Here is a 57460-nt window from a genome sequence, read left to right as displayed (position 1 = left end):
CGCACCCGAGAGCGCCGCCACATTGATCGAGGTATCGGCCGGAATCTTGTACTTGTCTTCGATTTCCGCGACCGCGGCGACCTGCGCGCCGCCGTCGATAATCGACACCGACTTCACCTTGCCCACCCGATACCCGCGCCAGGTGACGTCGTTCCCGGCCTGCACCCCACCGGATTTGTCCAGTTGCACGGTGACGGAGTAACTTCCGCCCGGCCGCACCCGCGCCGTATCGAACAGCAGATAGCTCCCGCCCACGACCATGCAGGAGACCAGCGCGATATTCGAGATGAGCGTCTTGTGTTGTTGCAGAATGCCCACGGGCCCGCCTTCATCGCCGATCACGGACAACAGGTTCGGTGCTCAGAAACGCAGTGCGATCAGATGGCAGTGCAGTCAGAGATGACAGAGCGAACTCTCGGCGAAACTGCGGGCAATACTAGGCGACGCGATCGCGTGAGTGCCGCGGACATGCATGTAGCGCGTGCGCACCCCTCGTACACACGCGGACATGACGGTGTTGTGAGCCCGCAACGGTGACCTCTCGCTCGCCGGTGCGGCCGTGAGATGACTGTGCCAGGATGTGATGAAAAGAGAATGAACGTTCTCTACTATCCCGGTCTGGGGGAGAAAAGGCTGGTGAGAGTGGGTGGGGGCAAGCCCGCGCGGCGGAAGGTCTCGGTGGCGTCGGCGCGTTCGCGTGCGGCGGTGTCGGTATCGCCGCGGGCGGCAACGGCGGCGGCGTGCAGGGCCAGGGCGCGGGCGCGGTCGATTGGGTCGGCGGCCATACTGAGCAGGTCCAGGGCGCGGGCCGATTCGATCTCGGCGGTGCGGGCTCGACCGGCGCGCAGCTGGATCTGGGCCAGGCGGGTGCAGGCCCAGCCCTCCCAGAGGCGGACGCCGTTCCGGCGCGCGATGCGCACGGCCTCCTCGCCGAGGCGCAGCGCCTGGGCGTGATCGCCGAGTAGTGAACGGGTGGCGGCCAATTCGTGGTGCGCCCAGCCCAGGGCCACCGAATTGGAGCATTCGCGGGCCATATCGATGGCGCGTTCGGCGACGGCGACGGCCTCCTCGTACTGACCGGATTCGCAGAGGGTGCGGGTGGCCAGGGCCAGAATCCACGCCTCCATGGAGCGATCGCCGAGAGCGCGGGTGAGGGCTACGGCGTTGGCGTAGTGGCGGTGTGAGTCCTTGGTATTGCCCAGGCGGCGGTCGGCGATGCCGAGCAGCAGTTCGGCGAGCACCTGGAGACGGCGGCCCGCATCGTCGACCGGGGGTGAAATGGCTTGCAGGAACTCCAGACTCGCCTCGACCTCGCCCAGCCCCACCTGCATGATGGCTCCGAGAGCGGTGCGCAGTCTGCGGACACTACCGCTGTCATGCTCCTGAATCGCGGTGTGCAGCAACGATTTCAGGGCATCGGCGAGTTCGCGGGCACCGGTGCCGCCGTCCATGACCTCGGCCAGCACCCAGGCCAGGTCGGCGGCGAGCGCGACGGTCGGCCCGCCCACCCGCGCGGCCTGACGGTGCAGGGCGATGACCACGGGTCGCTCGATATCGTGCCAGCGCTGCCCGTCCGCGCCGCTGGTGAAGGGGTGGCCGGGCACCGTGGTGGGCACCAGTAGGCGGGTGGTGTTGCTGTAATCGATTGCGCTGAGCAGGTTCTTGCCACTGGCCAGGTAGTAGTCCAGCAGGCGGGACAGCACCTGGGCCTCGTCATCGCCGGGCTGGCGGCGGGCGAACAGGCGCAGCAGGTCGTGGAAATGGTAGCGACCGGGTGCGGTGGTCTCCAGCAGGCTCAGATCCACCAGGGCCTCGCACAGGTATTCCGCCTCCGCGACAGGCACATTCAGGACCGCGGCGGCGGCATCGGCGGGCAGGTCCGGGACCTCGGCGCGGGCCAGGGTGCGAAACGCCCTGGCCTGCTCGGGATTCAGCTGTCCGTAGCCGAGCTGGAATATCGCCTCGAGAACGAGTTCACCGGTTCGCAGGACATCGAGTCGCCGGCTCTCGTCGGCGAGCCGGGCCGCCATGGAGGCGATGGTCCACCGCGGGCGTACCGCCAGCCGCGCGCCGACAATGCGCACGGCCAGGGGCAGGCAGGCGCAGCGGGTGATCACCTCACGCGCCGCATCAGGTTCGGCCGCAACCCTTTCCGTGCCGAGAATATGGGTCAGCAGGGTCAGCGCCTCCTCGGGTTCCAGGACGTCGAGGCGGGTGCGGCGGACGGCCGGGAGTTCGGTGAGCGCGGACCGACTGGTAATCAGTACCGCGGTGCCGGGGGTGCCCGGCAATAGTTCGCGGATGTGTGCGCTGTCCCGGGCATTGTCGAGAACGAGCAGAATTCGCCTGTCGGACAGCAGAGTTCGCAGCTGCCCGGAGCGATCGTCGACGGCCTCGGGGATATCGCTGTCCGCGACGCCGAGCGCGCGCAGGAAGCCGCCGAGGGCGTCGGCGGGGGACATGGGCTCGTCATCCACGCCCCGCAGGTTCACATACAGCTGTCCGCCCGGGAATCGATCGCGTACCCGATGCGCGATATGCAGTGCGAGCGTGGTCTTTCCGACTCCGCCCATACCGCCGACGGCGGAGATGGCGACCGCGCTGCCGTCGCCGGTGAGCTGGGTCGCGATCTCCTCGGCCAGGCGCGACCGACCGGTGAAATCCGCTATGTCGGGCGGCAATTGGGCGGGCGTGCGATCTCGGCCGGGACGGTGCACGGGCGGTAGTTCCGCGCGCAGGATGCGGGCGTGTACGGCGCTGAGCTCGGGCCCGGGTTCCACGCCGATACCCTCGACCAATGCGTGTCGGGCGCGGGCATACTCCTCCAGGGCCTCGGCCTGGCGTCCGCAGTGATAGAGCGCGGTCATGCGCAGGGCGCGGAAGCGTTCGCGCAGTGGATGTTCCTCGATGAGCGGTCCGAGCTCGGCGACGGCCTCCGGGCTGTGCCCGGTCTCGATATCGAGCGCGAGGCGGTCCTCGAGAATGCTCAGCCGCCACTGTTCGAGCCGGGCGCGCTGGCGTTCGGCGTACGGGCCGGGGAGTGCGCCCAGGGCCGCGCCCTGCCAGTGCGCGAGCGCTGTCATCAGCGTTTCTCGGGCGGCGGCCGGATCGTCGTCGCGAATCAGCGCCGCCAGATTGACGCGCTGCTCCACCTCGGCGATATCGGTGCGCAGGTCGGGTAGGCGCAGGGCGTAGCCGTCGCCGATGGAGACCAGGAGTGCGGACGGCGCGCGGGTGACGCGCTCGGGATCCAGTTCGCGGCGCAGCTTGGCCACATGGGTGCGCAGCGCCGAGACCGCGCGTGGCACCGGAGCCTGGCCCCAGATGCCCTCGACGAGCTCGGCGGCCGTCACCGCCTTGCCCTCGCGCAGCAGCAATGCCACCAGTACGGCCCGCCGCTGCGGCGGACCCAAGTCCAAAGGTGTGTCCCCGCGCCAGGCGCGGACCTCACCCAGGAGTGCGAACCTCAACAAACCGACCTCCCCGTCCGGGCAGTCTAGATTGCGGTATCCGAGCACTTCATCGGTGGTTCACCGGTGCGGTTGTCGCGCCCGGCGTCCTTTCCGGCCGAGGGAGACCCACCTTCGTGAGATCCTCAGTGCAGCAGTCGGATACCCACCCGAGCGCGATCGGAGCACTCCCATGACGGCCACGAACAAACGCAACCTCGTCTACTTCGAAAGTCCCACCATGCGAGGACTTTACGAAACCATGGACGCCTGGCAGCAGGAGCACGAACTCCGCCTGCTGTCCATCAGCATCCAACAGGACAACGGCACCTTCTGCTGTATAGCCCTGACCAACCCCGCCGAAGTGGTGATCACCAGCGCAGACGGCCACCACCACGCCAGCGTCAACCGCTTCGGCCTGCTGGCCGTGGATTCCCAGTAACCGGTGTCGAGCTAGTTCGCGGTCCAGGGGCGGAGTTTGTCCGGGTTGCGGATTACCCAGATTCGGGTGATGCGGTTGTCGGCGATGTCGAAGGCGTAGACGGAGACGATGGTGCCGTCGAGTTCGGCTACCAGGCCGGGTTGGCCGTTCACGGTGCGCTCGAGCAGGGTTATGTCGCCTACGCGGGCGGCGAGTCGCATCCAGGCGGAGGCGATTTCGAGGCCGCCGATGATGGGGGCGCGGAAGGCCAGGGCCAGGCCGCCGCTGTCGGCGGTGGCGATCGCTCCGGGGTCCAGGAGGGTGATGAGGGCTTCGATATCGCTGGATTCCCAGGCTTGTTTGAAGTCCTTGACCACGTCGGCGCGTTCGGCGGTGGTGGGGGTGCGGGAGGTGTGGATGCGGCGGCGGGCGGAGGAGGCCAGTTGGCGGCAGGCGGCGGGGGTGCGGCCCACGATTTCGGCCACTTCGGCGAAGGAGTAGCGGAACACGTCGTGCAGGACGAAGGCGACTCGTTCGGCGGGGGTCATGGAGTCCAGGACGACCAGGAAGGCCATACCTATCGACTCGTCGAGGGTGACCCGGTCGGCGGGGTCGGGGGGTGTGGGGGAGCCGACCCATTCGGATCGGTCGGGGACCGGCTCCGGAATCCATTCGCCCACATAGCGTTCGCGGCGGGCGCGGGCAGAGCCGAGTAGGTCGAGGCAGATGCGACTGGCGACGGTGGTCAGCCACGCCCCCGGATTGGCCACATCCTCGCGCTGACGCTCGGGGAGTGCGTACCAGCGGGCGTAGGTCTCCTGCACCACGTCCTCGGCCTCGGCCAGCGAACCCAGCAGGCGGTAGGCGAGGTTGATCAACTGGCGGCGCTCACTGATCACCGCACCCAGTTGCGGATCGGTCATGGTGTCGGCTCCTTCGGTGGCTGCGGTCCTACCGATACGACGAACTACCGAACCCGAATGTCAGGCGGCCTCACATTCCGGACGGCTGCTTCGTCGGACTTGCCGTACGCACTTCAGCAGAGCAGGAGCTCCGGCCATGACAAGAATCGGCATCATCCTCGGTAGTACCCGCCCCAACCGTAACGGCTCGCAGGTGGCGCAATGGGTGCTGGACCTGGCATCGCGGCGAAGCGATGCCGAGTTCGAACTGATCGACCTGCGTGACCATCCACTCCCGCATCTGGACGAGGCGGTGCCCCCGATGTTCGGCCCGTCCGTCAACGCGCACACCCGCGAATGGGCCGAGCGCATCGGCGCGTTCGACGGCTTCGTCATCGTCACCCCCGAGTACAACCGCGGTATTCCGGGCGTGCTGAAGAACGCCATCGACCACGTGTTCGCCGAATGGACCGATAAGGCGGTCGGATTCGTCTCCTACGGGGCGGGCGGCGGCGCCTGCGCGGTGCAACAGCTGCGGCAGGTCTGCGGTGCGCTGGGCATGGCCGATGTGGGCCGTCAGGTCGTCATCTCGGTGCTCACCGACTTCGAGAACCACGCCACGTTCGCGCCGAAGGATCAGCACGTCGCATCGCTGGGCCTGCTGCTCGACCAGGTCATCGCCTGGACCGAAGCCCTCGCCCCGCTGCGGCAGTCCGCACCGGACACCACTCTCGTCAACTCCTAGAGGAGCCGATCATGCAGACCCCGAACGACTTTCGTACCCTCGCGGACCGCGTCGAAATCGCCGCGCTACCGGGTGAATTCACCGACGCGGTCATGGTGCGCGACTTCGACCGCCTGGCATCGCTGTTCACCGAGGACGCGGTCCTCAGCATTCCCGCGGCCGGAATCGTGGTGCGGGGCGGCGATGTCCGCACCCGGATGCGGACCATGCAGGACGCCTGGGAGTACTTCATCCAGCACACCCATCCGGGCGCCATCGAAATCGACGGCGACACCGCCACCGGCCGCGCCCACATCTGCGAGCTCGGCAAACTGAAAACCGGTGCCGCACACGTGAATTACGCGATCTACCACGACACCTACCGCCGCACCTCCGACGGCTGGAAGTTCACCGAGCGCGTCTACGAGATCCGCTACCTCGACAGCTCACCGCTGGCGGGAGGTCCGCTGGAGGCGAACGGCCTCGCCATCACCCCCGAGCAACTGCACGCACGGTAACGCCGCCCGAAAATCATTGGCGCACTGCGCCGCTCGTAGGGCACTGTATCGCTCATGTTCGCGTACGCCATCACCGCTACACCCGCAGCAGCGGGTGCGATGGCTGCGCTCTCCCTGCCTGCACCGGCAGTCGCAGCATTCGACGGCGCACGAAGCTGACCTTCTCCGGGACGTCCCGGGACCTCAGACGGGGAAGGTCGCTGCTGTATGAGGTTCCTCGAATCACGACTCCCGGAGGGAGAAAATCATGGCCAAGCAGGCTTTCGTGCGCACCAAGCCGCACCTGAACATCGGCACCATGGGGCATGTCGACCACGGCAAGACCACCCTGACCGCCGCCATCACCAAGGTGCTGGCCGAGCAGGGCGGCGGATCCTACGTTCCGTTCGATCGCATCGACCGGGCTCCGGAGGAGATAGCGCGCGGTATCACCATCAATATCGCGCATGTCGAATACGAAACCGCCACAAGGCATTACGCCCACGTCGATATGCCCGGTCACGCCGACTTCGTGAAGAATATGATCACGGGCGCGGCCCAGCTGGACGGCGCGATCCTGGTGGTCTCGGCCCTGGACGGTGTCATGCCGCAGACGTCCGAGCATGTATTGCTCGCCCGTCAGGTGGGTGTCGAGCACATTGTGGTCGCGCTCAACAAGGCCGATGCCGGGGATGGTGAGCTGCTGGAGCTGGTCGAGCTCGAGGTGCGGGAGCTGTTGTCCGCGCACGGCTACGACGGCGACGGCCTGCCGGTCGTCCCGGTCTCCGGATTGCTCGCGCTGCAAGGTGATCCGGAGTGGTCGCGGGCGCTGTTGCGGCTGCTCGCGGCGGTGGACGAGTACATTCCCATGCCCGTGCGCTACACCGACGCCCCGTTCCTCATGCCGGTGGAGAACGTGCTCACCATTACCGGTCGCGGCACCGTCGTGACCGGGGCCATCGAGCGTGGCCGGGTGCGCATGGGCGACCGGGTGACGGTGCTGGGCTACGGCGACAGCCTGGAGTCGATCGTCACCGGTGTCGAAACCTTCGGCCGCACCATGGAATCGGCGGAGGCGGGCGACAATGTGGCGCTGCTGCTGCGCGGGGTGCAGCGCGGGCAGGTCAGTCGCGGTCAGGTGGTCGCGGCGCTGGGCAGCATCTCCATGCATACCGGCTTCACCGCCAGTGTGCGACTGCTCAGCGCGGCGCAGGGCGGGCGGCGCACGCCTATCGTGAGCGGGTACCGGCCGCAGTTCTATCTGCGCACCGGTGACGTGGTGGGCGATGTGCTGCTGCCGGAGGGTCGGGCACAACCGGGGGAGACCGTCGAGATGTCGGTGACCCTGGGTCGTCCGGTACCGCTCGAGCCCGGTCTCGGCTTCGCGATTCGCGAGGGTAGCCGGACCGTCGCCGCGGGCACGGTGCTGGCCGTGCACGAATAGGCCGACCGCTGGATCTCGGCCCCGAGTACATTACTCGGGGCCGAGATTCCCGCACTCCCACCGAGTGTCGCGCGCGCCCGAAAAGCGCGTTTTGTCGCCTATTCTCTCCGTATGACCTCACGTCGCCAGAAGTTTGCCGTCGCGCTGGGAGTGGCCGCGCTCGCCGTGGCCGGATGCTCGGGAAGTTCTGGCGGCGACCCCGGCAAGATCGATGTCGGCGTCCTGGTCATCACCATGTTCGACCCGGAGAACCAGGTCTGGCTGCAGCGCGAACAGTTGCCGACCACCGTCGAGGTCCCGGGCGCGTACAAACCGGTGCGGTGCAATAACGATCACCTCTGCGTGGCCGAGACCGGTCAGGGCAAGGCCAATGCCGCCACCACCATGATGGCGATTCTGGGCAGCGGCAAATTCAACTTCGACAAGGCGTACTTCCTGACCGCGGGTATCGCGGGCACCCCGCCCGACCAGGGCACGCTCGGTTCGGCGGTCTGGGCGCGCTGGGTGGTCGATTTCGATCTCGGCAATCACCTCGACCCGGCCGAGGCTCCCGGCGTCCCGTTCGGTTACCGTCCCGTCGAGGACTACAACACCGCGGCTTTCCAGCTCGATGAATCGTTGGTGGACAGGGTATTCGACGCCACCCGCGAGGCCACCCTCGCCGACAGTCCCGAGGCCGCCGCCGATCGTGCCAAGTATCCGGGCCAGCAGGATCGCAAACCCACGGTCATGAAGTGCGACACCATGACCGGCGACGACTTCTACTCCGGAAAACCGCTCTCGGATACCGCCCGCTACATCATGGATCTGCGCACCAAGGGGCAGGGCGCCTACTGCACCACCCAAATGGAGGACAATGCCACCGCCGCGGCGCTGAAAGCCCATGGCTACCTTGACCGTTACGTCTCACTGCGCACGGTGAGCAATTTCGACCAGCCGTATCCGGGGCAATCCGTGGTCGACCATATCGACCATTCCACCTCGGGCTTCGAACTCGGACTGGACAACGCGTACACGGTGGGTCGCGCCGCCGCCGACTATCTGTTGAAGAATCCACCCGAGAAGTGACAGAACGGGGCTGTTCCATCAGATGGCGGGACAGCCCCGGAATCGGATCAGCCCAGCGGTAAGTCCAACTGCGCGGGAGTCGACTCGGTCGAGGTGATGGTGATTCGCGAATCAGGTTGACTGTCGGTGGAATACAGCGGATCGAGTCCGTCGACAACCAGCATCAGCCGATGCATGTGCCCCACATCATAGGCGGCCGCCTGCAACTCCCACTCGGCGGCGACCGCACCGCCCAGCCTGAGCGTATTCGGTTCGTGTGTAATGATTCTCGCCGCACCCGAGGGGTCGATATCGAGGAGATACGCCACCACGGTCGCCGACTCCTCGGCACTGTCGACGGTCAGTCGCAGCCGGGGAATCCCTCGAATGCGCAGGGCCACAACACTATCGGCGGCCTCCAGCTCATCGGTCAGCCAGACCAGGGCGCGACCGCGATCGATATCATCGATCACGTAGCTCTTCGGATTACCCTTCCACTCCTCCTGCCCGGTCGACATGAGTGGCAGATCCATCGAGACGACCTCGGGCTCCTTGCCGACGGTGAAGGTGCGCTCCCAGCCGACGGCCTGATCCGTCCGGAGCCCGCCGTCCGAATCCGGTTCCGCGCCGGTAAGATTGAGCACCCGGGTGCTGGTGGTGACCTCGGACCAGCTCGCGCTCTCATCTCGCCGGGCGGTTTGACCGGTGCCGTCCGCGCCGTAGGCGAACATCACCTGATTGCTGACCTCCGGCCACGAGTCGACGCCATTCGATTCACCCTTGAGATGGTGATCGAGCCACGCATACGCCTCGCGCAGTGGCAGATTCGGCCCCGGCGCGATCAGTCCGGGGCCCTCGGGCGCGGCATGATCGCCGATCCACATATTCAGGCGTTTGGGTGCGGCGAGTTTGTTGAAGCAGGTCAGCGTCTGATTGGCCGGGAAAAGGCTCTCATGCCAGGTATTGGAGAAGAAGGTCGGGACCTGACGCTCCCCGGCGTAGCGTTCCGGGGCGCGCTCGGTGCCCCAGGCGACGACATCGCCCATCTCCCGGTCGTCGGCGAACTTCGCCAGGATGTCCAGCTCCTGGGCATCGAACTTGTCCGCCTGCTCACCGCCGGTGAGCGAGAGCAGCGCCGCCACGGCCCGCAGATGCCGAGTCCCGTTGTGGTACAGGCTGGTTGCGAGATTGCCCCAGGTGCTCAGCGCGACCACGACATCGACCCGGGAGTCATTCGCCGCGACCAGTTGGCTGATGCCGGAGCCATAGGATTCGCCCAGGAAGCCCACTCCGTTCGGGTCGAGCTGTTCGATCGCGTGGGTCAGGACCAGGCTGCCGTCCTCCCAGTCCGGTTGTCCCGCGACCTTCACCTTGCCCTCGGAGGTGCCGAACCAGGGCAGGTTGGTATTCGGGATGGTGGTCCAGCCGAGGCCGCGCGGGGTATAGGCCAGCACGTGATAGCCCTTGAGTGCCAAATTCAAATAGGCGTACTCGAATAATGGCCAGCCCACCGGTGTCCATCCGGCGGGGACCACCACCAGCGGATGTTTGCCGGGCGCGATCTGGCGCAGCATATGCGCCGAGAGCCGGTACCCCTCGGGCGTCCGGATCTCCGGGAATGACGGAACGGCGATATCGAGGGTCCGGGTGACCAATTCATTCAGTTCCGCCGGGAGCAGGTCGGTGCCGCCGCGGGTGCGCAGTGCCTCCACCAAATTGGTGGCCAGCTGTACGGCTTCCGGGCGGACCTGCCCCTGCGCGTCCCAGGCCCCTTCCGTCGCGATTCGGGTGACCTGATCGGCTGTGATTCCAATGGGCGAGTTTTCCTGTGGCATGGCTACCGCCATCCCTTCCGTGGTTCGACACGCTGTTGGGTGCTAATAGCGTGGCACGGAATGAAATTGAGCGCGGTGAAATCCAAAGACATTGATAGCACACGGATTTCGGAAACAACCTGACCAATTGGTTTGTGGCGCAGTGACTATCTATTCATGATGCGACACATGCAAAGCGGTTGGTTTCGACCGAACGAAATGTCAGCACGCGTTCGGCCAGCGCGCGGGGCGCTCCGGATCGTCCACGCATTCCGGGGAAGGCGTTCACATCGATGATCACCGGCGAGCCCGCCACCTCGAGCATATCCACCCCGTAGACCTCCAGCTCGAAGGCTTCGCCCACCGCCAGCGCCAGATCCGCCCACGGATGCGGGATCGACGAATGCCGGTCGGGCAGTCGGGGTTCAGGTGCGAACTCGGATTGCCGCAGTGCCGCGAAGACCTGATCGCCGATCACCCAGAGTTTATGATCCCAGCCCGTGCCGGGGGTGAAGTCCTGCACCACGATCGGCTCCTCGGGCCACAGCCGCTGAACGGCCGCGAGTTCGGCGGGATCGGCGACCCGGGTGACGAGATCACCGCGGCGGCTGTGCCGACTCTTGATCACGAGCGGATGGTCGAAATCATCGAGGTGCCCCGGATCCGGCAGCACCCCGGTATGCGCGAAGGGGAATCCGGCCTGCACGGCGCGCTCGGCCATGAAGGCGCGATCCTGGCAGAATTCGGTGGCGGCGGCCGAATTCAGTACCGGCACACCGGCGTTCTCCAGCGCGCGGGCCAAGGCCAAGGCACCGGGAGTGCGGGCCTTGAGCAGGTAGATATCGGCCGGATCCGACGGCGGCGCCGGGGTATCCGGTGCAAGATGCTCGATCCGGTGACCGTCCGCGCTGAGCAGAGCGGCCGTTTCGGTGAGCAGCGGATGATTCGGGTCACCGGTGAGAAGACCGATACGCATCACAGGGTCCCCACCGCCAGCGGCTCCTCGAATCGGGATTCGCGCGATCGCGGCGTGAACTGCCAGGCCGAACCACCGCGCGCGAGTTCGACAATGGCGCGTGCCACGGTCGGCACCGCCGCCGGAACCTGACCGAAGCTCGGAAAGTCATTGACATCCACCACGATCGGCCCGTCCGGACCGCGCACGACATCGATCCCGTAGAGATCCAATCCGAATACCGCACCGACACGCGCTGCGATATCCGCGATTTCGGGATCCAGCTGGACTGGCCGGTCAGCTGCCTTGCGTCCGCCGGTGTGCAGCGGAGAGGTGCGCTCGGTGGCGTAGATGCGCCCGTCCACACAGTAAACCTTCAGGTCCACACCGGAATTCGGCACGAACGGCTGCGCGATGAGCAGCCCCTGATCGGCCCGATCGATGGCGGCGAGATGTTCGGGTCGCTCCACCACCCGCACATCGCGGCCGGAGCTGCCATCGGCGGGCTTGACCACGAGGGGGAATCGCGCGGCCGGAATCCGCGCCAGATCGCGCGGCCGCGCCGCCGCCCAGGTGGTCGGCACCGGTAGACCGTGGGCGGCGGCAAGCGCTGCCGCGCGGGCCTTATCGCGCACCCCGCGAATGGATCGCGCGTCGTTGATGGTGGTGAGCCCCGCCGCCGCGGCCGCCTCCAGCAATCCGAGCCCCGGTCCGCCCGAAACCGTCTTGAGCACCCACGCGTCATGGTGTCCGCGCTCGACCAGCGTATTCAGATCCAGCAGTTCCCCGCCGGGTCGCACCACATCCACCCGGTGACCCCAGGCACGCAATTGGTGAATCACACTGCGCGGCATGCCGTCCCGGCGGTATTGCTCTTCCACCAGAAAACACAGACTGACTCGCGCCGCCATTCGTTTCGCTCCCACAGTTGTACTGCGCCCGCCCCGGAGCGGCCCAGAATTGATCGCCGATTGTTCTCCAAGATCATCGCGATGGCAACCGGGAACGCAACACCACGGGCACAGCGGATCCGGGCAATGTGGCCGGGATTCTCTGCTCACCCAGGCCATCTCGGCCGGACCATGGGCGTATGGAACGAGGGCACTATGAGGACGATCACCACGCGTTCGCCGAACTGGCGCGCGACTTCATCCGCAAAGAGGTTGCGCCGCACTATCTGGAGTGGGAGGAGGCCGGCATCGTGCCGCGCGAGATCTTCGCCCGCGCGGGTGCACTCGGCCTGATCGGCTTCGCCGCGCCCGGCGAATACGGCGGCCTGGGTGTGGCGGACTTCCGTTTCAATCAAATCCTCATCGAAGAGTTCATGGATGCGGACTGCGCGGGCGTCGGTCTGAATTTCGCACTGCACAATGACATCTGCGCGCCGTATCTGACCCAGCTCACCGATCTCGAACAGCGACGGCGCTGGGTGCCCGGATTCGTCGCGGGCACCTCGATCGCCGCCATCGGTATGACCGAGCCGGGCGCGGGCTCCGATGTCGCCGGAATCACCACGGCGGCAGTCGATATGGGTGATCACTATCTGGTCAACGGTGCGAAGACCTTCATTACCAACGGGATCAACGCGGATCTGGTCATCACCGCCGTGCGCACCGCACCCGACCGCCACCGCGGCCTCACCCTGCTGGTCCTGGAACGCGGTATGCCCGGCTTCGATCGTGGCCGCAATCTCGAGAAACTGGGCCTGCACTCCCAGGACACCGCCGAACTGATCTTCACCGATGTGCGTGTCCCCAAAGAGAACACGCTCGGCGACCCGGGCCGCGGCTTCGAATACCTGATGCGCAACCTCCCCCAGGAGCGGATGCAGATAGCCGTGGCCTGTCTGGCCCGTACCCGTGCCGCCCTCCGCGCCACCATCGAATATGTCAGCACCCGAACGGCTTTCGGCCAGCCCATCGCCGCCTTCCAGAACACCAAGTTCGTGCTGGCCGACGTCTCGACCGAACTGTCGGTAGCGGAAGCCTTCATAGACAAGTGCGTCCGAGAGTTGAACGCCGCCCGCCTGACCCCTGCCGATGCCGCCAAAGCCAAACTCTGGGCGTCGGAAATGGAGTTCCGCTGCCTGGACCGCTGCCAGCAACTCTTCGGTGGCAACGGCTACATGCGGGAATACCCCATCGCCCGAGCCGCCGCCGACGCTCGCATCACCCGCGTGTACGGCGGCACCTCCGAGATCATGCGCGAGATCATCGGCAGGGATCTGAAACCGTCTTGAGGGCAAGCGCTGTGTTCCGGGTTGCGCTCGCGTGAGTGCTGTCCTGGCTCCGGCGTCCTACGCCGCTCTGATGACCCATGAGACAGGTAGGGCGCGGTCCGGCCGCGGGTCGAACGCGCGACCTGGTCCGGCGTGCTCTGCGCCATCGGCCGCCCTCCTGGCGGATCCGTCAGTTCGGTGATGGTGCGACCAGGCGACACCCCGAGAGCAACGGAAATAGCGACAGGCTATCGATCCTCTCGCATAGGCTCGCCCGGCACTGTCGTCCCAGGGGAGAAGGTTATGGCGTTCATGCGTGCTCCATCGGCATTCGCTCTTTCGGTGGCCTGTATGGTCGGATCGCTCATCGGCATTCCCGCCGCGGCCGAACCGCCGCAGGTCGACGATTCACTGGGTTCGCGGCTGGTGCTCGGTGCGGCGAATCTGCCTCCGATGCAGGCGCTTCTCCAGATATCGCGGCAGCTGTTTCCGGACCGCGGACCGTATGTGCCGTGGACCTATCAGCTGCCGCCCGCCCCGATTCCGCACACCCCCGCGCACGGCGTCTGCCCGAGCGGCTCCGATCAATGTATCGACGACACCATCGCCGATATGGAGGCGCGGGCGAAGATCATGACGCGGGACTGCGACGACAACGCGCCCCTGCTGCTGAGTTATCTGCACACCACCAAGGGTGAGCGTGAAATCGCCCGGGAGCGTGGCGGATTCGCCTATCCCGAGCATGTGAACGATTGGTCGACGACCTACGCGCACCACTACTTCGACGCCATCGACAACTATTATGTGAACGGCCGCCCGGATCTGGTTCCCGAGTCCTGGAAACAGAACTTCCGCGCCTCCGACGACCACTCGCTCACGGTGTTCGGCAATGTAGCGGTCGCCTACAACGCGCACATCACCCACGATCTGCCGATCGTCATCGCCGATATGGGTGTGACCGCCCCCGACGGACACTCGTACAAGCCCGACCACGAGAAGATCGACGAGCTGCTCGCCGAAGCGGAACAGGGCACCGTCTCCGAGCTCGCGACCCGCTACGGCGATGCGGACCCGGCGATGCGCGCACCCTATGAGATGGAGCCCCTCACCGGCGTCGCCTTCGGTCAGGTGATCCAGATCTGGCGCGAATACGCTTGGCGCGGAGCCGAACAGCTCCTGCTCGCACCGAATCAGGAGGCGAGGGCGGCGATCGAGCAGCAGATCGACAACCTCTCCAACCTGCTCGGCGACATCATCCTGAAGTTGTTCGCGCGCACCGATCCCGGACCGCACAAATCACACTGCCCGGCCGCGGGCGGCTAGCCGCACGGCCGGGCAGGGTCTCGCGGGGGGTGTCAGCGCAGGGCTCTGCGGCCGGTAACCAGATTGACCAGGAACAGCAGCACTACCGCGCCGCCCAGGCAGGTGAAGAAGCTGAACCAGAGGCCGCCGCCTTCGACATCCACCCCGAAGAGCTTCAGTAGGAAGCCGCCGATCAGGCCGCCGACCACGCCCACCACGATATTGAGCAGAATGCCCTGTTGGGCGTCGGTTTTCATGATCTTGCTGGCGATCCAGCCCGCGAGGCCGCCGATGATGATCCAGCCGAGAATGCCCAGACCAAGCATGATTCTCTCCTTCTGTACGCGACACCGGGGCGTCCCGGCGTCCTGTGGTGCGCATACCCGCAGAAGTGGAAAGGATGCCTGCGACGGGATGTGGGTCTCAGTCGTGTCCTTCCTGCGATAACTCAGCGTTTCAGGCCGTAGGAGGCGGCGATGAGCCGCTCCATGACCGTGCGCGGCAGAATTCGGCGCACCGCGAACATGATCGGCGCGTTCGATCCGATCGCGTACAGCGGTTTGGGCCGATCCGCCGCGACCGCACCGGCAATCGTCGCGGCCACCCGTTCGGGGGTGATGCCCTGCCCTTGCTTCTCATCCATCTTGGCCATGAAGCGTGCGAAATCGGTTGTGTGCGGGGAACCTTCGTCGATGTACTTGGTGCGCCGCTCGCGCAGTCCGGTATCGATCTGCCCGGGTTCGATGGTGGTGATCCACACCCCGAACGGCGACTCCTCGAACCTGGCCGCGGTGGCGAAGCCGCGCAGCGCCGCCTTGGTCGCGGCATAGGAGGAGCGGTACGGCATGGGGAAGCTGCCCAGCATGGAGCCCACCATGACGACCCGCCCGTACCCGCGTTCGCGCATACCGGGCAGCACCGCCTGGGTCAGTGCGACCGCACCGAACACATTGAGCTGGAACAGTCGCTCGATGGCATCGCGGGGGAGTTCGGCCAGCGGACCGGCCTGACTCTCCCCGGCATTGTTGATCAGCACATCGACCCCGCCCAGATCGGCGACGAAGCGCTCGATCGAGGCGCTGTCGGTGAGATCCAGTGCGCGGTAGTCCACGCCGGGTACCCGATCCGCGGCGTCGATGGAGTCCGGATTGCGGCTGGTGCCGATCACCTTGTCGCCCTTGGCCGCGAACGCCGCCGCGGTCGCTTTACCGATACCGGAGGATGCGCCGGTGACCACCACGGTGCGGGTGCGCGTCGAATGCGTGCTCATGAATCAGAACGTTAGCGGTTTACTGTCCGGACGTTTATGCCGATGCGCGCCGTCGGCGCACGAGCGAATACCGAGCCACACTCCGACTCCGAAGGCCGAACCGGCCAGAACAGGCAATAGCAGGAGGGTATGTGAGCTCATGATGCGGATTCCCTTGCGTCGTCACCGATCTGGCAACCGGATAGGTATGCAATCGCGAGCGCGAGCATTCTGTTACGTGACGAAACAAGACCGCCGGGAAGGTATTGCGCTGCAAGTGCATTCGAGATTTCAGCGCCCGAAGCCTGTCCGGGGCCGACGGGCCGAGTCCTCGAAGGCAGGCAAGACATAGCGGAGATACGGGGCTCTTGTGGGAAACTGACTCAGACACGGCCGATTCGGCATATCGTGTGGCTGTCCGGGTCACCCCGGACGGTTGTCGGTGGAGTCGATGAGGACTTGGGTACATGTTCGACTGGGATCTTTTGCGGAACAGCTCCGGTGTGCACATCATGACGCGGCTCGCACAGGAGCGGGGAATGGCGGCCGCGGCCTGCGTGGCTGGGACGGGCCTCTCCGCCGAGGCGGTGCTCGACTCAGATGCCGCGATCACCGCGCGCCAGGAGGTACTGGTGGTGCGGAATCTGTTGGCCCGCTTCGGGACCGAGCCGGGGCTGGGAGTGGAAGCGGGCACGCGCTATCACCTCTCGCTGTCTGGACCGTGGGGTCTGGCGCTGCTGAGCAGTCGCACCCTGCGTGACGCGGTCGAGGTGGCGCTGCGCTATGTGGAGTTGGCCTTCGCCTTCGGGCAGCTGTCCTTCGAGGAGTCCGGCGGTGAGGCGCGACTGCTCTTCGATGATCGTGAGGTGCCCGAGGATGTGCGCGGCTTTCTCACCGAACGTGCGGTGACCGGCGTTCAGGTGATCGGTCGCGAACTCGTCGCCGCCGGGGTGCCGATGCGCCGGGTCGCCTTCCGGCATCCCGGGCCCGCCGATACCGGTCGCTATCGCGCGGTCTTCGGGGTGGAGCCGACCTTCGGGGCGCCCGCGAATGTGCTGGCCTTCGACAGCGCGTGCCTGGGTATGCCACTGCCGCAGGCCAATGAGTGGGCGCGCGATACCTGCGAACAGCTCTGTCGTGATCTGCTCACTCGCCGCCAGGCGCGCACCGGTGTGGCGGGGGCGGTGCGGGATCTGCTGGTGCGCGATCCGGGTGAAGTGCCCGATCAGGCGGCGGTCGCGGCGGAGCTCTTCATGAGCCCGCGCACGCTGTCGCGGCGACTCAATGAAGAGGGCACCTCCTTTCGCGCGCTATTGGACGAAGTGCGCCAGCTGCTGGCCGAGGAGCTGCTCGATCACACCGATATGACCACCGAACAGGTGGCGAGACGGCTCGGATACGCGGAGGCGGCCTCGTTCATCCGGGCCTTCCGGCGGTGGAAGGGCTGCCCGCCGCAGGAGTATCGGGCGCGGCGTCCGCGCGCGGATACGCCGGTGCCGGAACCGGTCTAGCGGAGGTTCGCCGCCTACGATTCAGATCGCCGACTACACCCGCCATCCGAATCGTTCAGGAGTTCACCCGTGACGCAGCAGTCGCCGAAGCCGCTTCAGCAGCACCCCGCTGTGGTCAAAATCCGCGAACGACGTGCCGCGAGTATGCAACTGCGACTGGCGGATCGGATCACCAAGTTCGCCGGGTCCATGCGGTTCGTCTACATCCATGCGATCGGGTTCGCCATCTGGATGCTCTTCTTCGAGGAGAGCCCCTGGCCCACGCTCACCCTGGTGGTGTCGCTGGAGGCGATCTTCCTGTCGACGTTCGTCATGATCGGCCAGAACCGGCAGGCGGAGTTCCAGCAGCTCAAGGCCGATCACGACTTCAATCAGCAGGAATTGGAGCTCAAGACCAATACCGAGCTGACCAGGGCTATTCATCATATGACGACCGAATTGCATCGGCGACTCATCGACGAGGCCACCGGCGGGCGGTGATACTGGAGGCTGTGAGCGCCTCCAATATGTCCATCCCGCAACGGGATCGAATCGAGCAGTTTCTCACCGAGCACGGTGCGGACCGCATCCCGCATCCGGGCGGCACCCTGCTGGCGCATTTGAAACGGGTCGCCGGACTACTCGCCGACTGGGATGCGGCCGACCATATTCAGCTGGCGGGGCTGTGCCATGCCACCTACGGGACCGACGGATTCGGACAGTCGCTGCTCGATATCGCGGATCGGCCGATGCTGGTGAATCTGATCGGGGAGCCCGCCGAGGCGCTGGTGTACTTCTATGCCAGCTGCGATCGCGGGGCCGTGTATTCGCGGCTCGCCGACGACAAGGTGCTCTTCCGTGACCGCTTCACCGGGACCGAGGAGTACGCGGAGCCGCGGGATCTGAGCGCGTTCATGGAGATCACCGCCGCGAACGAACTCGATGTCATGACACAGAATTCGGAGTTGGCGGCGCGGCACGGTGTGGCGCTGCATGAGCTGTTCGGGCGCACCCGGCATCACCTGTCGCCGAAGGCCTGGCACGACTGCCACGCCCAACTTCCGCCCGTCACACCCTGACTCGGCGCGAGCCCGCACCCGGCTGTGCCGTTGTCAGTCTGGGAAGGTGAGGGCGAACTCCGCGCCGCGGCCCGGTTCGGATGTCACGGTGACCGCGGCGGCATGCAGTTGCGCGACCTGGGCCACGATGGCCAGCCCGAGTCCGTGGCCGGGGGTGGTGCGGGCGCTTCCGGCGCGATAGAAACGGTCGAATACGTGGGGCGCGTCCTCGGGGGCGATACCCGGCCCGTCGTCCCGGACGGTGAGCCGCCTGTCGCGCACCGTCACCCGCACGGTCCCGCCAGCCGGGCTGAACTTGGCGGCGTTGTCGAGCAGGTTGGTGACCGCCCGAGCCAGCCGGGCCGGAACGCCCGCAATGGTGACCGGTGCCGAATCGACCGCGAAGTCGATTGCGGTCCAATGCCTTCGGGCGATCTCCACGCGCTCGGTCACCAGGGTATCGAGGCGCAGATCCTCCGATGGCTCACACTGGGCCGCCGGATCATCGGCGCGCGCGAGATCGATGACATCGGTGACGAGCCCGGAGAGCTCCTCGGATTGCACGCGCAGCGCGGCGACCGTCTCGTCCAGTTGGGCGGGGGACAGGCGCGCCGCACGGCGCAGCAGATCGATATTGGTGCGCAGCGCGGTGAGCGGAGTGCGCAGTTCGTGTGAGGCGTCCGCGATCAAACGCTGCTGTGCCGCACGGGAATCCCGTTCCCCGCGCAGCGCGGTATCCAGCTCGTCCAGCATGGTGTTGACGCTCGTGCCGAGCCGGGCCAGTTCATCATGTCCGGTAATGGCGATGTGCTGGTTGGGATCTCGGGTTCGCGCCACCCGCTCGGCCGCCGCGGTGAGCGCCGCCACCGGTGCCAGCGCCCGCCGCGCCAGCACGGTGCCGAGGACGGCGGCCAGCAGGGTGCCCACGGCGGCGGCGACCATGAGCGCGATACCGGTGCGCCGCAGGCCGGTATCGACCGTCTCCGAACGCTGCGCCACCTGCACGGCGCTACCGGGCCGCAGCGGCGCGGTGTACATGCGCATGGCATAGCCGTCGAGGGTGATATCGGTGAAGTAGCCCTGCGCCGATCCCGCTGCGACAGCACGGGTTTCGGCATCGACCGGCAGTGAATACCCGGGCACATGTTCGGACTCGATGGTGCCGTCGGCGGCCACCACCTGTACACAACTGGGCGCGGCCAGGTACTCGCATGCCCCGGACATGGCCGCCACCGACGGCTCGACCGGGAATTGCCGCACGATACGGGTGGATTGGCGGCGCAGCCCCAGATCCAGCGCACTGTTCAGCTCGTGCCCGACCACCACGTAGGCGGCGGTGCCCATGCCCGCCAGTGCCGAAGCCATTGCCAGCACGAAGAATACGGCGATCCGCCCGCGCAGCCCGAGCCGCTTCACGCCGCGCCCAGCCGATAGCCGATCCCGCGCACGGTATGAATCAGCGGGATCTCTTCCGGCGCTTCAATTTTCCGTCGCAGATAGCGGATGTAGACCTCCAGCGAATTCGAGGACTGATGCCCCCATACCCGATCGATGAGCGTCTCCCGGGGCAGCGCCTGTCCGGCATTGCGCAACAGCACCTCCAGCAGCGCGAATTCGGTTCGGCTGAGCTCGATTTCGCGACGGCCCCGCTTGACGGTGTGCGCACCGGTATCCATGACCAGATCCCCGGCCGACAGCAGTACGCCGTCCTCGGGATAGGTGCGCCGCAGCAGCGCCCGCACCCGGGCCAGCAATTCGTCCAGATCGAACGGTTTCACCAGATAGTCGTCGGCCCCCGCGTCCAGGCCCTGGATCCGATCCGAGACCGCGTCCCGTGCGGTGAGCATGAGAATCGGGGTGCGATCCCCGCGCCCGCGCAGCGTGCGGCAGGTGGTCAGCCCATCCATGAACGGCATGAGCACATCCAGGACCACCGCCTCCGGCTGCCAACGGGCAATCTCCGTCAGCGCACTCGCGCCATCGGCGGCGGCGCGGGTGTCATACCCTTCGCTGTCCAGGGCGCGCACCAGCGCCGCCCGCACCGAGGCTTCGTCGTCGACCACCAATACCCGCACGCACCGGACTATACGTAATATCCTCACCTGCGTATTTCTCATCGGACTCTCATCTGCGGGGGCGATCGTGGCCCGCATGAGACTTCGGAGATCGCATCGACCGCTGGCCGTGCTGGCCCTGCTGAGCCTGACGGCGACCGGGATCACCGCGTGCGCGCACGATATCTCCCCGGCCAAGCCTCGAGTGAATGGCAATCGAGTGGCTATCGCTATCTCCGGTGGCACGGCCGAGGTGGACACCGAATCGCTGGCGGTCGACGCGACCGTCGGCGGGCAGCGGCTCGAGCTCTCGGCCCCGGCCGCGGATCGACTGGGGCGGGCCGGGGATATCGCGGTCGAGGGCACCACCGCGCGCTGGAGCTATCCGGACCGGGAACTCACCGCCACCGCCTTCGCCCGGGACGGCCGACTGCGACTCGAACTGCACGGTAATCGGGACGGGCACCTGGTCTGGCCGATCACCGGTGGCGACAAGTCGGCCACCGCACTGCAGATTCCGCGCGGCGAGGGGTTGTCGCTACCGGTGCGCGATGCCTTCTGGAATGGTCCGGACACCGGGCTCGTCGGCACGGATCTGCCGCTCACCTCCGCACTCACCATGCCGTTCTGGGGGTACACCCTCGGCGGGCGGGGCGTCAGCTATGTCGTGCCCACCGATATCGGCAGCAGCCTCACCGTGCGCTCGCAGGACGGATCGCTGCGCGCGTACGGCGCACACGATTTCGACGATCGCGCGGGCACCCGCGACTACACGCAGCCGAAGGGCGACCGGACGCCGCGGCGACTGTGTCCGGCACAGTGAAGCAGGCGACCCGTTCCACCGGCAGAGTGGTCGTATTCGCCGGTGCGGCAGCACTTCTCACACTGATGTTGATAGGACACACCTGGATCCCCGATACCGATGGTCTGGGCGTCGCGATCGATACCGCGGCCCCCTGGTTGGGCGCGCTCATCCCGATACTGGCCGTGGTCGCGGTGCTGTGCCGCTGCCCCGCCGGTGCGGTCGCCGCCCTGGCCCCGCTGCTGGCCTGGACGTACCTGTTCGGCTCCTGGTGGGCGCCGGTTCCCGGCACGCACCCGGTATCGACCTCGGCGAGCGTGCGGATCGTCTCACAGAACCTGTTCGCCGCCAACACCACCCCGCTCGCCACGGCACGAGCCCTGGCGGCCATCGACGCGGACATCATCGCCGTGCAGGAGTTGGGTGGCACCAATCGTGAACCGGCCCTGCGGATCCTGGACGACATCTACCCGTATCGCACCGAATCCGGCACCGTCGGCCTGTGGAGCCGCTACCCGATCTCGGACACCACCCCCGTCGATGTGGGAGTCGACTGGCATCGCGGGCTGCGCACCCATATCACCACCCCCGCAGGCGATCTCGTCGTCTACGTGGTGCACCTGCCCTCCATCCGCCCGGGTGATACCGCCACCCGCAATCGCGGCCTCGCGCTACTGTCCCGCGAACTCACCGCCGATCGCGCCGAACATATCGTGGTGGCAGGGGATTTCAACACCGCCTCCACCGACCGGCACTGGACCGCCTTCGCCCCCGGCTACCGCGATATCCACTCCGGCGCGGCCTTCACCTGGCCCGCCGCCTTCCCACTCGCCCGGCTCGACCACATCCTGGTGCGTGGCCTGAAGATCACCGGCACCTCGGTCTCGCGACTGCCCGGCCCCGACCACCGCGCGATATCGGCCGAGATCGGCGGTGTCGAGTCATGATCCACCTGCTACCGCGCCGGTTTCGCCAGCGGTCGAGGCGGCGGGCGCCTGCGGCCGCCGCAGCTCGAATCGATAATCGGAGAAGGGGAATCGCCGATGTCCGCGCCTGGCACGGAAGAAGCCCGAGGGGCGGATATAGGTGCTGTCGCCCTGCGAATTCCGGTAGTACGTCGGCACATGGGCATTGAGCTCGGCCAGATAGAAGCGCATCGCCGCACCGTGCCGGTAGATATCGCGGTGATAGGCGTCGTGCGCGTCCTGTCGAACGGCGACGAAGGTCGCACCCCGTCGCCGCGCCTCGGAAATGGCCCGCACCGCATGGTCGGCCGTCATCTCCACGAAGGCATGCCAGCCGCTCCCGGACCACGAATACGGTCCGACCAGCGTCCACCGATTCGGCAGACTCGGCAGCGACACACTCTCGTAAGCCTGAAGTCCGTTCTCGGCGTAGAACTTGCCCAGATCCATCCCGTCCTGCCCGACCACCATGCCGGGTGTATAGGTCTCGGGATCGGAGAAGACGTGATATCCGGTCGCCAGCACGATCATGTCGAATTCGCGCTCGGTGCCATCGGTGGTGCGAATACCGTTCTCGGTGAATCGCTCGATGGGCGTGGTCACCAACTCCACATTGTCGCGATTGAAGCTGAGCAGATACCCGGTATTCGCGGTGGGCCGCTTGGCGATCGGACCGTAGTCGGGGGTCAGCGCGGCACGCGTGCGCGGATCGCGCACCATCATGCGCAGCAGTCCGCGATAGCCCGCGATGGCCGCGGCATCGACCGTGCGCATGGTCGGTTCGACCACCGACATGGGGGCGTTGGACATGGCCCGCAGCAGCACATCGACGGCCACCAGCACCACGCCGTGCGTGGCGGCCTGGAGCCCGGGGGTGCGCAGGACCAACTTCACCGCCTCGGGAATCCTGGGATTGGGCTTGGGAATACACCACACCGGCGTGCGCTGGAAGACCGACAGACTGCCCACCTCGCCCGCGATGGACGGGGTGATCTGCACCGAACTCGCGCCGGTGCCGATAATCGCGACCCGCTTACCGGTCAGGTCGTAGTCGTGATCCCACTCCGAGGGGCGTTGCATTTTGCCCCGGTAATCGGCCAGACCCGCGATTCCCGGGTCCTGTTTAGGGGTGATGAACGCACCGACCGCACTCACCACGAAGCGCGCGGTAATGACCTTGCCGCCCTCGATATGCAGGTTCCATCGGTGGTTCCGCTCATCCCACTCCTCGCTCAGCACATTCACGCCGAACCGCACATGCGGATACAGCCCGAAGCGCCGCGCCACCTCCATGTGGTACTGCTTGACCTCCGCGCCGGGGGCGAAAAGCCTGCTCCAGTTGGGGTTTCGCGCGAAGGAGTACTGGTAGGCGATCGACGGGATATCGACTTCCAGGCCCGGATAGTGGTTCTCGTTCCAGCTGCCGCCGATCTCGTCGGCGCGCTCGAGAATGACGAAATCGGTGACGTCGGCCTGCTTCAGCTTGACCCCGGCGGCGATACCACCGGGGCCCGCGCCGATAACGGCCACCTCATGGTCCGGGCCCGAATCTCTCGGTGCCGGCTTTCCGTTCGATGCTGTGACCACGATGTCATGCCTTCCGAAAGCGGTGCCGATGTCACTCCAGACTAGAGCTGTCTGGGACAGTGATCAAGGGTTGTCGCTCAGCGGACCGATGTGGTGCTGAGACCTGCTGTGTCGCAGTCGATTACCCGGCCGCGGCATCCCGCTTCGCGGTGGCCGCCCGCCGCGTTCGGGCCGCGGTGAGGTCGGCGGGTCCGCCGGTATGGGCGCGATGGCGCTGCACCACCTCCGCCAACTCCGGTGACCAGCGCAGCATTTCGGCCCGCAGCGGTCCGGTGGTACCGAGCTGGCAGATCAGGCCCAGCAGGGTGAGGATCGAGCGCGCGAACGGAGTGTAGAAGGCGGGCATGGTGAGCTGGCGATTCACATTGCTCAACCGCGGATTCATGGCCGCGCGCACCCGCTTGCGCAGCCAGATGCTGTCCGCGCGAAATGTGTCGTGCCGCAGCAGATCGGTATAAGGGAGTAGCTGTTCGGTGAGTGCGTGCACATCGAAGGGCGTCTCGAAATCGGCGAAACCGTGCCGCCGCATGGCATTGTCCAAATCGGCCGGAGCGCCATTGAACAGGGCATCGGCGACATCGTGCACCAGCAGCGGGAACTCCGGCGGCGGCCAGGGCACGCACGCACCGAAATCGACCACGCCGAGCCGGCCGTCCGGGAGCATCCGGAAATTGCCCGGATGCGGATCACAGTAGAGCAGTCCCGACCGCTCGGGTGCGGAGAGTACGAAGCGCAGCGTCAGCATCCCCACGCGATCTCGTTCGGACTGCGCGCCGGTCGCGATGAGCCTGGTGAGCGGGATGCCGTCCAGCCATTCGCTGACTATCACATCGCCGCGCTGGGCCACCACCTCCGGCACCCGGAAGTCCGGATCATCGGCGAAGGCGGTCGCGAAGACCTGCTGCTGCCGGGCCTCGGCGGCGAAATCCAGTTCGGCGGTGACACATTCGGAGAGCTGTTCGGTGAGTGCGCGGATATCGGCATTCGGCACGAAGACCGATGCCAGGCCGGACATGCGCCGCACCTGCTCCAGATCGCTCCGAATCGCCTCGCGCGCACCCGGATACATGACCTTGACGGCCACCGTGCGACCGTCACGCCATACCGCGCGATGCACCTGGCCGATGGTGGCCGACGCGGCACGCCGATCCTCGAAGCACTGGAATTCGGCGCGCCAATCCGGTCCGAGCGACTCCGCCAGCACCGCGTGCACGGTGCTCGGGAGCATGGACGGGGTGGCGTCCTGCAGGCGGCTCAAGGCGATTCGATACGGTTCGGCCAACTCGGGCGAGAGCCCCAGCTCGTACAGGGCCAGAATCTGCCCCAGTTTGGCGGCGAAGCCCTTCAATTCGCCGAGCACCTCGAAGAAGTGCTGTGCGGTGCGGCGTTGAATCTCCAGATTCACCTCGCTCGCGGGCCGTCCGAGCGCGCGCTTGCCCAAGCCCGCGGCCCGCCGCCCCGCGAACGCGATGGGCAGCGCCGCCAATCTGGCATTGCGAACCGCCCTGCGGGCGGGCGGATTTCCGCCGCTGTCCGCGCCCCCGATGCGTCGAACTGTCATCAAACCAACCCCTCGCGCTCTCAATCCGTGCGCCAGGGGCAGTGTGCCACGGTGTGAAACCGGGCGGTCCGGAATGCCGGGATAGTGTGGCTCCATCCCGAATATTGAGACGGATTCAGCCCTGCCGTGCTGCCAACCGAGCCAGATCGGTGAGGCGATGCGCGCGGGCTATCTCGGCGGGGGTAAAGGGGTCCCCGGCGCGTACGAAGGTCATCGGATCGATCTCCAGCACCGTTCCGCTCGGTAGGAGTTCGGGCTCAACTGCCGAAACATATTGTGCGCCCAGCAATTCCGCGATGACCAGGGGCAACTCCTCCGGATCGGTGGCCACCCGCGCGGCGAGTCCGAGCGCCCGGGTCTGACCGTCGACGAGCGTCAGCGCGGAGGCGGGCCAGATGCCGACCGCTATGCCGCCCGCGCGGTCGATGGCATTGGTCAGTCGCGGCGGTCCGACATCGGCAGGGGTCGAGACCACCAGCTCATCGAGTACGCCGTCCTCGAGATGGTGGACATGCACGGTGAGAATATTCGCGCGGCGATACGCCAGATGTTTGGCCAGCAACTCCAGACGACCCGGAGTGTTGTCCAGGCGCACGCGAATTCGCCACAGCAGTTCGGCGCTGTCCAGGCGCTGGCGATGATTCAACTCGGGTCCGTGCAGCCAGCGGGCGAGATAGCGCATGGCCCCCGGCTCCACCACCCAGATGACGAGAATGGTGGTGGTGATCGTCAGAATGGCGACGGCGGCCAGATAGGGCAGCTCCAGATGCAGTACGAGGGCGTGCAGCGCCAATTCGACGGGGAACACCGCGGCCAGCTTGGCGAGCGTGAGCCGGGTGCGACGGGGATGGGGCAGACGACCGCAAACTTCGCATGCCAGCGCATGGACCTCGGATTGCCTCATATTCACCAGCGTGCGGTGCCGAGGTTTCCGCACTGTGCCGTGGTGTAAAGAGGTCGTGACACTGTACGGCGAAAGTGTTGCGGCAGCGGCGAATTCAGTGAGGCCGGGCACACCGATTCGCGTGATGTGCCGCACCGCACACTATTTGCCGTTCTTCACCGGTAGTGAGCCCGCGAACGCGATACCGCGCTCCACCCATTCGATGAGCGCCGCATCGTTCTCGACGGTCTCCGCGGTGACCCGAAGCCAGCCACGTGTCTCACGCCCGCCCATGACCATGGTCTCCACCTCACCGGGTACCAGCAGATCGGTGTAATGCTCGGGTGAGACCCGCACCAGCAACCCACCCTTACCGCTGGCGGCGACCGCCATATTGCCGCCGAGGAGAAAAGCCAGGCCACCGAACATCTTCTTCTCGACCACCTCCGGAAGCATCGGTCCCAGTGCGTCCCGAATCCGGTCGGCCAGTTTCTCGTCATATGCCATATCCGTATTGTGGCCCAGGCCACCGACATATTCCGCAGGAAAAACCGGATAAAGAGACCATTCCGGCAGGTGTCAAGGTCGCGGCGATGAGGTACACAGGGTAGGTGGACACCCTGCCGACAGTCGGTGTCGAAGAGGAGTTTCTCCTCGTGGATCCGCGCACCGGCGCGCCGGTGGGCAAGAACGCCGACGTCGCACGAACCGCGGCGGATCTCGGCATAGATATGCAATTGGAGATCATGCGGTGCCAGGTGGAGACCAGCACCCGCATACATACGAATTCGACCGATCTGCTCGCGGAATTGCGGGAACTGCGGCGGGGGGCCGCGGCCTGCGCGGAGAAGAACGACGCGGTCCTGCTCGCCGTCGCCGTACCGCCCACCGTCTCGGCCGAGCTGCTCCCGGTGACCAGTACTCCGCGCTATCGCCGGATCGCCGAGCAGTTCGGCAGGCTGGCGCAGGAGCAGGGGTTGTGCGGCTGCCACGTGCACGTCGCGATCCCGGACCGCGCGGCGGCACTGCACGTCGGCAACTTCCTACGCCCTTGGCTCCCTTTGCTTTTGGCGCTCACCGCCAACTCCGCGATCTACCACGGCGACGAAACCGGTTATGCCAGTTGGCGAAATATTCTCTGGCGGCGCTGGCCCAGCGCCGGGCCACCGCCACACTTCGATTCGGTGGGGGAGTACGACACCTCGGTCGAGACCATGCTCTCGCTCGGGGTGATCCTGGATCGCAAAATGGTGTATTGGGATGTGCGCCCGTCGGTTACGTTCCCCACGGTGGAGGTACGGGTCAGCGATGTGCCCGCCACCGTCGAGGAGTCCGTGCTATTGGCCACCCTGGTGCGGGCGGCGGTGATGATCGCCCAGCGCAGTGCCGGTGCGCCCGAGGTCGCGGAAGACACACTGCGCGCGGCGTATTGGCGTGCGGCGCACGGAGGAATGGACGGTCCGGCCGTCGATCCGTCGAACGGCCGCATCATTCCGGTGCGGGATCTGCTGGCCAAACTCATCGATCTGATCGAACCCGCCCTGAACGAACTCGGTGATCTGGGCTTCGTCACCGACGCGCTGAGCACCCTGCTGGCGCGCGGCAACGGCGCGCATCGACAACTCGCCGCGTTTCGCGCGCGGGGCGAAACGGCAGATGTGATAGAAGAATTGGCGGAGGCCACCCTCTACGGCTGCCGCTGAGCGGCTACGGATAGAGCGTGTAGGTGGTGTGGCCTTTGTGGGAGGTGGACCAGTCCGCACCGCCGGCCGTCGCCGCGATCAGGCTCGCAATCGCCAGCGGCACAATCAATCCCGCCATCTGCCAGCGTCGCGTCAGCGGTTTACCCGGTGGCATCGGCCGGGTACGGGCGCCCGGGAGCGGTGGAGGCAGGGCCGCCACCTGGCTGCGCACCGCCACATTGAGCAGCACGGTGATCGGATTGATGAAGAACGACACCGGACCCCACCAGCCCTGCACCAGGGAATCCCCGGTCATATGCCGGAATACGGCCAGTCCGCACCACCGGCAGAACGGCCCGGGCAGTTTGCGGAAGTGCATGACGAAGAGCAGTCCGCGGTGCGCGCGGAAGTCCACTCGCACCGCCGGAGTCGAGCCGCAGTATTGGCAGAACACCCCATTCGCGGTGCTCAGGTCATAATTCTCGAAGTGGTTGCCGGACATGGACACGCGTGGCGATCTCCCCGGGAGCAGCTGGAAACCGCCGTATTCAAACACACCGGGACGGTGCTCGCGCGCTACGCCATCGGCTGGTCGTCCACGAGAATGCGTACAACGGATTTCGCGGCCTCATGGGATTTGTCGTGGCAGAGGCCGCTCATCTTGGTCTCGCCATCACTCGCGCTCATCGAGCCGGGACCGGACGAGCGACTCGCCAGCATGGCGGAGATTATCCGACCGCGCGATGGGCGATAAGGGCGGTTTCGCAGTAGAAAAGATGAAGCGCGGCCGGAGCCCGGCGAGTCGGCCCCGGGCCGCGTCACATTTGCCGGAGTTGAACGGTGTCAGCTGACGCGCTGACGCCACTCCTCGAGCTGCGGGGCCTCGGCCCCGATGGTGGTCGAGCCACCGTGCCCGGTATGCACCAGGGTCTCCGGCGGCAGGCTCAGCAGGCGATCGGCGATGGAGGCGACAATGGTGTCGTAATCGGAGTACGACCGGCCGGTCGCGCCGGGACCGCCCTGGAAGAGGGTGTCGCCGGTGAAGACCGCGCCCATATCGGCGGAGTAGAAACAGACCGCACCCGGGGCGTGGCCCGGGGTGTGCAGGACGTGCAGCTCGGTGCCGCCGATCTCGATCACCTGCTCATCGGCCAGCTCGCCATCGGGCTCGATCTCCGGGTGGGTGAGCCGCCACAGCACCAGATCCTCCGGATGCAGCAGGATCGGCGCACCGGTGGCCTCGGCCAGTTCGGGGGCGACGCGAATATGGTCGTCGTGTGCGTGCGTGGCCAGAATGGCCCGTACCTTGCGAGCGCCGACCACATCGAGGATCGCCGGAACACTGTGCGGCGCATCGATGATGACGCACTCCAGGTCGTCGCCGACGACCCAGACATTGTTCTCCACCTCGAAGGTCTCGCCATCGAGGGTGAAGGTGCCCGAGGTGGTGGCGTGATCGATATGCGCCATCAGAACACCACCACCGAGCGCAGGACCTCACCGTCATGCATCTTGGTGAAGGCGGCCTCGATATCGGTCAGCGAAATCGTCTCGGTGACAAAGGCATCCAGATCGAAACGGCCCTGCTTGTACAGTTCGATCAGGTACGGGAAATCGCGCGAGGGCAGGCAGTCGCCGTACCAGGACGACTTCAAAGCGCCACCGCGGGAGAAGAAGTCGATGAGCGGCATCTCCAGCTTCATATCCGGGGTCGGCACGCCGACCAGCACCACGGTGCCCGCCAGATCGCGTGCGTAGAACGCCTGCTTCCAGGTCTCCGGGCGGCCGACCGCGTCGATCACCACATCGGCGCCGAAACCGCCGGTGAGCTCCTGAACCCGCTCCACCGCATCCTCTTTGGCCGCGTTCACGGTGTGCGTGGCGCCGAAACCGGTGGCCCACTCCAGCTTTCGCTCATCGATATCGACCGCGATCACCGTGGTCGCACCGGCCAGCTTCGCACCCGCCACGGCGGCATTACCCACACCGCCGCAGCCGATTACGGCCACGCTGTCGCCGCGACTCACATTGCCGGTATTGATGGCGGCGCCCAGACCCGCCATCACGCCGCAGCCCAGCAGGCCCGCCGCGACCGGCGAGGCGGTGGGATCGACCTTGGTGCACTGGCCCGCGTGCACGAGCGTCTTCTCCGCGAACGCGCCGATACCCAGCGCCGGGGTCAGCGGTGTGCCGTCGGTGAGCGTCATCGGCTGCGCCGCGTTATGCGTCGAGAAGCAGTACCACGGCTTGCCCTTACGACAGGCACGGCAATTGCCGCACACCGCACGCCAGTTCAGGATGACGAAATCGCCCGGCTCCACATCGGTGACGCCCTCGCCCACCGATTCCACGATGCCGGCGGCCTCATGGCCGAGCAGGAATGGGAATTCGTCATTGATGCCGCCCTCCCGATAGTGCAGATCGGTATGGCACACCCCGCACGCCTGCACCTTGACCACCGCTTCACCCGGACCGGGATCCGGGATCACGATGTCGGTGACCTCGACGGGAGCATTCTTCGAGCGTGCGATCACGCCGCGCACAACTTGGGACACGTAATGCCTTTCTATCGATCACAATCTCTTCCGACTATGGCATCCGAGCCGGGCCGGCGCACAACGTCTTCAAAGCAGTACCGCGGCAGCGGTTTCGGCAATGGTAGCTGCGACCATGCCGAGAGCGGGGGAGTCCAGGCGCCACTGTTGCCAGTACAGCGGAACATCGATGTAAACGGTCTCGTCCAGCGGGATGAGGTTATCGGCCGGGCGGGTTTGCAGATCGGGCATCATGCCCCAGCCCAGGCCCAAGCGTAGGGCGTCGGCGAAACCCGCCGAGGAGGGGATGTAGTGGCGGGGCGGATCGACCGGTTTGCGGGTGTATCGCCGCATGAGGCGGAACTGTAAATCGTCCTTGCGGTCGAAGAGGATGACCGGGGCGGTGCCGAAGGCTTTCGCCGTCGGGCCGTCCGGGAACCAGGTGCGGGTGAAGTCCGGATTCGCCATCGGGCGGTAACGCATGGCGCCGAGGCGGCGCACCGTGCAGCCCTGTACCGGGGCGGCCGTGGAGGTGATGGCCGCCATCACCGTGCCGTCGCGCAGCAAACGGGTGGTGTGCTCCTCGTCCTCGCGATGGATCTCGAAGTTCACCCCCGTGGCGGCCCGGGCCAGCGCGGGCATCACCCAGCTCTGCAGTGAATCGGCGTTCACCGCGATCGGAATATTCACCGGCTTCGCGGCGGGCTGATCCTCATCCCCGAGTTCGCGTGCGGTATCGCTGGTGAGCAGCTGAATCTGCTTGGCCAGTCGCCACACCGTGAGCCCCGATTCGGTCGGCCGCGCCGGTTTGGTGCGCTGCACCAGAATCCGCCCCGCCGAATCCTCCAGCGCCTTGATGCGCTGACTGATAGCCGAGGGCGTCACACTCAACCGCCGCGCCGCGGCCTCGAAGGTGCCCTCGGTAATCACCGCGTCGAGCGCGCGAAGCTGATCCAGCTGCAGATCCATATTAAGAGATGCTAATCGTCCATCAGAAACATTAGCTGGCCTGGTCCTGGGCGCCCGCCTAGCTTCATAAGGGTGAACGCATCATCGGCGGCCCTGGCGGCCTTCTCAGGACTCGGCTTCGGACTCTCCCTCATCGTGGCGATCGGCGCGCAAAACGCCTTCGTCCTGCGCCAGGGCATCCGAGGCGAACACGTCCTGCCGGTGGTAGCCGTCTGCGCCCTCTCCGACGTAGTCCTCATGACAGCGGGCGTCACCGGCTTCGGCGCCGTCATGAACAAAGCCCCCGAGATCATGACCATCGCCAAATACGCGGGCGCGGCGTTCCTGCTCGGCTACGCCTTCCTGGCAGCGAAGCGGGCCTTCTCCGCCACCGCGATGACCGCGGCCGGTGGCACCCCGATAGCGCTGGGTGCGGCCATAGCCACCTGCCTGGCCGTCACCTGGCTCAACCCCCACGCCTACTTGGACACCGTCGTCCTCCTGGGCTCCTTCGCCAGCACTTACGCCACCCCCGACCGCTGGTTCCTCACCGCGGGCGCGATCGCGGGCAGCACAATCTGGTTCATCTCCCTGGGCTTCGGCGCCCGCCTCCTGGCCCCCTTCTTCGCCAAACCCCGCGCCTGGCAAATCCTCGACTCCCTCATCGCCCTCGTAATGACCACCCTCGCAATAGGTTTGGCCCTGAGCTGACCAACCGCTGATCTGCGATGATCATCGAAGTCTCTCCGAGGGTTGCTCTGCGCCCGATCGGGCAGACTCCGGCCCGACGGGGAGTGATCGGAAGGTGCGGTACGACGACTATTCCTGGGATACCGGGGACGGGTTGATACGAGGAACCTCTTCGAGCGATGGAGGTTTTGGGGGTCAGGTGGTGGGGCGTTCTTGGATGACCCACGAGTTGCCGTCCGGGTCGTTGAAGAAGGGAAAGGAGTTCCGGGGTTCGCCTGGGCCCTCTACACGTTCGCCATTTTCGAAATGGGTTATGGGGCTGACGGTTGACGCGGTCCCGAATGCACGAGGCCGCGTCACCTGTCACCGTTTCACGCAGACGTGATCTCCAGAACGACGGTCGAGTAGGTGCTGGAAACGGTTCCGAGTCCGAGAGTGCAATTCAGGACATCGGTCGACGGTGCGGTCGCGGTCATAACGACGGTGTCGCCCGAGAACAGTCCGCCGGTCACCGTGCCGGTCTGCGTCACCGTGATCACGGCTCCCGCGACATTGGTCACCCTGTTGAGGGTGAGCGTCGAGGTTTGGCCGGTATTCCATGTGATCGTCACCAGATAGGGCCCGCCCGAATCGAGCAGTTGTAGGCAGGAGCGGGTCAGCGGCGCCGTCAGCGACCGACTGCCCGCCGTCACCGCGGGGTTCGTCGCCGAGACACATGGTCCGAAGACCGTTGAGACCGTCGCGGTCGTGGGTTGCGGTGTCATCGTCACCGGTGGGTTGTAGGTGACCGTTTCGCTGCTCGGCGGTGTGCAGGTCAGGTCGAGCGCACCCGCCGAGGCGTGGGGCGAAGGCAGCAGAAAAGTGCTCGCGGCGATCACCGGCAGTGAAAGGAAACCGATACGGCAACGCGCGCGCACGATCCCGAATTTGATGGACATAACCCTGTATCCCTTTCTGGAGAACAAGCGAACCGAGGTCGGTGATTCCGATCACAGTGCCTGTGCTGAGGAGTCGCTGGATTCAGGGAGTCCGTTACTCTATTCGCGAAAAATAATTCACGACTTCGATTCGCCGGACGGCGGTAAGGGATTGCTGATAATTCCGGAATTGTCTATGACGTACCGTGCCAATCAGTCGGCACCGGTTCATCGACACTCACGGCGTCGAACACAATGTGATGGTTGTCGCCGACCGCATTCTCGACGGCGATGGTGAACCGGTCGGCACGACCGGGTTCTATATCGATCTGTCCGACACCCTCGCCGAGGCTGAACGCGATATGGTCGGTCAATTGCTTCCCGAATTGATCGAAGCGCGTGCGGTCATCGAACAGGCCAAGGGTGTGCTGATGCGCATGTACCGCATCAGCGCCGAACAAGCGTTCCAGGTATTGCGGTGGCGGTCGCAGGAAACCAATATCAAACTGCGTGTCCTGGCCGAACGGTTGATCACCGAACTCCCCACCATCCCGCCGGCCTCCCCGGCGACGGTCGCGGCGTTCGACCACATCCTGCTGAACCTGCACGAGCACATCGGCCGGGGTTGACCACCTGGCGGCTGGAGGCGGACGCCAGGTCTTGTCAGCCGACATGGTCGATATCCGACCACAGGTCGCAGCGGTGCTGTTGGGAGAAGTTGTCGCCGAGGGACACTCGGTCGCTGCCGAGTTCGAGCGTGGTGGTCGAGGTGTCCGATGGCCAGGGTGTGAAGTCGGACGTGCGTGGGTCGCCGGTGTGGGCGAAGTGGGCCCAGCTCTGCTGGATGTGCAGGGATAGGAGATCGGCGGAGGCGGGCAGGGGGATGTGCACTCCCATCAGTGCGGAGAAGACGTAAGGGACCTCCGCGCCGTGAAAAGCGCCCGGCAGCAGGGGATTCCAGCCGAGCGGTGCGTCGTTGAACTGGTATTGCCACACCGTCGCGCCGCCGCGGCGCGCGGCTCGGGTGGTGAACAGCGCGGGGCAGGCGAAGAATCCGTCCGTGATCACCTGCGTCTTGGCGGCGGTGGGGGAGTCGAACTCCGGCAGTGGATATCGCGCGAGCACCCGGGCGGTCGTCGCGTCGTCGAACAGGCCGCGCACCCAGGTCCGGTAATCGCTCGCGCCGGGTACGGTGCCGTGCAGGTAATCGAGTAGCAGGAGGAAGGTCGCGCCTTCGCCCGCGTTGCTGCCGACGATCAGTGGGACTCCGCGGGCGACGCCGTCCGCCAGCGCGTCCTCCGGGGTGCTGGTGATGACGACGTCATCCCGCACCGGGCTCCATGTGACGGCCATGGTGTTCAAAGCTGTTGTCGGCGAGCTCAATAGCCGATCGACGGGCAGCGCGCGCAGGCACGGCAGCCGGGTCGCGGGGTCTCCGCAGCCGAGGCTCGCGGCATAGTCACCCGATCGTTGATACGCGGTCGCCGTGGTAGGCGGAGCCAGTGGGCTGCGCGCGCAGGAGCCGCTTTCCACAATGGCCTTGGCATAGAGACCGCGCGCCGACGGGGAAGCCAGTTGCGTGCACACGCTCATACCACCGGCGGATTCGCCGAACAGGGTGACGTTTCCCGGATCGCCGCCGAAAGCTGGCGCGTTGTCGCGGATCCAGCGCAGTGCCGCTTGCTGATCGAGTGTTCCGTAGGTTCCGGTGCTACCGCCGTCGGCGGCGGCCAGTTCGGGCAGTGCGAGGAATCCGAAGGGTCCCACCCGGTAGTTCGGGACGGCGACGATGACCTGTCCCTCGCGGACGAGTCGGGCGGGCGAGTCGTACTGGGCATTGGACCCCAGCACGAACGCGCCACCGTAGAGCCACACCATGACGGGAAGGGTTGCGCCGGAAGCGTGTTCGGGGACATACAGATCGATGCTCAAGCAGTCTTCACTCGAGGGCTGCAGATCGGGAAGATTGGGCAGGGGCGGCGATTGCGGGCACTGCGGGCCGTGGGTGTCCGCCGGGCGAACCCCGGTCCAGGATGGGGCCGGTCGTGGCGGCGCGAAGCGGTCCGCGCCCGCGGTCGAGGCGGCGAACGGTATGCCGAGATACTGGTCGATGCCGTCGGCGTGGATACCGCGCACCGCGCCCGTGGTGACGGTCGCGATCGGATTCGCGGAGTCGCCTTCCGGTGTCGCGCCGACGGGTGCGGGTGCGACGAATGCCGTGCCGATCAGGCCGATCACCGCCACCGCCGAGCGTAACCACAGCGAATGCCGATACCGACCGGGGTCGGTGAGGGTGAACCGCATATGTGACTCCCGCACTCAATATACTTTTGAAACAAAAGCACAGTAAGCGAGCGATGGTGCGCGGGTGCGGTTTTCGGCCGAGATCGCCGAAGGTTTACCGCGCGTGCATCATTCGCTCAGGGCGGCGAGCAATCGATGTAGGGCCGGAAGCGCGTTCTGCACCGCGCGCCGATCGGCGGCGGGCAGGCTGTGCAGCGTTGCGCGCAGCACCTGTGAACTGGCCCGGTCGTATCGATCGAGGAGTTGCCGAGCTCGCTTGGACGCCACCAGAAGCGCCCCGCGTCCGTCGGACGGCAGCGCGAGGCGATCGACGAGCCCGGCTGCGGTCATGGTCCGGATGAGATTGCTGACGGTGGATTGCGCGACACTGAGTTCGGTGGCGGCCCGGCCGGGGGTGACGCCGCCCGTGGCGACCAGAAGTCGAAGTAGCTCGATCTGCGCTTCGGGTAGGTCGGGCAGTCTCTCGGCGGTGCGCGTGCGCCGCAGAACCGCCCGCCGCAATGGCCCGAGCAGGGCGCTGAGCTGCGCTTCGGGTGAGGCGGTCGCCGTCGATTCGGGCGGGAGGCCGAGGGTGTCCACACCCCCTATTCTGCCCATGGAACTCCGCTGAAAGAGTAACGGCCCGAGTTCATCTCGGGCCGTTGGCGGAGCCCGCGGTCAACCTCCTTCGGATCAGTGGCGGACCTCGGACAGGTGCACGGGGCGGGCTTCGCGGCGGGAGAGTTCGCAGGCTTCGGCGATGTAGAAGGCTTCCAGGGCTTCGGCGGGGGTGCAGGGGCTGGGGAGGGTGCCGGTGGCTACGTCTACGAAGGTGGCTAGTTCTTCGACGTAGGCGGGGTGGAAGCGGTCCATGAAGCCGGGGTAGGCGGGGAGGTGGGAGGCGGGGTAGCCGGGTTCTACCGAGTGCAGGGGAGCTCGATCGTCCAGGCCGACAATGGCATTGCCGGTGGAGCCGAGGACTTCGAGCCGGACGTCGTAGCCCGCGCCGTTGTAGCGGGAGAGGGAGACCGTGGCGAGTGCGCCGTCGTCCAGGCGCAGGACCACCGCGGCGGTGTCCACGTCTCCGGCTTCGGCGAAGAACTTCTCGCCCTGGTTGGCTCCGGTGGCGTAGACCTCGGTGACCTCGCGGCCGGTAACCCAGCGGATGATGTCGAAGTCGTGGACGCCACAGTCTCGGAAGATGCCGCCGGAGCGAGGGATGTATTCGGCGGGTGGGGGTGCGGGGTCCAGGGTGGTGGCTCGGAGGGTGTGGACCCAGCCGAGGTCACCGGAGGCCACGGCCGCGCGTGCGGCACGGTAGCCCGCGTCGAAGCGGCGTTGGAAGCCGATCTGGACCGGGACCTCCGAGGTGGCGACCCGTTCGACCACCGCCAGCGTGCCGAGAATGTCTGCGGCTATGGGCTTTTCGCAGAAGACGGGGATGCCGCGGTCCACCGCGGCGGTGATCAACTCGGGGTGGGAATCCGTGGCTGTGGTGATAATCAGGCCGGTGAGGTCGGCCGCCAGCAGCGCGTCTATATCGGGCGCGAATTCGATATCGAGTTTGTCGGCCGTGGCCCTGGCTCGCTGCGCGTCGGCGTCGGCGACGATGACCGAACCCACGCCTGGCAGGGCGGTCAGGGTTTCGGCGTGGGAGCTGCCGATGCGGCCGGTGCCTGCCAGGCCCAGTCTGATCGTTGACATGGTGGCTCCTTCGAAAGTGGTTGCGGGTCAGCTCAATCGCGGGGTGTGGCCGTCGTCGAGCGGACGACCAGGGAGGGTTCCAGACGTTTGCGCACCGGCTCGGTGCGGCCGTCCTGCAGGCGTTCGTTCAGCGCCTGTACAGCCAGGCGGCCGATATTGGTGCGCGGTTGATCGATGGTGGTGAGGGCGACGTGTCGGAGAGCCGCCAGTGAGGTGTTGTCGTAGCCGACGACCGAGACATCCTCGGGCACACGCAGACCCGCCTCGGTCAACGCGGACATCGCGCCGACGGCATTGAAGTCGTTGCCGCAGACGAGAGCGGTGGGAAAGTTACCGGGGGAGAACAGGTTCAGCAGACTGCGCACAGCCGCCGCACCGGCCTCGTCGGTGTGCTCGCTGGCGATCACCATGGGCTCCAACCCATGTCGAACCATGGCCGCGGTATACCCCTTGCGCCGCGGCCCGGCCGCGAACGCCGCCCCGCCATCCAGATGCACGATCCGCCGATGCCCCAGTGCGACAAGGTGATCCACCGCGAGCTCCGCCCCGAGCTCGCCATCGTCATTGACGGTGTCGACCTCGGGCATGGTGGAAGTTCGCGAAACCAGCACCACCGGACACCGGTCCGCCGCATCGCGAATCGACGCGGCGGGCAACACGGGCGAGAGCAGGATGATCCCGCCCGGCCGAAAGGCGAGCAGGCTCGCCAGCGCAGACTGTTCCCGAGCGGCACTGCGCCGCCCGGTATTGAGAATGAGTTCGAGCCCCGCCTCCTGCGCCGCCTGATCCATCCCCTCCACCACATCGGCGAAGAAGGCGTTGCGCAGATCGGACACCATGACCCCGACGATGTTCGAGGTCCGGCTGGCCAGTGAGCGGGCCATCAGATGCGGTTGATACCCCAGTTCCTCCGCGGCCTGCAGCACCGCACGCCGGCGATGATCGCTGACCTTGGGGGAGTTGCGCATGACCAGTGAGACCAGTGCGCGGGAAACGCCCGCCCTCGCGGCGACGTCTTCCATGGTCGGTCGGGTCATGCTGCCTGACGGTACCGGCCCGAAACGATCTCGGCAATAGAGCGCTCTAACAACCTGATTCGGACATTTGGATTCCTGCACAACGCCCCAGGTGGCAGGTGTATTGCAAGGTCACACACCACTTCTGCGATACGGCGAAGGTCTTGACACGCTTGTGATCGGGGTTACATTGTTGGAGCGCTCCAAAGGGGGAGCGTTTCACCCGTTGGCTACCGACAGGTCTGGGAAGTGCCGATGACCGAACTGCGTATTGCCGCCGCGCCCATCTCCTGGGGCGTCTGCGAAGTCCCCGGCTGGGGCCATGTCCTGGATGCGGATACCGTGCTGTCCGCCATGGCCGGCCTGGGAATCACCGCCACCGAATTCGGGCCGCCCGAGTATCTGCCCGGTGCCCCAAGCGATCTGCGCGCCGAACTGGCCAAGTTCAACCTCGCGCCGGTCGGCGGATTCCTCGCGCTGGCACTGCATCGCGAACCGAGCGCGGCCCTGGCCACCGCCCGTGAGACCGCCGCCCTCTTCGCGGCGGCGGGCGCGGAGGTCATCGTGTTGGCCGCCGCCACCGGCGCAGCCGGATACGACACCCGAACCCCACTCACCGATCACGAGTGGCGCACCCTCATCGACACCGCCGCGAGCATCGCCGATATCGCCGCCGAGCACGGCCTGCGCGCCACCGTGCACCCGCACGTGGGCACGCATATCGAAACCGAGGCCGAGGTGCGGCGGTTCCTGGCCGACTCCGATCTGGATCTCTGCCTGGACACCGGCCACCTGGCCATCGGCGGCACCGATCCGGTAGCCCTGGCCCGCCGGTACCCGAACCGCATCGGCCACATCCACCTCAAGGATGTGCGTCTGGCCATCGCCGACGAAGTCCGAAGCGGCCGAATGGAATACAGCCAAGCCGTCCGCGAGGGCCTCTACGTTCCGCTCGGCGAGGGCGATGTCGATATCGCCGCCCTCGTGCACGCGGTCCGCACCGCCGGTTACTCCGGCTGGTACGTGCTCGAACAGGACACCGCCCTGAACCCCGGCGACACCGCCGCCGGTCCGACCCGAGATACCGAAGTAAGTCTGCGACACCTCGCCGAAATCGAGGCCGAACCGGCCTCCGCCCGGATTTAGTTGGTAAGTGATGACAATGAAGTCCCAAGTAGCACCCCCAGGCACGAAACGAGAACGTCCGGGATGGCGGCGATGGCGGCGACTGACGCCCTGGATAGCGGCGGCGGCCGTACTCGCCGCATGTAGCGGCCCGGGTACCGATCAGACCACTCCCGCCCAGGCCCCCGCAGCGGTCGGCAAGCTGAACTCCGTCGCGGTGGTCACGCACGGCTCACCCGGCGACGCCTTCTGGAATGTGGTCAAGAATGGCGCGGAGGCGGCGGGCGATCAGCTGGGCGTGCGCGTGGAGTACAACTCCTCGGGCGATCCGAGCCAGCAGGCCAAACTCATCGACAACGCTGTCGCACAGGGCGTCGACGGTCTGGTGGTCTCCATGGCCAATCCGGACGCACTGCGCACCTCCGTCGAGAAGGCGGTGTCGGCGGGCATTCCCGTGGTCACCATCAACTCCGGTGAGGACAAGAGCACCGCGTTCGGCGCCATCGGCCATGTCGGCCAGAGTGAACGCCAGGCCGGTGAGTCCGCGGGCAAGCGTCTGTCCGATGCCGGAAAACACAAGATGCTCTGCGTAATTCACGAGGCCGGGAATATCGGCGCGAACGAACGTTGCGCGGGCGCGACCCAGGGCTTCGGCACCGCCGTCACCCTCCAGGTCGACATCAACAATCCGACCGACGCCCAGGCCCGCATTCGCGGTGCGCTGGAGGCGGATTCGTCCATCGACGCCGTTCTGACCCTGAATTCGCAGATCGCCGCCCGCGCGGTGGACGCGGTGCGCGAGTCCAAATCCAAGGCCGCCATCGCCACCTTCGACCTCAATGACGATGTGGTGCGCGCCATTCAGGCGGGATCGCTGCTCTTCGCGGTCGATCAGCAGCAGTACGAACAGGGCTATCTGCCGGTGGTCATGTTGAAGCTGTACCGGTCCAATCTCAATAGCGTCGGCGGTGGTCATCCGGTGCAGACCGGACCCGCCTTCGTGGACAAGACCAATGTCGATGTCGTCGCCGGGCTCGTCGCCCAGGGCACGCGGTAACCGGTCGGGAGTGAATGACATGAGTGTTGCCACAACGGCTTCCGAGCCGACCACGCGAACCGAGGGGCTGCGCGCCTCCATCCTCCAGCGCCTGGTGGTGCGCCCCGAACTGGGTGCGCTCATCGGCGCGCTGGTGGTATTCCTGTTCTTCTCCATCATCACCGACAAGTTTCTGAGCGCACTGGGCGTCTCGAACTGGCTGGATGACGCGTCCACGCTGGGAATCATGGCGGTGGCGGTCGCCCTGCTCATGATCGGCGGCGAATTCGACCTCTCCGCCGGTGTGATGACCGCGTCCACCGCGCTGGTCACCGGACTGCTCGTGGTCAACGCGGGCTGGAATGTCTGGCTGGCACTGGCGGTTTCGCTGATCTTCGCTCTGGCCGTGGGCGCCCTCAACGGCTGGGTCGTCATGCGCACCGGCCTGCCGAGCTTCATCGTCACCCTGGGCACGTTCCTGGCCTTGCAGGGCCTGAATCTCGGTGTGACACGGTGGGTTACCGGCACCGTCCAGGTCTCCGGCATTCGGGGTGCGGACGGTTACCAGTCCGCGGGCTGGGTCTTCGCCTCCACCACCGATATCGGTGACGCGCATATCCAAGCCTCGGTCGTGTGGTGGATAGTCCTGACCGCCATCGCCGCGATAGTGTTGATGCGCACCAGGTTCGGCAACTGGATCTTCGCCGTCGGCGGCTCGCTCCCCAGCGCACGCGCGGTCGGTGTCCCCGCCGCCCGCACCAAGATCATCCTCTTCATGACCACGGCCTTCGCGGGCTGGGTGGTGGGTGCGTGCAATCTACTGCGCTTCTCCAGCGTGCAGGCGAATCAGGGTGTGGGACTGGAGTTCCAGTACATCATCGCCGCGGTCGTCGGCGGCTGTCTGCTCACCGGCGGCTTCGGCTCGGTGGTCGGCGCGGCCCTCGGTGCACTCACCTTCGGCATGGCCCGCCAGGGCATTGTCTTCGCCGGTTGGAACAGCGACTGGTTCATGCTCTTCCTCGGTGTCCTGCTGCTCTCGGCCGTACTGGTCAATAACGAGTTCAAGAAGCGAGCGGAAAGGGTACGCCGATGACCTCCCAGGCACCCCTCATCGAAACCGTCGATATCGGAAAGAGTTACGGCGGCGTGGTCGCGCTGCACGATGTGTCCATGGTGGTCAATCCCGGCGAGGTCACCTGCGTACTCGGTGACAATGGCGCGGGCAAATCCACCCTGATCAAGATCCTGGCCGGAGTGCATCAGCACGACGCCGGGGAACTGCGCGTCAATGGCGAGGCCACTCGATTCTCCTCTCCGCGTGACTCTTTGGACCTGGGCATCGCCACCGTCTACCAGGATCTGGCCGTGGTCCCGCTGATGAGCGTCTGGCGCAACTTCGTCCTCGGCTCCGAACCGGTGAAACGGCTCGGCCCGATCCAAATGCTGGACCGCCGCCGAGCCCAGGACATCACCCGGAAAGCCCTGGAAGACATGGGAATCGAGATCCGAGACCTGGAACAGCCGGTCGGCACCCTCTCCGGCGGCCAGCGTCAATGTGTGGCCATCGCCCGCGCGGTGTACTACGGCGCGAAGGTGCTCATCCTCGACGAACCGACCGCCGCACTGGGTGTCAAACAGGCGGGCATCGTGCTCCGCTATGTCGTACAGGCCCGCGACCGCGGCCTGGGCGTCGTACTCATCACGCATAACCCGCACCACGCCTACCCGGTCGGCGACCGCTTCCTGCTGCTGCAGCGCGGCGGCCAACTCGGCTCCTACGAGAAGTCCGAGATCGACCTCAACGAACTGACCCGTCAGATGTCCGGCGGCGCGGAACTCGAAGCCCTGCAACACGAATTGCAGCGAGTGGTGACGCCGTGACCGAACCGGAGGTGCTGACCATCGGCCGCGTCGGGGTGGACCTGTACCCGGAGCAGAGCGGGGTGCCGCTGGCGGAGGTCTCGACCTTCGCCAAATTCCTCGGCGGCACCGCGACCAATGTCGCGGTGGCGGCGGCCCGGCTCGGCCGCCGCACGGCACTGCTCACCAAGGTCGGACCCGACAGTTTCGGCGACTTCGTCCGCACCGCGCTGACGGACTTCGGCGTCGAGAACCGCTATGTCGGCACCGCGCCGAATCTCCAGACGCCCGTGGTGTTCTGCGAACTCAACCCACCCGCCGATCCGCCGCTGGTGTTCTATCGCGCGCCCATCGCCCCGGACCTGACCCTCACCCACGATGAGATCCCCTGGGAGATAGTCGATTCCGTACCCCTGCTGTGGGTCACCGGTACCGGGGTGAGCGCCGAACCCGGCCGCACCACCCAGCGCGCCATCCTGGAGCGGCGCGACCGGCGCGGCCATACCGTGCTGGACCTGGACTACCGCCCCATGTTCTGGCCCGATGTCGAGACCGCGCGCGCCGAGATCGGCTGGATGGTCGATCACGTGAATGTGGTGGTGGGCAATAGAACCGAGGTCGAGGTGGCCGTCGGCACCGCCGATCCCGACAAGGCCGCCGACCGCCTGCTCGCCCGCGGCGTCCGTCTCGCGGTGATCAAACGCGGCGCCGAGGGCGTACTCGTGGCCACCGCGACCGAACGCTGGACCGTCCCACCCTGTCGCGTCGAGGTGGTGTGCGGACTGGGCGCGGGCGACGGCTTCGGCGGCGCGCTCATCCACGGCCTGCTGGCCGGCTGGGATCCACACCGCCTGGGTACCTTCGCCAATGCGGCCGGGGCGCTGGTCGCCTCCCGCCTGGCCTGCGCCGACGCCATGCCGACCGAGGCCGAGATCGAGGAGTTGCTGTGCACCTGACCGATGACCGCTGGTACCGCCTGCTGCGGGCCCGAGCGACCGAACCCGAGGCGGTGCGGCGCGCCTATGCCGATCGCATCCGGCGGCCGAACCTGCTGTCGGACAAGGGAACCCTGTTCCTGGTCGCCGCCGATCATCCCGCGCGCGGTGCGCTCGGCGTGGGTGGTGACAGTACCGCCATGGCCGGTCGCCGCACCCTGCTGGAGCGACTGCTGATCGCCCTGGACAATCCGGCCGTGGACGGTGTGCTCGGCTCCCCGGACATTGTCGAGGAGTTGCTGCTCCTGGATGCCGTGCACGACAAGATCGTCATCGGCTCCATGAACCGCGGTGGGCTGGCGGGAGCCGATTGGGAGATCGACGACCGCTTCACAGGGTACGACGCGGAGTCACTGGTGAAGTACCGCCTCGACGGCGGAAAGATGCTGCTGCGCATGGTCGATTCGGATCCGGGCACCATTCCCACCCTCGAAGCCTGTGCGCGAGCGGTCTCCGAACTCGCCGAGCACGGACTCATGGCCATGGTGGAGCCGCTGCCGTACGGTCGCGATCCCTCCGGCGCGCTGATCATGCATCGCGATGCCGCGTCACTGCAGCGGGCGATAACGATCGCCTCCGGTCTCGGCGTCACCTCGGCCTACACCTGGTTGAAGATCCCCGCCCCGCAGGAGATCTCGGCCCTGGACGCCACCACCCTGCCGGTACTCGTCCTCGGCGGAGCCCCATCGGGCGATCCCGCCGCCGACCTCGCCTCCTGGGGTGCGGCGCTCAATCACGATGTGGTGCGCGGCCTGGTGGTCGGGCGCAGCCTGCTGTACCCGCCCGACGGTGATGTGGCGGGCGCGGTCGATGCCGCCGCCCGAGTCCTGGCGGCCGCATCATGAGCAAACTGCATCGTCCGGCCGGAAGCCTCGGCGCCGGTGACGATCCGGTGCTGCTCACCCCCGACGACGCGGGCTGGACCTACACCGGTCTGCGGGTACTCCGGCTGGCCCCGGGCGAATCCCGCACCGTGCACACCGGCGAATTCGAGGCGTTCGTGCTACCCCTCGCCGGATCCTGCACCGTCCGCGTCGACGGCCTCACCTTCGAACTCCGAGGCCGCGAAACGGTTTTCACCCGCGTCACCGATTTCGCCTACATCCCGCGCGATGCCGAGGTCGAGCTCGCCACGGTGCACGGTCTCGAAGTCGCCCTGCCCATGGCCCGCTGCACGCGCCGCCTCGAGCCGAAATACGGCCCGGCCGAACAGGTCCCGGTGGAGGTGCGCGGCGCGGGCCGGGCAACCCGCCAGGTGACCGGCTTCGGCGTCCCCGGAGTTTGGGAGCACGCGGACAAACTCAATGCCTGCGAACTCATCACCCCCGACGGCAACTGGTCCTCCTACCCGCCGCACAAGCATGACGAGGCGAGCGACTGCGAGGTCGTCAATGAGGAGATCTACTACTTCCGCATTGCCGATCGCGACGGAATCACCCCGTCCGCAACGGGTTTCGGCATGCACCGCACCTACACCGCAGACGGCTCGCTCGACGAGAACGTGGCGGTTCACGACGGTGATGTCTTCCTGGTCCCGCACGGCTACCACGGCCCGTGCATAGCCGCCCCCGGTTATCCCATGTACTACCTCAATGTTCTGGCCGGTCCCGGCCCCGAGCGGTCCATGGCCTTCTGTGACGATCCCGCGCACGCCTGGGTTCGATCGCGGTGGGCCGATGAGCCTTCGGACCCGCGCTGCCCGGTCACCTCGCACGAAGGACGCCGCGTATGAGACTCACGACCGCGCAAGCCCTGGTGGCCTGGCTGGTCGCCCAGCGCTCCGAACTGCTCGACGGCACCGAAGTGCCGCTGTTCCCAAGCGTTTTCGCCATCTTCGGGCACGGCAATGTACTGGGCTTGGGTACCGCGCTGCAGGAGCGGCGCGAGGAGATTCCGGTGTGGCGCGGGCATACCGAACAGGGCATGGCCCTGGCCGCCGTCGGATTGGCCAAGGCCACCCATCGCCGTCAGGTCGGCATCGCCACCTCGTCCATCGGACCCGGCGCGCTCAACATGGTGACCGCGGCCGGTGTGGCACATGCCAATCGGTTACCGCTGCTCCTACTGCCCGGTGACACCTTCACCAGTCGCGCACCCGATCCGGTGCTCCAGCAGGTCGAGCATTTCGGCGATCCGACCGTCACCGTGAATGATGCCTTCCGCCCGGTGAGCCGGTACTTCGACCGCATCACCCGCCCCGAACAGTTGATCGCCACCCTGCCGCAGGTAGCGCGGGTGCTCACCGATCCGGCGGAGGCGGGTCCGGTGACACTCGCTCTGCCGCAGGACATTCAGGTTGAGACCTACGATTTTCCGGACGCACTCTTCGAACCGGTCGTGCACCGCATCGCACGCCCCCGGCCCGATCGTCGCACAATCGCCGAGGCGGCGGCGAAACTGCGGAGCGCGCAACGCCCGCTACTGGTCCTCGGTGGTGGGGTCCGCTACTCCGGGGCGGGCGCGCAGGCGCAGGAATTCGCTGAGCGGCACGGTATTCCGATCACCGAGACCACCGCCGGACGCACCCTGATCGCGCACAACCATCACCTCTATGCCGGACCCCTCGGCGTCACCGGCGCGGCCTCGGCCAATGCCCTTGCGGCAGAGGCGGATGTCGTCCTCGCCATCGGCACCCGTCTGCAGGACTTCACCACCGCCTCCTGGACCGTCTTCGCCGAGGATGTCCGACTCATCCATATCAATGCCGCACGGTTCGACGCCGTCAAACACGGTGCGCTCGCCGTGGTCGCCGACGCCGATGCCGCGCTCGCCGATCTCGCCACCGAAATAGGGGAGTGGCAGGTGGATCCCGCCTGGATCGCCCGCGCCCGCGCGGTCCGCACCGAATGGGACGCGCATATCGACAAACTCCGCGCCCCGAGCCTCGGCGCACCCACCTACGCCCAGATCGTGGGCATGGTCAATGAGGTGAGCGGACCCGACGACTACGTCATGACCGCCTCGGGCGGCCTGCCCGGCGAACTCATCGGCGGCTGGCGCGCCACCGGCGGCGCACCCACGATGGATGTCGAATACGGCTTCTCCTGTATGGGATACGAGCTCTCCGGAGCCTGGGGTGCGGCCATCGCCCATCGCGGCCTGGTCACCACCATGCTCGGCGACGGCTCGTATCTGATGCTCAATTCCGAGCTCTTCTCCGCGGCCTTCGCCGGACACCCGCTCGTGGCCGTGGTCTGCGATAACGACGGGTACGCCGTGATCGCGCGGCTGCAAGAAGGCCAGGGAGCGCAGCCGTTCAACAACTTCTACGCCGACTGCCGCAGCAATCACGATATGCCGCCGCGCGTCGACTTCGCCGCGCACGCGCGTTCGCTCGGCTGCGCGGTGTTCACCTCCGGCGAACCCTCGGAGTTCCGCGGCACCTACGCGCGCGCCCGCGCCATCGCCGTCGCCGAGCAGCGCCCCACCGTGATCGTGGTGCACACCCGACCGTCCTCCTGGACCGAATCCGGGGCCTGGTGGGAAGTCGGTGTGCCACAGCACCTCTCGGGTCGAACCTCCTATGAACAGGAGAAACCGCGACAACTGCGCTACACCCGCGGCGATTGATAGTGGCGCGCGTCCGGCACACCCGAGGAATCCGGGCATACCGGCACTCGGGTGACCCGGGCGGGCAATCTATGGCAGACTCGGCGCAAACGCGCAGGGCGGTCGCACGGAGATCGCACGCGCACGGTGATGTGGGAGTTTGAAGGTCGCAATGGATCTCAGCGCCATTGAGCGCCAGGTGGCTTCGGATAGAGCGGCCGCCCGGGACCGTTCGCCCGAAGCCGAGTTGGCCCTCGCCACCACACTGTGTGAATTCGCCCGCGGTCTGATCGCCACCAAAACCGATCCCGCGGAGCGTGATCGGTCGGCCTCGGCCCTGGAACCCGCGCAAGAGGCGGTGCTGCTGCGGCTGCGCTGGCTCACCGCCGGACATGTGAACGCGATCTTCGCTGGCGAGGTTCAGGACGCGCTGCGCCTGTTCGAAGAAGCCGCGCGCACCATCGGGCATCGCGAACTGGCCACCTCCACCATTCGCAATGCGTGCAATGCCTACCGCCAGGTGGCGCACAACTATCCGAACGCCGCGGCCGTCTGCGCCGACGCGCTCGCCAAATGCGGGGTGTGGCTGCTGCGCCTGGACCCGAATGCCGCGGTCGCCGCCAGCCTGGACGCGGTCACCATTCGCGCCCAGCTGTTCGCCGCCGATCCGGATCAGGCCGCGCGCTATCTGTCGAGCCTCAATACCCTGCTGCGCACCCTCATGGTCGGGCGGCAGCGCAAACCCGCGATCGCCATGTACCGCGAACGCTATGCCCAGGTCACCTCGCCCGCCATGGCTCAGCGACTACGCGAGATCAAGGTCGAGGACATCGGCTTCACCAGTAAGACGGTCACCGCGCTGCGCAAACTGGAGTGCGCCACCCTCGAGCGCGCCGGATATCTGACCCAGCAGCAGATCCTGTACCAAACCTCCGGTGATCTGGCGACCATCGAAGAGGTCAACTGGCAGCTGGCCCTGGTCGGGCTGAAACCGCTCGCCGCCGGAGCCATGCCGGATCAGCCCTCCAAGCCCATGGAGATCAGCACCTCCTTCGGTGCGCTCGGCGTGCGCTGCTCCTCCCGCAATGCCGTCACCCTGGTTCGCGCCGCCCTGATGGCCGCCTATATCGCCGACGGCGCGCAGGTCGTGCCCAGCACCGCCTACCAGGGCGTCGCCGAAAAGCATTGGAGCACACCGGAGCCCGAGGCCAATCGCGCCGAACGCCTCGGTGAGGATGTCGTCCTGATCGAAAAGGTCTCCGAGCACTGGGTTTCGGTGAAGAGCCTGAACTGGGAGATCGCCCCCGTCGGCAAACACCCACTGGCGCTGCGCCTTTCCCAGGAATGGCCGGTGGTCAGCGTCACCACCACCGAGAACATGTCCTACGAACTGTGCTGGTATGAAGGCGGTTCCGCCATCCAGTACGCCGCCCTCGGCCTCCCGGCGGGGCAGATCCCGCTGGAAAAGCCGCTCGCCCCATTGGATTTCAAAGCACTCGCCGAATACGGCGCGGACTATGCCTCGGAAACTCAGGTGCGCGCGGCCTTCGGAAACACCACGATGTTCACCAAGCTAACGAGTTTGCCCGGTAGCGGTATCCGCCAGGCGGCCGAGGCGGGCCCGCTCGCCGAGCACGGTTCGAACATTCTCTACTTCGGTACGGAAGAGCAGCGGCCTGCGTAGCGGTTCGTCGATTCGTGACACCTGATTTCGTCAGGTCGGGGTAACCCGCCGGGTACGTCCAAAATAGATGTTCCGACTAACCGCCGGCACGCGTGCGGGACTGTCAACGGCACTCAGCCGTGCGCAAATGTCGCGGAGTGGCGGAAAGAGCGATGGCGGTCACTCATGACGTCTACCCTTTGATCACCGCGGCAGTTCGTGGCGCATCACAAAGGGTCTTCCGGTGACACGAAATGCCGTGGTCAGAAAGGCATCTCGATCATGAGTTCCACTCCGACCGCCATACCGCCCGCACCCGGTCCGGCAGCGCCCACGCTGCTCACCGGGTTGTGGCAACGCAAGATTCCGCACTATCCCGACAACCGCACGCGGACCTGGTATTTGTTCCTGGTGGTGATCGTCTCGGTCGCCCTGTATTACCAGCTGTTCGTCTCCGGCGCGGTGGGCAATGAGCTCATCGCCTACTTCCACCTGTCGTTCCGGTACTTCGTCGGAATCTTCATCGCGGGTGCGGCCTTCGGTGCCGTGGCCTCGGTGGTGGCCGGGTTGATGGATCGGTGGGGGCGGGCCAATATCGTCGCCTACGGCACGGTGATCTGCTCGGTGCTCACGTTGGTGGCGGTCCCCGCCACCACCACCAAAGAGGCGTACCTGATCGTCTACTGCGTGATCGGCATCGTGGAGGGCGCGGTCCTGGTGGCAACACCGGCGCTGGTACGCGACTTCTCGCCGCAGTTGGGGCGCGCCTCGGCCATGGGCTTCTGGACCCTCGGACCGGTGCTCGGCGCACTGGTGACCACCGAGATCTCCACCCATACGCTGTCCGCGCATCCGGACTGGCAGTTCCACTACCGGCTGTGTGGCGCGATCTGCGTGGTCATCTCGATCCTGGGCGTCGTCGGGCTGCGTGAGCTGAGTCCGGCGCTGCGCGATCAGATCATGGTGTCGATGCGCGATAAGGCGCTCATCGAGGCGCGCGCCCGCGGTATGGACGTCGATAAAGTCGAGCGCAACCAGTGGAAAGATATGCTGCGCTTCAACATTATCGGCTCGGCCTTCGCCATCTCGATATTCCTGGCGTTCTTCTACACCATTGTCTCGTTCCTGCCGGTGTATATGGCGACCAACTTCGGATTCACCGCACAGCAGGCCAATGCCATGGGCAACTGGTATTGGATCGCCAATGCGCTGTCGCTCGTGCTCACCGGCATAGTCTCGGACTATCTGAAGGTCCGAAAACCTTTCATGCTCTTCGGTGCGATCATCAGCATCATCGGCGTCTTCGTTTTCCTGGGCTATACCGATAAACCAGGGACCGACTACTACACCTTCGCCCTGGTGCTGAGCCTCATCGCGGTCGGCAGTGGTATCTGCTATGCCACTTGGATGGCCTGCTACACCGAGACCGTGGAGAACCGGAATCCGGCGGCCACCGTCGAGGGGCTCGCGGTCTGGGGTGGCATTCTGCGCACCGTGGTCACCTTCGTGCTGCTCGGACTGCTCTTCGTGGTGACCGCGGCGGGCACACTGGTGAATTACGGTCCACGGCTGCAAGAGATTTCGGCCAAATACCACAATGAACTCGCCACCATTCAGAAGGTCGGCGCGGACACCATGGGCACGCTGGGAGCCAATCCGAACGATACGGCCGCCCAGGTCACCGCACTGGTGAAATTGACCGGCGCCTCGGCCGCCGATGTGCAGACCACCCTCGCGCTCAATGCGAAGTTCCCCCAGGAGTTGGCGACACTGCAGGCCATCGACACCGCGGTGCTCACCAAGATGATGTTGAATCCGGCCGATCAGGCGAGTGCCGCCACCGCGGTGAGTCAGGTCGCGCAGAAGTTCAATATTCCGCCGGATCAGGCCATCGCGCGGATTCAAGCGGCGCAGAAGGTTCCGGTCAATGAGCTGGCCGTCGCCTCACAGGTGGGTCCGCAATTGACCGCGGCGAGTAACGATCTCAAGGCGGTCGGCAATATCCCGGCCGATGATCAGAAGTTCCTGGCCGATCACGCCACCGAGGCCCAGCAGGCCGCCGTCGACTCGCCGAAGCAGTGGCGGACCTGGTGGTGGATCTGCCTGGTCGCGCAGATCGCGTTCGTGCCGTTCGTCTTCTTCATGTCCGGTTTCTGGAGCCCGAAGAAGGCCGCCGAGGCCGCTGCCGCACACGATGAGGCGGTGGAACGCGAGATGGAGGCACTGTCACTGCGGTGATAATGCTGCTCATCCAGTACAGTTATTGAAGTGCAATCGAACTCCGTGGCCGCCACCTTCGACCTGCTCGGCGACCGTCTGACGCTCACCATTCTGCGTCTGGCCTTCGTCGAGCACGCTCGGCGGTTCAATCACTGGAGCGAGAAGACCGGGGCGCCGCCGGCCGTGTTGACCGCACGGCTGGCGGCGCTCGTCGATGCCGGGGTGCTCGAGCGCGATCGCGGCGAATACCGGCTCACCAAGCTGGGATTGGACACCTGGGAGATCCTGGTCTGCGTCTGGTCCTGGCAACGGGAGTGGACAGCGGAATGGTCGGTGCTGCCCGAGTTCGTCCATCTCGACTGTGGGCATCGCGGGCCGCCGGTGCTCATGTGCCGGGGGTGCGGGCGGACCGTGACCCCGCATGACACCGATGTGGAGTTGGATCGGGATGCGCTGTGGCACATCACCTCCGGTCGGCGCCGCTCGGCACGCTCGACCACTCCCGCGCGGGTCGACGCTCGTTTCGACGAAATCATGGAGGCCATCGGCGACCGCTGGAGCGCCGCGGTCACCGGGCTGGCGCTGGCGGGTGTGCGCCGCTTCTCGGAATTCCGTGCGGCACTGCATATGTCGCCCACCACGCTGACCGAGCGGCTGACCCGGCTGGTCGAGGCGGGCATCCTGCACCGGCCCGAAACCGATGCGCGCGAATACCGGCTGACCCCCCGTGGCCGAGCTCTGTTCGGGGTCTTCGCCTTCCTGCTCGCGTGGTCGAATCACGCGCATCCGCTGAATCCGGAACCCGGTCTGCGGATTCATCATCGGGAGTGCGGTGCGGTACTGCTTCCGGCGCTGCGCTGCCGCGGTTGCGATGCCGAGTTGGGCCGCACCGATGTGCGGTTCGAGTCTTGACAGCCTCTGCTGAGACGCGTATCACTTCATTAACTGTAGTGAACTTCGCCGGGCTCTCGCGGTCCGGCCGCTGGAGGCGTAGCTCATGCCGCTCAATGAAGAACTCATCGCACCCGCCGCCGAGGCGCTGACCAATCCGTACCTGGAGGGTCCGTACGCGCCGCAGGGTGCCGAGATCACCGCCACCGACCTCACGGTGCTCGCCGGTGAACTGCCCGTGGACCTGGACGGGGTATATGTCCGCAATGGACCCAATCCGCAGTTCGCGCCGCTGGGGCGGTACCACTGGTTCGACGGCGACGGCATGCTGCACGCGGTGCACTTCGAGAACGGGCGGGCCACCTACCGCAATCGATACATTCGCACCGCCGAGTTCGAGGCCGAGCGGGCGGCGGGGACCGCGCTGTGGCGCGGGGTGATCGAGCCCTGGGACGGCAATCCCGCCGGGGACCGCCGCGAGCGCAACTCGGCCAATACCGATGTGATCTATCACCATGGCAATCTGCTCGCGCTCTGGTACCGCGCGGGTAAGCCGTACGCCATCGATCCGGTCAGCCTGGAGACGCACGGGGTCGACGACTTCAATGGCACACTGCCGGGTGAGGTTTCGGCGCATGCCAAGGTCGATGAGCGCACCGAGGAGTTCCTGTTCTTCGACTACGGCATCAATGCGCCGTACCTGCGCTACGGCGTCGCCGACCCGACCGGCAAGGTCACCCATTTCACCGGGGTGGAGCTACCCGGGCCGCGGCTGCCACACGATATGGCGATCACCGAGAACTACTCCATTCTGATGGATCTGCCGCTCTACAACGATCCGCGTGCGGCGGCCGCCGGTCGATTCAAGATCTTCTTCGACCGGAACCTGCCCAGCCGATTCGCGGTATTGCCGCGCTATGGCGTTGGGGCGGAGGCGAAGTGGTTCGAGGCCGATCCCGGCTACATCTACCACACCGTCAACTCCTGGGAAGAGGGCGAGGAGATCGTCCTGATCGTCTGCCGCGTCACCGAACCCAGCCCGGTGTCCGACCGCGCCCATCCGCTGGCGCAGCTGCTCGCGTATCTGCGTCCGGAAGCCAAACTGCACAAGTACCGCTTCAATCTGCGGACCGGCGTCACCACCGAAACGCCGATGGACGATGTGAACACCGAATTCCCCGCCATCGATCAGAGCATCACCGGCCAACGCGGCCGATACTCGTACCAGATGCGCCTGTCGGTGGATCGCACCATGATCTTCGACGCCGTGATCAAATACGACTTGCTCACCGGCACAAAGGAAACCGCGCCCTTCGGTGACGGCATGCTCGGTAGTGAACTGACCGTGGTCCCGCGCCCCGGCGGCAGTGGCGAGGACGACGCCTACCTGACCATGTTCGCGCACAACAACCACACCGGCCTCGCCGAAGTCTGGATCTACCACGCCGCGGATATCACCCGTGGCCCGATCTGCCGCCTGGGCATCCCCACCCGAGTCCCCCTCGGCTTCCACGCCACCTGGGTCAGCGGCGAACGTATGCGTGCGGCCGCCCGGCCGATCGCCTGAAAAGGACTGCGCCCGTGCCCAACCCGCACCTCAGCGTCAGCCTCCCGTACTGGCAGGACCGCGACCCCCTCGACGCCCTGCTGGTAGCCGAAGCCGCCGACAAACTCGGCTACGACCGCCTCTGGCTCGGCGAGATGGCAACCTTCGACGCCTTCGCCCTGGCCACCGCGGTAAGCCAAGCGCCGGGGAATATCCCGCTCTGTATCGGGCCGCTCGCGGTAGCGGTCCGGACGCCCGCCAATATCGCCATGGGTGCGGCCAGCGTGGCCGCCCTCACCGGTCGCCGGGTCGACGTGGCACTGGGCACCTCGAGCACGGTGGTGGTGCGCGATTGGCACGGCCGCGAACGGACCGCCTCCGCGCAGCATTTGGAAGAATCCGCACAGATCGTGCGAGGTCTCCTCGAAGGAAGAAAGGTGGAGTACGACGGCGCGGTAGAAAACATCCGAGGCTATCGGCTGCGTCTGCCCGCTCCGGGTTTCGAACTCGTGGTGGCGGCGTTCGGCGAGCGGGCGCTGGCGGCGGCGGCACGGTCGGCGGATCGCGTGGTCCTCAATCTGGTCACCCCCGCGCAGGTTGTTCGATGCGTCGAGGCGATCCGGCGATACGCGGCAGAGGCGGACCGCCCACCTCCCGCGACATCGGTCTGGGTGACGGCGGCCGCCGATCCCACCCCCGAGATGCTCCTCACCCTCCGGCGCGGGGTGGTCGGGTACCTCCGCGCACCCGGCTACGACGCCATGTTCGACGAAGCGGGCTTCGGCGATGTGGTGCGGTTGGCCCACAGCGGTGCGCACCCGCGTGACGTGCTGGCGGCCATCACCGACGAATTGCCTTCGGCGGTAGGCATGCTGGGTGACGCGGCCACGCTGACGGATCGGCTCGCCGCCTACCGCGAGGCCGGTGCGGATGAGGTGGTCATCGTCCCGGTGACCTCGGCGGCCGACCTTGCCGGTCATCACACGCTCGAGATGATTGCGGGGATCGGTCGTGGGTGAAGCGCTGATCTATGACGCGGTGCGACTGCCCCGCGGGCGGGTACGGCGAACCGGCGGGACGCTGGCCGAACTGCCGCCGTATGAGCTGTTCGGACAATTGCTTTCGGCATTGGTGGGGCGTGGTTGCCCGGCGGATGCCGTCGACGATGTTCTTGTCGGGGTGAGTACCGCAGTGGGGGAGCAGGGTGGAGATATCGCCCGGGCCGCGGCGCTGTGGGCGGGATGGCCGGATTCGGTTCCGGGCGGAGTGGTTTCGCGGTTGTGCTGCTCCGGACTGGACGCGGTGCAGAGCGGTGCGGCTCGGGTCGCCGCCGGGTACGCGGACATTGTCGTCGCCGGCGGAGCGGAATCGATGTCGCGGGTGCCGATGCTCTCGGATCGGCCCGCTATCGCCTTCGACAATGATTTGGGCGAGCGGAGTGGGTTCGTCACCATCGGTGTGTCGGCGGATCTGACTGCCGCCGCGTATGGGATTACTCGCCCCGAGCTGGACGCCTATGCGGTGCAGTCGCACGGAAGGGCGGCTGCGGCAGCGGTTTCCGGGGCGCTGATCCCGGCCCGCAAGGGCGGCACCGTGCTCTTGGCCGCCGATGAAGGCGCACGGCCGGAGGCTTCCGTCGACGGTTTCGCCGAGCTGCCGGCGCTCTTCGGTGACGACCCGTCCTGGGAGCGGGTGGCTCGCCGACTACCGGACTCGCCGCGACCAGCGCGGGGGCTGCACACGATCGCCACCGCGCCGCAGCTCGCCGATGGAGCGTCGGCGGTACTGCTCGGAGGCGTCGGGGCGGCGGACACGTTGGGGCGAAAACCGTTGGCCGCCATCGTGGGAACGGCTCAGACCGCAGTGCGTTCGCCGCTGCTCACCGCTCCCGTGACGGCAGCCCGAACGGCTCTGCGCCGCGCCGGCATCACGGCAGCCGACCTCGATGTGGTCGAGGTGAACGAATCCTTCGCTGTCACACCGCTATTGCTGACCCGCGAACTCGGTCTGGACCCCGAGCGCGTCAACCCCTCGGGTGGTGCGCTCGCGGTAGGGCATCCACTGGGCGCCACCGGCGGCATCCTCATCGCGCAGGCCCTCGACGCCCTGTCCCGGTGTGACGGCGAGTATGCGCTGGTGACCATCCCGGCCGCGCTCGGCTTGGGCTCCGCCCTCGTACTGCGTCGCCTGTCATGAGCAAGAACTTCGAGTACTAGGGAACTTCATGGCCGAATTACCCACCTCCGCAGCACTTTCCAGTTCCAGACGGGCTACCACGACCAGGCATCCGGTGCGCCCCTGTCACCCGGAGGGGACCGTACGCGAGTACCTCGAGCGCGGCTGGTGGGAGGACGAGACCATCCCCGCCCTCTTCCGCCGCCGCGTGACCGAGACGCCGGACGCACCCGCGCTGACCGACCCGGCGAACCTCGAGGCGCTCACCGGCGCGATACCCCGCACACTCACCTGGCAGGGCCTCGACGATCATGTAATCGACATCGCGGCAGTGCTTTTCGCCCAGGGCATCAGGCAGGGCGACACCGTCGCCGTACTGCTGCCGAATACGATCGCGCTCACCGCGACCTATCTGGCGCTGTGGCGGCTGGGTGCGGTCGCGACACCCATGCCCGCCTCGTATCGGCGACATGAGATCTCCGGAATCGTCGCGGCCACCGAGGCGGACGCCATCATCACCGCCGGTGCGCTCGCGGAGAGGGCACTCGCGCAGGAAGCCCTGGCTGTGGCCGACGGCCGTGCCATCGTCTTCGCCTTCGGCCCCGAGATCCCGGATAAGGCTGTCGCACTGGGTGATCCGGCCGATTCACAGTCGCGTAGCCGCGTGCGCGACTACGAACCAGCCCTGCGGGTGACCGTCAATGATCGCATCACCGTCTGCTGGACCAGTGGCACCGAAGCCGCTCCCAAGGGCATCCCGCGCTGCCACGGTGACTGGCTTGCCGTAGCGCGTAGCGTGCAAGACGGCCTCGGCATCACCCCGGAGTCGGTGGTGCTCAACCCATTTCCCATGGTGAACATGGCCGGATTCGCCGGAGCGTTCCTGCCCTGGCTGCTGGCGGGCGGTCACCTGGTGCAACATCACCCCTTGGATCTCCCGGTGTTCTTCCGTCAGATCGCGGAACATCGCGTGACGCACACCAGCATGCCGCCCGCACTGCTGACCATGCTGTTGCGGAACGAACCGCTGCGCGCGCAGGCCGACCTGTCCTCGCTGTGGACCGTCGGTTCCGGCGGCGCACCTCTGCCACCGCCGGTCGTCCGTCGCTGGCAGGAGGAGCTGGGCATTGACGTCCTCAACTTCTTCGGTTCCAACGAGGGTGTGAGCCTGCTCGGCGCACCCGCCGACATTCCGGATCCGACTGTGCGAGCGCAGCATCTACCGCACTACGGTGCAGCGGGTGTGGAATGGTCGACCAGGCTGGCGGCACGCACCGCGGTGAAGCTGGTCGACGTCGTCACCGGCGAGACCGTCACCGAACTGGGCGGCAGAGGTGAACTGCGCCTGCGCGGTCCGGCGGTATTCGGCGGATACCTCCCGGGCACCGCCACTACAGAACCCTTCGATGAGGAGGGATTCCTCTGTAGCGGAGACGTTTTCGAACTCTGCGGTGCAGACGGCCGATACCTGCGCTTCGTCGACCGCGTGAAGGAGATAATCATCCGCGGCGGCATGAATATCGCACCCGCGGAGATAGAAGGACTGCTGTCCGATCATCCGGCGGTCGCCGACGTGGCGATAGTCGGCTATCCGGACGAGATCCTCGGCGAAAAGTGCTGTGCCTTCATCGTTCTCGCGCCCGGAGCGACGATCACACTGGACGATCTGGTCGAACACCTGCGCGCCCGCGAGGTCGCCTCCTTCAAACTGCCCGAGCGCCTGGAGATCGTCGAATCCCTGCCGCGCAACCCGGTCGGCAAACTCCTCCGTCGCGAACTCCGCGACCAAGTCTGAACCAGCACAACACGATCAGGAGCCTCTCGTGTCCGTCCACATCCTCGGTGGCAGCCAAACCGACTTCGCCGTCAACTGGCATCGCGCCGGACTCGGCTTCGACGCACTCGTTCAGACGGTGACCGAACAGACCCTGGCGGCGACCGAGATCAACCCCGCCGATATCGGAGTGATCCACGTAGGCAACGCCTTCGGCCAACTCTTCACCGGCCAGGGCCACCTCGGTGGTATGCCCGCCACCGTCCTCCCGGAGCTCTGGGGCATTCCCGCCAGTCGCCACGAAGCCGCCTGCGCCTCCGGCAGTATGGCGATCCTCGCCGCCATGGCCGACCTCGAATCCGGGCGCTACGACTGCGCCCTGGTGATAGGCGCCGAACTGGAGAAGACCGTCCCCGGCAACCAAGCCGCC

The 57460-nt window shown here is 66.4% G+C and carries 55 protein-coding genes (2 of these 55 running past the window's edge); 31 read left to right on the top strand and 24 right to left on the bottom strand.

The genetic code is table 11. The annotated features are described in order from the left end of the window. Positions 1-318: the start of an MlaD family protein gene (locus OHB26_RS34690; RefSeq protein WP_330181475.1), read on the bottom strand. It extends 849 nt beyond the left edge of the window; only the first 318 of its 1167 coding nucleotides appear in the window; its start codon is at positions 316-318; the stop codon falls past the left edge of the window. A 290-nt stretch (positions 319-608) separates the two neighbouring features. Further along, entirely contained in the window at positions 609-3470 is a 2862-nt protein-coding gene (locus tag OHB26_RS34685) for an AfsR/SARP family transcriptional regulator (protein ID WP_330181474.1), read from the bottom strand. Between the two features lie 172 nt (positions 3471-3642). Here OHB26_RS34685 and OHB26_RS34680 point away from each other — a divergent pair, with 172 nt between their 5' ends. After that, entirely contained in the window at positions 3643-3891 is a 249-nt protein-coding gene (locus tag OHB26_RS34680) for a hypothetical protein (RefSeq protein ID WP_330181473.1), read from the top strand. Between the two features lie 11 nt (positions 3892-3902). Here OHB26_RS34680 and sigJ read toward each other — a convergent pair whose 3' ends face one another. Then, positions 3903-4793: an RNA polymerase sigma factor SigJ gene (gene sigJ, locus OHB26_RS34675; protein ID WP_330181472.1), complete on the bottom strand. Its 891-nt coding sequence runs from the start codon at positions 4791-4793 to the stop codon at positions 3903-3905. Between the two features lie 136 nt (positions 4794-4929). Between sigJ and OHB26_RS34670 the strand changes: the two genes are divergently transcribed. The 4 genes from OHB26_RS34670 (at position 4930) to OHB26_RS34655 (ending at position 8505) form a co-directional block, all read left to right on the top strand. Beyond that, positions 4930-5517 carry an NADPH-dependent FMN reductase gene (locus tag OHB26_RS34670; protein ID WP_330181471.1) on the top strand — a complete coding sequence of 196 codons (588 nt, stop codon included), beginning with the start codon at positions 4930-4932 and terminating at the stop codon, positions 5515-5517. An 11-nt stretch (positions 5518-5528) separates the two neighbouring features. After that, positions 5529-6014 carry a nuclear transport factor 2 family protein gene (locus OHB26_RS34665; RefSeq protein WP_330181470.1) on the top strand — a complete coding sequence of 162 codons (486 nt, stop codon included), beginning with the start codon at positions 5529-5531 and terminating at the stop codon, positions 6012-6014. A gap of 247 nt (positions 6015-6261) precedes the next feature. Then, positions 6262-7437 (top strand): elongation factor Tu, encoded by a 1176-nt coding sequence (gene tuf, locus OHB26_RS34660; RefSeq protein WP_330181469.1) that lies wholly within the window; start codon positions 6262-6264, stop codon positions 7435-7437. 111 nt (positions 7438-7548) lie between these two features. Then, positions 7549-8505, top strand: a complete 957-nt coding sequence (locus OHB26_RS34655) for a purine-nucleoside phosphorylase (RefSeq protein ID WP_330181468.1) — start codon at positions 7549-7551, stop codon at positions 8503-8505. 47 nt (positions 8506-8552) lie between these two features. On the opposite strand, the gene OHB26_RS34650 is transcribed toward OHB26_RS34655, so the two are convergent. From OHB26_RS34650 to OHB26_RS34640, 3 genes are all read right to left on the bottom strand, one after another. Then, positions 8553-10319, bottom strand: a complete 1767-nt coding sequence (locus tag OHB26_RS34650; protein ID WP_330181467.1) for a CocE/NonD family hydrolase — start codon at positions 10317-10319, stop codon at positions 8553-8555. A gap of 154 nt (positions 10320-10473) precedes the next feature. Beyond that, positions 10474-11274 (bottom strand): ATP-grasp domain-containing protein, encoded by an 801-nt coding sequence (locus OHB26_RS34645; protein ID WP_330181466.1) that lies wholly within the window; start codon positions 11272-11274, stop codon positions 10474-10476. Beyond that, a complete protein-coding gene (locus tag OHB26_RS34640; RefSeq protein ID WP_330181465.1) occupies positions 11274-12164 on the bottom strand; it encodes an ATP-grasp domain-containing protein in 891 nt (296 codons plus the stop codon). The genes OHB26_RS34645 and OHB26_RS34640 overlap by 1 nt, the downstream gene beginning before the upstream one ends. A gap of 179 nt (positions 12165-12343) precedes the next feature. On the opposite strand from OHB26_RS34640, the gene OHB26_RS34635 reads away from it, so the two are divergent. Then, positions 12344-13492 (top strand): acyl-CoA dehydrogenase family protein, encoded by a 1149-nt coding sequence (locus OHB26_RS34635; protein ID WP_330181464.1) that lies wholly within the window; start codon positions 12344-12346, stop codon positions 13490-13492. 291 nt (positions 13493-13783) lie between these two features. Continuing rightward, positions 13784-14794, top strand: coding sequence for a DUF5995 family protein (locus OHB26_RS34630; protein WP_330181463.1), 1011 nt, complete (start codon positions 13784-13786; stop codon positions 14792-14794). Positions 14795-14826: 32 nt separating this feature from the next. On the opposite strand, the gene OHB26_RS34625 is transcribed toward OHB26_RS34630, so the two are convergent. After that, complete coding sequence (locus tag OHB26_RS34625; RefSeq protein ID WP_330181462.1) at positions 14827-15099, bottom strand: GlsB/YeaQ/YmgE family stress response membrane protein; 273 nt, start codon at positions 15097-15099, stop codon at positions 14827-14829. Between the two features lie 122 nt (positions 15100-15221). Further along, positions 15222-16043, bottom strand: a complete 822-nt coding sequence (locus OHB26_RS34620; RefSeq protein WP_330181461.1) for an SDR family oxidoreductase — start codon at positions 16041-16043, stop codon at positions 15222-15224. A gap of 446 nt (positions 16044-16489) precedes the next feature. Between OHB26_RS34620 and OHB26_RS34615 the strand changes: the two genes are divergently transcribed. The 3 genes from OHB26_RS34615 (at position 16490) to OHB26_RS34605 (ending at position 18591) form a co-directional block, all read left to right on the top strand. Next, positions 16490-17533 (top strand): AraC family transcriptional regulator, encoded by a 1044-nt coding sequence (locus OHB26_RS34615; protein WP_330181460.1) that lies wholly within the window; start codon positions 16490-16492, stop codon positions 17531-17533. 69 nt (positions 17534-17602) lie between these two features. Continuing rightward, the gene (locus OHB26_RS34610) at positions 17603-18013 is read left to right on the top strand and encodes a DUF1003 domain-containing protein (RefSeq protein ID WP_330181459.1); all 411 of its coding nucleotides are present in this window, start codon (positions 17603-17605) and stop codon (positions 18011-18013) included. A gap of 11 nt (positions 18014-18024) precedes the next feature. Beyond that, the gene (locus tag OHB26_RS34605; protein WP_330181458.1) at positions 18025-18591 is read left to right on the top strand and encodes a DUF6817 domain-containing protein; all 567 of its coding nucleotides are present in this window, start codon (positions 18025-18027) and stop codon (positions 18589-18591) included. A gap of 33 nt (positions 18592-18624) precedes the next feature. Here OHB26_RS34605 and OHB26_RS34600 read toward each other — a convergent pair whose 3' ends face one another. Together OHB26_RS34600 and OHB26_RS34595 are read right to left on the bottom strand one after the other, a co-directional pair. Next, on the bottom strand, positions 18625-19986 hold the full coding sequence (locus OHB26_RS34600) for a HAMP domain-containing sensor histidine kinase (RefSeq protein ID WP_330181457.1): 1362 nt from the start codon (positions 19984-19986) through the stop codon (positions 18625-18627). Further along, positions 19983-20645, bottom strand: coding sequence for a response regulator transcription factor (locus OHB26_RS34595; RefSeq protein WP_330181456.1), 663 nt, complete (start codon positions 20643-20645; stop codon positions 19983-19985). The genes OHB26_RS34600 and OHB26_RS34595 overlap by 4 nt, the downstream gene beginning before the upstream one ends. Before the next feature lie 76 nt (positions 20646-20721). On the opposite strand from OHB26_RS34595, the gene OHB26_RS34590 reads away from it, so the two are divergent. Further along, entirely contained in the window at positions 20722-21447 is a 726-nt protein-coding gene (locus tag OHB26_RS34590; RefSeq protein ID WP_330181455.1) for a hypothetical protein, read from the top strand. Continuing rightward, positions 21444-22373, top strand: coding sequence for an endonuclease/exonuclease/phosphatase family protein (locus OHB26_RS34585; protein ID WP_330181454.1), 930 nt, complete (start codon positions 21444-21446; stop codon positions 22371-22373). Before OHB26_RS34590 ends, OHB26_RS34585 begins: the two co-directional genes overlap by 4 nt. Here OHB26_RS34585 and OHB26_RS34580 read toward each other — a convergent pair. The 4 genes from OHB26_RS34580 to OHB26_RS34565 all read right to left on the bottom strand — a co-directional run bounded on the left by OHB26_RS34580 (position 22368) and on the right by OHB26_RS34565 (position 26929). Beyond that, positions 22368-23921 carry a flavin-containing monooxygenase gene (locus OHB26_RS34580; protein WP_330181453.1) on the bottom strand — a complete coding sequence of 518 codons (1554 nt, stop codon included), beginning with the start codon at positions 23919-23921 and terminating at the stop codon, positions 22368-22370. The two genes, OHB26_RS34585 and OHB26_RS34580, sit on opposite strands and share 6 nt — an antisense overlap. A gap of 178 nt (positions 23922-24099) precedes the next feature. Then, on the bottom strand, positions 24100-25539 hold the full coding sequence (locus tag OHB26_RS34575) for an ABC1 kinase family protein (RefSeq protein ID WP_330181452.1): 1440 nt from the start codon (positions 25537-25539) through the stop codon (positions 24100-24102). A 115-nt stretch (positions 25540-25654) separates the two neighbouring features. Continuing rightward, positions 25655-26443 (bottom strand): amino acid-binding protein, encoded by a 789-nt coding sequence (locus tag OHB26_RS34570; protein ID WP_330181451.1) that lies wholly within the window; start codon positions 26441-26443, stop codon positions 25655-25657. A gap of 141 nt (positions 26444-26584) precedes the next feature. After that, positions 26585-26929: a TfoX/Sxy family protein gene (locus OHB26_RS34565; protein ID WP_330181450.1), complete on the bottom strand. Its 345-nt coding sequence runs from the start codon at positions 26927-26929 to the stop codon at positions 26585-26587. Positions 26930-27033: 104 nt separating this feature from the next. Here OHB26_RS34565 and OHB26_RS34560 point away from each other — a divergent pair, with 104 nt between their 5' ends. Further along, positions 27034-28125 (top strand): carboxylate-amine ligase, encoded by a 1092-nt coding sequence (locus OHB26_RS34560; protein ID WP_330181449.1) that lies wholly within the window; start codon positions 27034-27036, stop codon positions 28123-28125. Between the two features lie 4 nt (positions 28126-28129). Here the strand turns inward: OHB26_RS34560 and OHB26_RS34555 are convergent, their stop codons facing one another. The 5 genes from OHB26_RS34555 to OHB26_RS34535 form a co-directional block, all read right to left on the bottom strand. After that, positions 28130-28612 (bottom strand): hypothetical protein, encoded by a 483-nt coding sequence (locus OHB26_RS34555; protein ID WP_330181448.1) that lies wholly within the window; start codon positions 28610-28612, stop codon positions 28130-28132. Between the two features lie 68 nt (positions 28613-28680). Beyond that, on the bottom strand, positions 28681-28824 hold the full coding sequence (locus OHB26_RS34550) for a hypothetical protein (RefSeq protein ID WP_330181447.1): 144 nt from the start codon (positions 28822-28824) through the stop codon (positions 28681-28683). A gap of 123 nt (positions 28825-28947) precedes the next feature. Next, positions 28948-29574 (bottom strand): MBL fold metallo-hydrolase, encoded by a 627-nt coding sequence (locus OHB26_RS34545; protein WP_330181446.1) that lies wholly within the window; start codon positions 29572-29574, stop codon positions 28948-28950. Then, entirely contained in the window at positions 29574-30659 is a 1086-nt protein-coding gene (locus tag OHB26_RS34540) for an S-(hydroxymethyl)mycothiol dehydrogenase (RefSeq protein ID WP_330181445.1), read from the bottom strand. Before OHB26_RS34540 ends, OHB26_RS34545 begins: the two co-directional genes overlap by 1 nt. A gap of 69 nt (positions 30660-30728) precedes the next feature. After that, positions 30729-31607: a LysR family transcriptional regulator ArgP gene (locus OHB26_RS34535; RefSeq protein WP_330181444.1), complete on the bottom strand. Its 879-nt coding sequence runs from the start codon at positions 31605-31607 to the stop codon at positions 30729-30731. A 72-nt stretch (positions 31608-31679) separates the two neighbouring features. Between OHB26_RS34535 and OHB26_RS34530 the strand changes: the two genes are divergently transcribed. Then, complete coding sequence (locus OHB26_RS34530; protein WP_330181443.1) at positions 31680-32297, top strand: LysE/ArgO family amino acid transporter; 618 nt, start codon at positions 31680-31682, stop codon at positions 32295-32297. Between the two features lie 350 nt (positions 32298-32647). Here OHB26_RS34530 and OHB26_RS34525 read toward each other — a convergent pair whose 3' ends face one another. Next, positions 32648-33214 carry a hypothetical protein gene (locus OHB26_RS34525; protein ID WP_330181442.1) on the bottom strand — a complete coding sequence of 189 codons (567 nt, stop codon included), beginning with the start codon at positions 33212-33214 and terminating at the stop codon, positions 32648-32650. Between the two features lie 185 nt (positions 33215-33399). On the opposite strand from OHB26_RS34525, the gene OHB26_RS34520 reads away from it, so the two are divergent. After that, positions 33400-33822, top strand: coding sequence for an ANTAR domain-containing protein (locus OHB26_RS34520; RefSeq protein WP_330181441.1), 423 nt, complete (start codon positions 33400-33402; stop codon positions 33820-33822). Between the two features lie 34 nt (positions 33823-33856). On the opposite strand, the gene OHB26_RS34515 is transcribed toward OHB26_RS34520, so the two are convergent. The 4 genes from OHB26_RS34515 to OHB26_RS34500 form a co-directional block, all read right to left on the bottom strand. After that, positions 33857-35497, bottom strand: coding sequence for a carboxylesterase/lipase family protein (locus OHB26_RS34515; protein ID WP_330181440.1), 1641 nt, complete (start codon positions 35495-35497; stop codon positions 33857-33859). Between the two features lie 108 nt (positions 35498-35605). Continuing rightward, the gene (locus tag OHB26_RS34510) at positions 35606-36094 is read right to left on the bottom strand and encodes a MarR family winged helix-turn-helix transcriptional regulator (protein ID WP_330181439.1); all 489 of its coding nucleotides are present in this window, start codon (positions 36092-36094) and stop codon (positions 35606-35608) included. A gap of 75 nt (positions 36095-36169) precedes the next feature. Further along, positions 36170-37180, bottom strand: a complete 1011-nt coding sequence (locus OHB26_RS34505; RefSeq protein WP_330181438.1) for a Gfo/Idh/MocA family protein — start codon at positions 37178-37180, stop codon at positions 36170-36172. A 32-nt stretch (positions 37181-37212) separates the two neighbouring features. After that, entirely contained in the window at positions 37213-38217 is a 1005-nt protein-coding gene (locus OHB26_RS34500) for a LacI family DNA-binding transcriptional regulator (protein WP_330181437.1), read from the bottom strand. Between the two features lie 234 nt (positions 38218-38451). Here OHB26_RS34500 and OHB26_RS34495 point away from each other — a divergent pair, with 234 nt between their 5' ends. The 16 genes from OHB26_RS34495 to OHB26_RS34420 form a co-directional block, all read left to right on the top strand. Beyond that, positions 38452-39342 carry a TIM barrel protein gene (locus OHB26_RS34495; RefSeq protein WP_330181436.1) on the top strand — a complete coding sequence of 297 codons (891 nt, stop codon included), beginning with the start codon at positions 38452-38454 and terminating at the stop codon, positions 39340-39342. A 16-nt stretch (positions 39343-39358) separates the two neighbouring features. Then, entirely contained in the window at positions 39359-40378 is a 1020-nt protein-coding gene (locus OHB26_RS34490; RefSeq protein WP_330181435.1) for a sugar ABC transporter substrate-binding protein, read from the top strand. Positions 40379-40397: 19 nt separating this feature from the next. Further along, positions 40398-41450 (top strand): ABC transporter permease, encoded by a 1053-nt coding sequence (locus tag OHB26_RS34485; RefSeq protein WP_330181434.1) that lies wholly within the window; start codon positions 40398-40400, stop codon positions 41448-41450. Beyond that, positions 41447-42238, top strand: coding sequence for an ATP-binding cassette domain-containing protein (locus tag OHB26_RS34480; RefSeq protein ID WP_330181433.1), 792 nt, complete (start codon positions 41447-41449; stop codon positions 42236-42238). Before OHB26_RS34485 ends, OHB26_RS34480 begins: the two co-directional genes overlap by 4 nt. Continuing rightward, on the top strand, positions 42235-43173 hold the full coding sequence (gene iolC / locus OHB26_RS34475; protein WP_330181432.1) for a 5-dehydro-2-deoxygluconokinase: 939 nt from the start codon (positions 42235-42237) through the stop codon (positions 43171-43173). The genes OHB26_RS34480 and iolC overlap by 4 nt, the downstream gene beginning before the upstream one ends. Then, entirely contained in the window at positions 43164-44057 is an 894-nt protein-coding gene (locus tag OHB26_RS34470; RefSeq protein ID WP_330181431.1) for a Cgl0159 family (beta/alpha)8-fold protein, read from the top strand. Before iolC ends, OHB26_RS34470 begins: the two co-directional genes overlap by 10 nt. Next, a complete protein-coding gene (gene iolB, locus OHB26_RS34465) occupies positions 44054-44944 on the top strand; it encodes a 5-deoxy-glucuronate isomerase (protein WP_330181430.1) in 891 nt (296 codons plus the stop codon). The genes OHB26_RS34470 and iolB overlap by 4 nt, the downstream gene beginning before the upstream one ends. Further along, positions 44941-46782, top strand: a complete 1842-nt coding sequence (iolD, locus tag OHB26_RS34460; protein ID WP_330181429.1) for a 3D-(3,5/4)-trihydroxycyclohexane-1,2-dione acylhydrolase (decyclizing) — start codon at positions 44941-44943, stop codon at positions 46780-46782. The genes iolB and iolD overlap by 4 nt, the downstream gene beginning before the upstream one ends. A gap of 178 nt (positions 46783-46960) precedes the next feature. Next, the gene (locus OHB26_RS34455; RefSeq protein ID WP_330181428.1) at positions 46961-48445 is read left to right on the top strand and encodes a hypothetical protein; all 1485 of its coding nucleotides are present in this window, start codon (positions 46961-46963) and stop codon (positions 48443-48445) included. A 261-nt stretch (positions 48446-48706) separates the two neighbouring features. Further along, entirely contained in the window at positions 48707-50662 is a 1956-nt protein-coding gene (locus OHB26_RS34450) for an MFS transporter (RefSeq protein ID WP_330181427.1), read from the top strand. A gap of 30 nt (positions 50663-50692) precedes the next feature. Next, a complete protein-coding gene (locus tag OHB26_RS34445; RefSeq protein ID WP_330181426.1) occupies positions 50693-51556 on the top strand; it encodes a winged helix-turn-helix transcriptional regulator in 864 nt (287 codons plus the stop codon). 85 nt (positions 51557-51641) lie between these two features. After that, on the top strand, positions 51642-53102 hold the full coding sequence (locus OHB26_RS34440) for a carotenoid oxygenase family protein (RefSeq protein WP_330181425.1): 1461 nt from the start codon (positions 51642-51644) through the stop codon (positions 53100-53102). A gap of 14 nt (positions 53103-53116) precedes the next feature. After that, on the top strand, positions 53117-54100 hold the full coding sequence (locus OHB26_RS34435) for an LLM class F420-dependent oxidoreductase (RefSeq protein WP_330181424.1): 984 nt from the start codon (positions 53117-53119) through the stop codon (positions 54098-54100). After that, positions 54093-55277 carry a thiolase family protein gene (locus tag OHB26_RS34430; protein WP_330181423.1) on the top strand — a complete coding sequence of 395 codons (1185 nt, stop codon included), beginning with the start codon at positions 54093-54095 and terminating at the stop codon, positions 55275-55277. The genes OHB26_RS34435 and OHB26_RS34430 overlap by 8 nt, the downstream gene beginning before the upstream one ends. 28 nt (positions 55278-55305) lie before the next feature. Next, positions 55306-57051, top strand: a complete 1746-nt coding sequence (locus tag OHB26_RS34425) for a class I adenylate-forming enzyme family protein (protein ID WP_330181422.1) — start codon at positions 55306-55308, stop codon at positions 57049-57051. Positions 57052-57079: 28 nt separating this feature from the next. After that, positions 57080-57460 carry the beginning of an acetyl-CoA acetyltransferase gene (locus OHB26_RS34420; protein WP_330181421.1) on the top strand. Its footprint extends 840 nt past the window's final position, so 381 of the gene's 1221 nt are visible here — the first part of the coding sequence; its start codon is at positions 57080-57082; its stop codon lies off the right edge, out of view.

Source organism: Nocardia sp. NBC_01503 (assembly GCF_036327755.1).
GTDB lineage: Bacteria > Actinomycetota > Actinomycetes > Mycobacteriales > Mycobacteriaceae > Nocardia.
Note: the sequence above shows the minus strand (reverse complement) of the source record. Positions and strands in the feature narration are given on the sequence as shown.

Bases quoted from the DNA above. Each gene is read 5' to 3' on its own strand.
- OHB26_RS34615 (WP_330181460.1), top strand. From the start codon at position 16,490: ATGTTCGACTGGGATCTTTTGCGGAACAGCTCCGGTGTGCACATCATG.
- OHB26_RS34485 (WP_330181434.1), top strand. From the start codon at position 40,398: ATGAGTGTTGCCACAACGGCTTCCGAGCCGACCACGCGAACCGAGGGG.
- iolD (WP_330181429.1), top strand. From the start codon at position 44,941: ATGAGACTCACGACCGCGCAAGCCCTGGTGGCCTGGCTGGTCGCCCAG.
- OHB26_RS34570 (WP_330181451.1), bottom strand. From the start codon at position 26,443: ATGAGGCAATCCGAGGTCCATGCGCTGGCATGCGAAGTTTGCGGTCGT.
- OHB26_RS34505 (WP_330181438.1), bottom strand. From the start codon at position 37,180: ATGTCAACGATCAGACTGGGCCTGGCAGGCACCGGCCGCATCGGCAGC.
- OHB26_RS34515 (WP_330181440.1), bottom strand. From the start codon at position 35,497: ATGCGGTTCACCCTCACCGACCCCGGTCGGTATCGGCATTCGCTGTGG.
- OHB26_RS34495 (WP_330181436.1), top strand. From the start codon at position 38,452: ATGACCGAACTGCGTATTGCCGCCGCGCCCATCTCCTGGGGCGTCTGC.
- OHB26_RS34630 (WP_330181463.1), top strand. From the start codon at position 13,784: ATGCGTGCTCCATCGGCATTCGCTCTTTCGGTGGCCTGTATGGTCGGA.
- OHB26_RS34590 (WP_330181455.1), top strand. From the start codon at position 20,722: ATGAGACTTCGGAGATCGCATCGACCGCTGGCCGTGCTGGCCCTGCTG.
- OHB26_RS34635 (WP_330181464.1), top strand. From the start codon at position 12,344: ATGGAACGAGGGCACTATGAGGACGATCACCACGCGTTCGCCGAACTG.
- OHB26_RS34425 (WP_330181422.1), top strand. From the start codon at position 55,306: ATGGCCGAATTACCCACCTCCGCAGCACTTTCCAGTTCCAGACGGGCT.
- OHB26_RS34500 (WP_330181437.1), bottom strand. From the start codon at position 38,217: ATGACCCGACCGACCATGGAAGACGTCGCCGCGAGGGCGGGCGTTTCC.
- OHB26_RS34575 (WP_330181452.1), bottom strand. From the start codon at position 25,539: ATGACAGTTCGACGCATCGGGGGCGCGGACAGCGGCGGAAATCCGCCC.
- OHB26_RS34645 (WP_330181466.1), bottom strand. From the start codon at position 11,274: ATGCGTATCGGTCTTCTCACCGGTGACCCGAATCATCCGCTGCTCACC.
- OHB26_RS34545 (WP_330181446.1), bottom strand. From the start codon at position 29,574: ATGGCGCATATCGATCACGCCACCACCTCGGGCACCTTCACCCTCGAT.
- OHB26_RS34670 (WP_330181471.1), top strand. From the start codon at position 4,930: ATGACAAGAATCGGCATCATCCTCGGTAGTACCCGCCCCAACCGTAAC.
- OHB26_RS34510 (WP_330181439.1), bottom strand. From the start codon at position 36,094: ATGGGCAGAATAGGGGGTGTGGACACCCTCGGCCTCCCGCCCGAATCG.
- OHB26_RS34450 (WP_330181427.1), top strand. From the start codon at position 48,707: ATGAGTTCCACTCCGACCGCCATACCGCCCGCACCCGGTCCGGCAGCG.
- OHB26_RS34525 (WP_330181442.1), bottom strand. From the start codon at position 33,214: ATGTCCATCAAATTCGGGATCGTGCGCGCGCGTTGCCGTATCGGTTTC.
- OHB26_RS34550 (WP_330181447.1), bottom strand. From the start codon at position 28,824: ATGCTGGCGAGTCGCTCGTCCGGTCCCGGCTCGATGAGCGCGAGTGAT.
- OHB26_RS34440 (WP_330181425.1), top strand. From the start codon at position 51,642: ATGCCGCTCAATGAAGAACTCATCGCACCCGCCGCCGAGGCGCTGACC.
- sigJ (WP_330181472.1), bottom strand. From the start codon at position 4,793: ATGACCGATCCGCAACTGGGTGCGGTGATCAGTGAGCGCCGCCAGTTG.
- OHB26_RS34655 (WP_330181468.1), top strand. From the start codon at position 7,549: ATGACCTCACGTCGCCAGAAGTTTGCCGTCGCGCTGGGAGTGGCCGCG.
- OHB26_RS34565 (WP_330181450.1), bottom strand. From the start codon at position 26,929: ATGGCATATGACGAGAAACTGGCCGACCGGATTCGGGACGCACTGGGA.
- iolB (WP_330181430.1), top strand. From the start codon at position 44,054: ATGAGCAAACTGCATCGTCCGGCCGGAAGCCTCGGCGCCGGTGACGAT.
- OHB26_RS34650 (WP_330181467.1), bottom strand. From the start codon at position 10,319: ATGCCACAGGAAAACTCGCCCATTGGAATCACAGCCGATCAGGTCACC.
- OHB26_RS34640 (WP_330181465.1), bottom strand. From the start codon at position 12,164: ATGGCGGCGCGAGTCAGTCTGTGTTTTCTGGTGGAAGAGCAATACCGC.
- OHB26_RS34620 (WP_330181461.1), bottom strand. From the start codon at position 16,043: ATGAGCACGCATTCGACGCGCACCCGCACCGTGGTGGTCACCGGCGCA.
- OHB26_RS34665 (WP_330181470.1), top strand. From the start codon at position 5,529: ATGCAGACCCCGAACGACTTTCGTACCCTCGCGGACCGCGTCGAAATC.
- OHB26_RS34535 (WP_330181444.1), bottom strand. From the start codon at position 31,607: ATGGATCTGCAGCTGGATCAGCTTCGCGCGCTCGACGCGGTGATTACC.
- OHB26_RS34480 (WP_330181433.1), top strand. From the start codon at position 41,447: ATGACCTCCCAGGCACCCCTCATCGAAACCGTCGATATCGGAAAGAGT.
- OHB26_RS34490 (WP_330181435.1), top strand. From the start codon at position 39,359: ATGAAGTCCCAAGTAGCACCCCCAGGCACGAAACGAGAACGTCCGGGA.
- tuf (WP_330181469.1), top strand. From the start codon at position 6,262: ATGGCCAAGCAGGCTTTCGTGCGCACCAAGCCGCACCTGAACATCGGC.
- OHB26_RS34680 (WP_330181473.1), top strand. From the start codon at position 3,643: ATGACGGCCACGAACAAACGCAACCTCGTCTACTTCGAAAGTCCCACC.
- OHB26_RS34625 (WP_330181462.1), bottom strand. From the start codon at position 15,099: ATGCTTGGTCTGGGCATTCTCGGCTGGATCATCATCGGCGGCCTCGCG.